Genomic DNA, 57,411 nt, shown 5'->3' with positions numbered 1-57,411 from the left:
TCCCGGGCTTGCCGCCTACCTCGCACAGGAGCACTGGCTCTATGTCGCGACCTTCGCTGACGGCGCCACCAAGGTGGGAACGGCCTCGCACCGCAGCAAATGGAGCCGGCTGACCGAGCAGGGCGCAGTCGTTGCCCGTTATGTCGCTCGTGCGGACGACGGTCGGATAGTCCGCGTCCTTGAAGACGCTGCAACCCGCCATGCAGGCCTGCCGCAGGCTGTCCGGTCGGCGGCGAAGACTGCGGCCCTGGCCCGCCCACGGGCGCCCAGGGATCTGGATGTTCTGAATGCCGCAGCGGCAGATGGCCTGCGTCAGTTGCTGGCTGCCGACGTCGGCATTGATGGGTTCGAAACGGTGGAGGAGCAGTGGGATCCGCCGGGCAGCTGGGAACAGGTACTGACAGCGCGGGCGTCGGCCTACCCGCTCAGCTTTGAGACAGGGGATCACGGTGGGGCCGTCCTTGCGTTGCTCGGGCAAACCGCACTGATCGCTGTGCCGGAAGGCAGGTTCCTCCTGAACCTCGCGCTCCTGCGGGGCCGTCGCGTGGAGCTTGGGGAGTTCCGGTCCGCGCCCATCGCCGTGCAGGACGAACTCTTCTGACGGGCTTTGCACTTCTCGTCTTGGCCCGGACGCAGCGCAGGTAGTGATCTTCGCAACATAGTCGGAGGGTCACATCTGGATAGGTTAGGCTTGCCTTTGTAAAGCTTGCTGCGGCTGTCGCCGCTACCTTCAGGAGTACCCCTATGCCTCGACCGAAGCTCCTTGCTGCCTGCACCGCGTTTGCGGTTCCCGTGCTTGCCCTCTCCGGGTGTGGCGTGCTCGGTATCGGCGCCGCGCCTGCAGACCTGCAGATCTACTCGGCCCGCCACTATGACCTTGAGGGTGCGTTCGCTGATTTCACCGATGAAACCGGCATCTCCGTGGAGTTCATCACCGGTGATGACGCCGAGCTGCTTGAACGGCTCAAAGCCGAGGGCAGTGACACCCCTGCAGACGTTTTCATGACCGTGGACGCTGGAAATCTCTGGAACGCCGCCCGCCAGGATGTGCTGGCACCGATCAGTTCGGACGCACTGGATGAAGCCGTTCCTGAGGACCTCCGCGACCCGGATGGGCAGTGGTTCGGTCTGGCCATGCGGGCGCGAACCCTCACCTATAACCCGGAAAATGTTGATCCGGCAGAGTTCGACGCCACGGACAGCTACGCGGGACTGGCCGATCCGAAGTGGAAGGGACGGCTGTGCATGCGCGACGCCACGTCCTCCTACACGCAGTCACTGGTCGCGAGCCTGATCGACCTCCACCGCCGGGACAAGGCACTGGAGATCGTCAGGGGCTGGGTGGCCAATGACGTGGATATCCTCAGTAATGACATCCTCCTGCTCGAAGCGATCGATGCCGGTGCGTGCGATGTGGGAATCAACAACCACTATTACCTCGCACGTACCCTCGAGGAGAACCCTGACCTGGCAGTGGACCTCTACTGGGCCAGCCAGGAGGGCGCCGGCACCCACGTGAACATCTCCGGGGCCGGTGTCGTGGCGAACTCGGACAACGCGGCGCAGGCCCAGCAGCTCATAGAGTGGCTCGCTACCACGGGGCAGAACGCCTTCGTGGACGCCAACCATGAGTTCCCGGTGAACCCGGCTGCCAAGCCCGAGCCGGTGATTGCCGAATTCGGGGAGTTCAGCCGCATGCCGCTGAACGCTGCGGCCTACGGCGACCTGAACGCCGAAGCGATCGATGTCCTGTCCGAGGCCGGCTACAAGTGAGCGAATCGGCTGTCCTGGTTGACGCAGCCGTTGCAGGTCAACGGCGGCATCGGCTGACCGGGAACGGCCGTCCGCTGTGGTCCGCGGCTGTGCTGCTTGCCGCAGCACTGGTGGCAATGCCGGTCATCGCTGTGGTGGTCGACGGGCTCGGAAGCCTGAACTCCGGCAGCATCCCGCAGGACATCGGTTCGATGGTCCTGATCACGGTGCTCCTGCTGGTGGGAGTGGGTGTGGGGACGCTGCTGATCGGCGGCGGCCTGGCCTGGCTGGTGACTGCCTATGATTTTCCACTGCGGAAGACGCTCTCCTGGGCGCTGGTCCTTCCGCTCGCGATGCCCGCCTACATTCTGGGCTTCGTCTTTCTCTCCACCTTCGACGTCGGGGGACCGGTGCAGGCCGGTCTGCGTGCAGTGCTCGGTCCCGGCGCCTGGCTGCCTGACGTACGTACGCTGGCGGGCGCCGTCGTGGTTCTATCCCTGACGCTTTACCCGTACGTCTATCTGCTGGCGAGGTCGGCGCTTATGGAGCAAAGCGCAACAACGTACGACGCCGCGCGCACCCTCGGTGCAGGCCGCGCCCGCACGCTGTGGCGGGTGGTGCTTCCGCTGGCGAGGCCCTCGCTTGCCGCGGCGCTGGCGCTGGTGATGATGGAAACCCTGACGGATTTTGCAACCGTCCAGTACTTCAACGTCCAGACCGTTTCCGTGGGAGTCTACCTGGTCTGGAAAGGCACCTTCGACTTCAATGCGGCAACCCAGCTTTCCGTGCTGGTGCTCTTGTTCGCCGTCGCCGTGCTGGGCGGTGAGCGGCTCCTGCGGGGACGGTCGCGGTTCCACCAAAAGCCTGGACGGGGAGAGGGCCTGCAGCCCCGAAGGCTCACCGGCTGGACCAGATGGGCTGCCGCCCTGACCTGTCTGGGGGTGCTCGGGTTGGGCTTCATCCTCCCGGTCGTACAGCTCATCGGTTGGGCTGCCGGTGAGGCGCTCGCCTCGTCCGAACCACTGGTGGACCCTCGCTTCGCCGAGTATCTCGTAAACAGTGTGACCGTCGCATTGTTGGTCGCAGTCGTGTGCGCAGGACTCGCGCTCGTCACCGGGCACGCCCAGCGTTTGGGCGGAGGTCCGGTCGTGGCAACTGCAGCGCAGGTTACCACCTTCGGCTATGCCGTGCCGGGGGCAGTGATCGGCATCGGTGTGCTCATCGCCTTCGCCCGCGTGGATGGATGGCTGGAATCCGCGGGCGTCCCGGGCGGAACCGGCCTGCTTGTGACCGGGTCCGTGGCGGGAATCCTTGTTGCCTACGTGGTGCGCTTCCTTGCGCCTGCCTACCAGGCGGTCGACGCGAGCTTCGCCAAGATCTCCCCGGCACTGACTTCCTCCGCGCTGAGCCTCGGAGCCACACCACGCAGGCTCCTGGCACGCGTGCATCTGCCGCTGGCCCGCCGGGGCGTCGCTGTCGCTCTGGCGCTGGTGGCGATCGATGCCGTGAAGGAACTGCCGATAGTGCTTCTGCTGCGACCCTTCGGATTCACCACAGTCTCTGTCTGGGTCTACGAGTTGGCCCGGGAGAACTTCTGGGAGAAGGCTGCGCTGCCGGCATTGGGCATCATCGCCGTGGCCGTCATCCCGGTGTATTTCCTGTTCCGGCGGTCGGCGGGTCTGCAGGCAGGGGCGGTGACCCATGCGCGGTGAGGTTGTCAATGTCAGCACGGCGCTGACCCTCAGCGGGGTGAGCAGGCGGTACGGCGCCATCGCGGCCGCGACCTCCCTCGATCTGACAGTGGCTCCCGGAGAGATGCTCACCGTCATTGGGCCCTCCGGCTGCGGCAAATCGACGATGCTGCGCATGATCGCAGGTTTGGAACGGCCGGACTCCGGAACGATCACGATCGCCGGTGATGTTGTGGCGGACCGGCGGAACTTCCAGGAACCGGAACGCCGCCGTGTGGGGCTGGTATTCCAGGACCATGCGCTGTTTCCCAACCTCACTGTCGCCAAAAACGTTGCCTTCGGGCTGAACCGGCTGTCCCTCCCCGAACGGCGGAAGCGCGTTGCTGAGGTACTGGAGCTGGTCCGCCTCGACCATCTTGCCGCCCGCTATCCGCATGAGCTGTCAGGCGGAGAGCAGCAGCGGGTGGCGGTGGCGCGTGCACTGGCGCCCCGCCCCGCCGTCGTACTGCTGGATGAGCCCTTCTCCAGCCTGGATGAGACGCTCCGGGGCCGGGTACGAGCAGATATCGTAGCCGTGCTGAAGGAGACAGGAACCACCAGTCTGCTGGTGACCCACGACCAGACGGAAGCGCTGTCCGTGGGAGACCGGGTTGTCGTGATGCACGACGGCGTGATTGAACAGGCAGACACACCGGAAAAGGTGTTCGAGCAGCCCGCCACCCGGTTCGTGGCCTCCTTCATGGGCGATGCCGATTTCCTTCCAGCCAACGTCCACAACGCGCTGTTGACCTGCGAGATCGGTGTTGTCTCGACCGTGCCCGGGTGGGCCAACTGCGACGTCGACGTCGACGTCGTTCTGCGTCCGCATGAAGTGGCGCTCGCTCCGGATCCGGGCGCATCCGCACGGGTTGTGTCGCTGGAGTACCGCGGGGCGTTCGTTCTGCACTATGTCCGTCTGGCATCCGGCCGCACGCTGCGGTCCTGGCAACCGCACCATGTGCGGTACGCGCCGGGCACTGCCGTCACTGTGACGGTTGCGTCCGGGACCTCACCGACTCTGCTGGTTGATGACCGCGCCGTCACCGAGCCGCCGATCGGTATCGCAGGCCACGCACTGCAAGCGCCGGAACCGTTCCCGATTCCCACATCGAGGTGAACCTGTGTCTCTGACAACGCCGATTCTGCCCCTGAAACCCGCTACCCGGTCCGTCGGGTTCGCAGCGGACCTCGCCCTTTTCGCTGACCGCGCTGCGATCGTGACGGACGGTGAAACCCTCAGCTACCGTGATCTGGCGGAACGAGTGGAGGCTCTTGCGGACCGTCTCGGTCCGGACCGGCGGTTGGTGCTGCTGGCGGCAACCAACACCCTCGACTCCGTCGTCGCCTATCTGGCTGCGCTGTCCGCGGGGCACCCTGTGATCCTGGTACCGGGAGACAAGCCCTCCGCCGTCGACTCACTACGGAGTACTTTCGACCCGGATGTTGTCATTGACTCGGGCGGCGGGAACGGAACGCCGCGCATCCGTGAAATCCGCGCTGTCACCAGTCACGAACTGCATCCCGATCTCGCACTCCTGCTGAGCACCTCAGGATCAACGGGTTCGCCGAAGCTCGTCAGGCTCTCACACCGGAACCTCGAGGCGAACGCCGCGGCCATCGCCGAGTATCTGAGGATAGGGCCGGCGGATCGGGCTGTCACCACCCTGCCTTTGTCCTACTGCTACGGGCTATCGGTACTCAACAGCCACCTGCTGATGGGAGCGTCACTGGTACTCACTGACCTTTCAGTCGTGGACCCTTGTTTCTGGGATTTGTTCCGCCGAACGGACGCAAGCGCCTTCGCCGCCGTTCCGTACACTTTCGAGCTGCTCGAGCGCGTCGGTTTCGCAGACATGGACCTGCCGACACTGCGGTACGTGACCCAGGCCGGCGGCCGCCTGTCTCCGGATCTGGTGCGTCGGTACGCGGAACTGGGGAATGACCGGGGTTGGGAGCTGTTCGTGATGTACGGCCAAACCGAAGCGACGGCGCGGATGGCCTACCTGCCTCCAGCCCTTGCCGCGGAGAATCCATCCCGGATCGGGGTGCCCGTGCCCGGCGGCAGTTTCCGGATCGATCCGGTCGATGGGCTCAAGGACGGTGAACTGGTGTACACCGGCCCCAACGTCATGCTCGGTTACGCGGAGACGTCCGCGGACCTCGCTGCTGGCCGCACCGTTGACGAGCTACGCACCGGAGACCTGGCGCGGAGGCACCCGGATGGACTGTACGAGGTGGTTGGACGGCGCAGCCGCTTCATCAAGGTCGCGGGGCTGCGGATTGACCTTGGACGGGTGGAGCAGATCCTCGCCGACCTCGGCGTGCGGGCCGCCTGTGCCGGGACCGATGAACACCTGGTTGTCGCGTTGGAGGGCGATCACGAACCGGGGCTGCTCCGTAAGGTACTGGCGCCTGACCTAGGCATACCGCGCGGGGCGCTGACGATGTACGCCGTGGAGCAGATTCCCCGGCTCAGCAGCGGAAAGCCGGACTATCAGTCGATTCTCGCCCTCGCCGACCCCGCACCGGAGGCACGTGCACCGTCGGTCACCCTCAAGGAGGGGCCGCATGACGTGCGCGTGATTCTGGCCGAGCAGCTGGAGGTACCCGCAGTCGATGATGACAGCACCTTCGTATCACTGGGCGGCGATTCACTGTCCTATGTAGCGACGTCCGTACGCCTGGAGCGGGCCCTGGGCACCCTGCCCGCGGACTGGCACGTGCGGTCCGTCGCAGAGCTTGTTGAGGTTGCACAGCGCGCGGCGGCCAAAGCTCCGGTGCGTCGGCGCAGATTCTTCGCGGCCGTCGAGACGAGCATCGTGCTGCGGGCCGTCGCCATCATCTTCATCATCAGCACGCACATAGGGCTGTTCCACTGGGAAGGGACGGCGCACGTGCTGATGGCCGCAGCCGGGTACAACTTCGCGCGTTTCCAGCTCCAGGGCGAACGCTGGCATCGGTTGCGGCGCCAATTGACCAGCATCGCCCGCATAGTGCTGCCGAGCGTGGCGCTGATTCTTCTGGGCTACATCATTACCGATCACTACAGCGTCGCCAATATCTTCCTGCTGAACGCGCTCGTCGGCCCGCAGGAAGTCACACCTGAATGGCATTTCTGGTTCGTCGAGGTGCTGACCTACCTCCTTGTCTGTGTGGTTGCACTGCTTGCCCTTCCTCCCGTTGCACGGCTGGAACGGCGTTTTCCCTTCGGGTTCCCGCTGGGATTGGCCGCCGCGGGTCTGCTGACGCGGTTCAACATCGTTGACCTCGAGGTGCCGAACACTGCCCCCGCGCTCTGGCTGTTCGCCCTTGGGTGGGCGGTGGCGAGAGCACGGCGTACCGCACACCGCTTCCTGATCACCGCTGTTGCATTGCTGTGCATCCCCGGCTTCTTCTATGGGGACCTGGCCCGCGAAATGACCCTCCTGACAGGGATGCTGCTGCTCGTGTGGGTTCCCCGACTCCCGGTCCCCACGGTCCTTCAGCAACTGACTGTGGTGCTCGCAAGCGCATCGCTGTACATCTACCTCGTACACTGGCTCGTGTTCCCGCACCTTGAAAGCCTCCATCCCTCGGTAGGCGTTGCAGCCTCCCTGGTAGCGGGAGTGCTCTACTGGGCGCTGGTCATGCGGGTGCCGGGACTGTTCCGCCGATGGACGCCGGCGCTAACCGGTCACCGGCGGGAATCGCTTCGGTAGGGTTAAAGGATGCTGAACACGCCCTGGGACACCGGATCGCCGCTGTACCGCCGGCTCGTCATCGCTGCGCTGATCCTCACCGGCGTCGGAATCCTGCTGGCCATCGCCGGAGCAATGCTCGAGACAGATCCCCTGGTCTTCGCGGCCCTGCCGATCATCATTGCGGGAATGGCGGCACATCTGGCCGGCCTGGTGGTGCGTGGACGTGACGCGCAGCGCCGCCATCGGCCTAAGGATGGTTCCGGCCCAACCAGCCGGTAGCCTGACGAGCAGTTACCCTGAACAGGCGTGCCCGCGACGGGAAGCCCGGATCATAAGGAGTTTCATGACGATCAACCCCGACCTCCAGGGGCGCAGTTACCCTGCTGGTGAGGTCTACACCGTAGGCCGCGAGAAGATTCGCGAGTTCGCCCAGGCAGTGAAGGCGACGCATCCGTCGCACTTCGACCCGGAAGCCGCCCGCGCGCTGGGGCACCGCGATGTCGTCGCGCCGCCCACCTTCGCGATCATCATCGCCCAGCGGGCTGACGCACAGCTGATCAACGATCCCGAGGCCGGCATTGATTTCACCCGCGTGGTCCACGCCGACCAGCGGTTCATCCACCACCGGCCGATCATCGCGGGGGATGAACTGGTTGCCGAACTCCACGTCGATCAGGTCCGGGCCATGGGCGGCGGAGCAATGATCACCACCCGTGCTGAGATCTCCACCGTGGAAGGTGAAAAAACCGCAACAACCACGTCATCCATCCTGGTGCGCGGGGAGGAGCAGTAAGCATGACAATTTCGCTGACAGATCTTGAAGTGGGTCAGGAAATCGGCCGTTCCTCCCTCGACGTCACCCGGCTGGACCTGGTGAAGTACGCAGGAGCATCCGGTGACTTCAACCCCATCCACTGGAATGAATCCTTTGCCCGGGGTGTGGACCTACCCGGAGTCATCGCCCATGGCATGTTCACCATGGGCGCGGCGGTCCAGGCAGTAACCGACTGGATCGGTGATCCCGCCGCCGTGATCGACTACCAGACCCGCTTCACCCGGCCGGTTGTTGTTGAGGACACCACGGCGCAGCCTGGCAGTGCCGGGGCGGTCATCGAGGTTGTCGGAGTTGTCGGGGCTGTGGACCCGGACAATTCGACTGCGCGCATTGACCTGACCGTCTCCGCCGGGGGACAGAAGGTGCTCGTCAAGGCACAGGCAGTGGTGCGGATCTGGTGACATCCCTCGCCCAGTTCACCACGTCGGCCGTCGGCGGCCCCGCCCGCAAATTCGTGGTGGCACGCACTGAAGCGGAACTCATCGAGGCGATCCGCTCCGCCGATGAGGCGGGGGAGCCGCTCCTGCTGATTGGCGGCGGTTCGAACCTGCTGGTGGCGGACAGCGGCTTCGCCGGAACAGTGGTCAAAATTGCTTCGACCGGCTTCACAGTGAACGACGACGACGCCACCTGCGGAGGCGTAATGGTTACCGCCCAGGCCGGCCAACCCTGGGATGAGCTCGTCGAGTACACAGTGCGGCACGCTTACTCCGGGCTGGAGGCGCTCTCTGGCATCCCCGGTTCCACCGGGGCGGTACCCGTGCAGAACGTCGGCGCGTACGGATCAGAGGTGTCCCACACCATCGCCATGGTGCGCACGTATGACCGCGAGACCAGGTCCATCAAATCCCTGGCCAACTTTGACCTGAAGTTCGGGTACCGGGATTCCCTCCTGAAGCGCACGACCGACGCCGGATCTCCCCGTTATGTGGTGCTCACGGTTCAGTTCCAGCTGGGACTCGGCCGCATGAGCGCACCGGTACGGTATGCCGAGCTGGCGCGCGAACTCGGTATCGACGCCGGGGGACGGACCTACGCCACCGATGTGCGACGTGCCGTCCTCAAGCTGCGTGCAACGAAAGGCATGGTGCTGGACCCGGAAGACCGCGACACCTACAGCACCGGATCATTCTTCACCAACCCGATTGTCGACGCGGCAGAGGCGGAGTCCCTGCCGGCGGAGGCGCCCCGGTACCCGATGCCCAACGGCTCCGTGAAGCTCAGTGCGGCCTGGCTCATCGAGCATGCAGGTTTCGGCAAGGGATTTGGCCTGGCAGATGATGCCGGCCACCGCGCGGCGGGCGGCAGGGCCGCGTTGTCGACCAAGCACACCCTCGCCGTCACAAACCGCGGCGAGGCCTCGGCGGAAGACCTGCTGAGTATTGCCCGGCTGGTTGCCGATGGTGTGGAGGATCGATTCGGCATCCGTCTGCACCCGGAACCCCTGCTGATCGGCTGTTCCCTGAACTAGTTCTGGGGAGCGTTGCATCGCAGGGCACGGGCCCCTTTACGTGGTTGCCCGCCGCCGCGCCTTCTCCGCTGCCGCCCGCGTCTGCATGACGGCGTGGCGGTGCCACCGGCTGTCCACCAGCTCCCGGCTGCACAGCCATTGAACCAGCCGTGAGACCAGGCTGATCTGCGCGAGCCGGTCGTGGAAATCCGGTAGCAGCCACGCGGCGCTGAGGAACCGGGGGAGTGCGAAGACGAGCTCTTCCGCACCGAGTATCCGCTCGAAGGCGCCCTCAGGCTCGAACTGCCGCTCCAAAACGAGCAGCGCCGCCGTATCGGAACTGACCGTGGAATGGCCCTCCCGGTCGAGAAACAGCCGCAGGTGGTCGAAGACGCGCCTGTAGCGCTCAACCGTGGCGGGATGTCTACCCGCGGCGCTCGCCGAAAAGTACCGCGTAAGGATCTGATCTACCGGAATCTGCGTCATGCAGAACAGTCTGCACCGTACCTCTGACATTTTTCTAGTACACAGATTCGAACTTCCCCGGTCTCTTCGAGAGGGCGCACGCAGGCTGGCCGCTATGCAGTGGCGGACATGAGCAGGGTCAGGCTGCGGGCTTCCGGGGCGAGAGCCGCTGTTGGCCATACATCCGGCCCGCATGAGCGGGTGCCAAGCCCGTGCTGTGCTGCGTCGAGATAAAGCCAGGAGCGATCCGAGGCTGGTAGTTCGTGCGGGTGCGCTGCGGTGGCGAGCTCTTGGGCTGTGTGTCGGGACAGCGTGAAACCGGGCAGGCGTCCCTGCGGATCCGGGAACGCGTCGATCCGCAGCCATGGGTGGGCCCCGGTGCGGAGATCGAGGGAGCGCAGGCCGCTGCGGTGGCCTGTTTCCTGTGGGCGCCCGTATTTGACGGGGAGCTCGTCGATACCAGCCTGGTACCGCCCCACCAAAGCCGCGTGGACACTGTCCGGGTAGGATTCGTGCGGGCCGAGACCGAACCAGGAGGCGCCGTCCACGGTGTCAGGTAGACCGAAACGAACTCCTGCGCGTGGCCAAACGCCTTCCCAGCCGCTGCTGGGAAGGAGATCGATGCGCAGCCATAGGCACTGTCCGTCGAGTTGCCACGTCTCATCGACGGTGACGCAACGGGCCTGGTCCGCGGCCCCGTAGCGGGTGCGGACGTGCACGGCGCCCGTTTTGGTTTCTATTGATTCAACCCTTCCGTGCATACGGTTCAGCCCGGCCGAGTGCCAGCGTTCCGCCGATGACGGGCCAGGTCGGCCGTTGCCTGGGACGCCGTGGGCATCGGGTGCCCAGGGGTCCGAGTCGATGTAGCTGCCGACTAACCGGCCGCGGTCGTTGTCGGTGGGGGCGCGGAAGAGCTCCAGGCGTGGGCCTTCTACTGTCAGGCCTGCCAGCGCGACGAGGCGGCCGTCGTCGAACACGGCCGGGCCAAGCTCAAGTCGGTTGGTGCCGACGGCCGGTGCAAGCGAACCCAGGACCGGTCGCGGACCGGCGGGCGCGGATCGTTCAGCGAGCTGCATCTGTGCGGCGGAGATCTCATGTCCTGCTTCCGCCCACGGCGTGTTCTTGGCGAGAACGGCTTCGACGGTCAGCCACGCCTCACCCCGGCAGCCTTGCCCCGTGGTGGGCAGCGCGAGCACTGCTTCCTCGCCGGCTTCGAGGGGCCCGCCGTGCTGGCCGAGAATCGAGAGCTCACCGGAGGCGACCGTCTCACCGTTATCCTCCAGCCGCCAACGGAAGGTGAGGTCTTCGGTACTCGCGGTATGGCGGAGATTCCGCACGCGTAGGAGGGGCTTGCTTCCAGCGTCCTTTCCGCCCGGTGATTCGAAGGAGATCCGTATGGGGGCGACGACGGCCTTGAACTCGTAGAGGCCGGGGGTCGGTGTGGAGTCGGAGAGTACGAGACCGTCGAGGACGAAGTTTCCGTCGTGGATTTCTTCTCCGAAGTCGCCGCCATAGGCGAAGTACTCGGTCCCATCGGAGGTGCGGGTACGGAGTCCATGGTCGCGCCATTCCCATACGAACCCGCCGTGCAGTCGCGGGTACCGGTCGACAAGCGCCTCGTAGAGTGAGAGGTTACCGGGGCCGTTGCCCATCGCGTGGGCGTACTCGCACAGGATGAACGGCTTGGTACGCTGCCGGGCAGCCTCGGCGGCCGAGCAGCCGAGCAGCGGATTGGTGTCGCCGTCACGGCCGATTGTCTCCGTTTCAGGCACTGTGGAGTACATGCGCGAGTAAACGTCTGTGTAGGCGCCCGTGTAGTCGCTTTCGTAGTGGACGGGTCTTCCGGTGTCCCGGGCATGTACCCACGCGGACATCGCAGCGAGGTTCGCGCCCGTACCGGATTCATTACCAAGGGACCACATGACGATGGACGGGTGGTTTTTATCTCTCTCCACCGTCCGCTCAATGCGGTCGAGGTAAGCATCATTCCAAGCAGCGTCGTCGCTCGGGTTACCGACCCAGTCGTGCCGCTCGAACCCGTGCGTTTCAATGTCGCATTCGAGAATGACCCAGAAGCCCAGCTCGTCCGCCAGTTCGAGCAGCCGCGGGTGGGGCGGATAGTGGCTTGTGCGGATGGCGTTCACATTGAAGCGCTTCATGAGTAGAAGGTCTTCGCGGGCGAAGTCTTCGTCGAATACACGTCCCTGTTCGGGGTGGGTCTCATGCCGGTTCACGCCGTGGAAGGTCACTGTACGGCCGTTAACCAGGAACTGGTCGCCAATGATTTCTACGGTTCGGAACCCGATCCTCAGCGCGATTGTCTCCGTGGTGCTGGCGACAGTCGCGTCGTAGAGTTGCGGTATTTCGGCGGACCAGGCCTGGACGCTGCCCACCTCAAGCGGCGCGACATCCGCGGGTTTGGCCCACTCGACGTCGATCCCGAGCTCCGGGATGCTGAGGCGGATGGGGAATGACGACGCCGGTGCGATCACCTCTGGATCGAGCGTCCCGATTCCGTCGTGGTAACCGGTGCGGAGCCAGAAATCCTCAATTCCACCAGCCGGGCGTGCCTGAAGTGTTACGGAGCGGAAAATGCCCGGGAGCCACCACTGGTCCTGATCCTCGACGTAGCTTGAAGCGGACCACTGATGGACGCGGACGGCGATCGTATTGGTTCCGGCCCGAAAAGCTGGCGTGACATCGAATTCTTGGGCCAGACGGCTGCCTGCCCCCCAGCCGATCTCTTCGCCGTTGACCCATACCTTGTAGCGGGATTCGACGCCCTCGAAGCGCAACACGATGCGTTCAGCCTGGACCCACTCCGCCGGAATCTCGAAGGTGCGGCGGTAGTCCCCGGTCGGGTTCTCATCAGGGACGAACGGCGGGTCGCATGGGAAGGGGAACTGGACATTCGTGTAGATCGGGCGGCTGTAGGCACCGTCACCTTCAAGCACCCAGTGCGATGGAACGGGCAACGTGTCCCACGCGGCGTCGTCGTACTCTTCTGTGGCCATACTCTCGGGCGCCTCGCCCTGGGGGAGGAAGCCTCGACCGCCGGGCGTGCCGGGCACGCCGGGGAGGAGGCGGAAGCGCCACTCACCGTCGAGCGTCAGTGACGGAGCGTCGCTGCGCAGCCAGGACCGTGCAGGGAGGCGGTTTCCTCCGCCGGGGGCGGTATCGGTGATGTAGGCGGCAACTTCAGAACGGCGGGGGATCACTTTGACGGCTCCTTCAGTGAGGTCTCCACGCTACGAGGATGGAGGACGATTATGGTTGCGACGGCCGTAATGATTGACAGAAATGCCCGGCCGTGAAGGGGCCCACTCAATCAACCGTGTCAGGCCGATTGAGTGGGCAAACTGGTTCCTGCGACGCGTTACTCGACTACAGGAATGGACTGCGCCTTCAGTGACTCAATGGTTTGCTGTTCACCGCGTTGGAGGGCTTCCATGAGGGTGGACTCGCCTGCGATGGCGGCGCCGAAGCCGTCGGAAACGTCTGTATAGGTTTGGGTCATCGTTGGTCCCCAGGTGAATTCAGGGTCCACGTTCTGCGTAGCCTCGGCGAAGACGTCATAAACAGCCTGTCCGCCGAAGAACTCGGACTCACCGCTGAACGCTTCGAGGTCTGCGCCGGCGGTAGCTGCCGGGTACAGCCCGCCGAGCTCGTTCGCGAGAGCCAGTGCTTCGGGATCGGTATTCAGCCACAGTGCAAACTGTGAGGCCTCGTAGGGGTGGTCGGAGCCCTTCAGTACTGCTGTGGTGGAGCCTCCCCAGTTGCTGGCAGCACTCTGGCCCGCATCCCACTGCGGCATCGGGGCAACTGCCCACTTGCCGGCGCTGTCGGGGGCAGCGCTTTGCAGGTGCCTGGTGCCCCAGACCGCTGAGATCCAGGTCCACTGCTCGCCCTCGCTGATGGAGGCGTTCCACTCGTCGGAGAAGGAGGGCACTGTGGAGATGAGGTCGCCCTCGAGCAGTCCCTGCCAGTACTCGGCCACCTCCATGGACTCTTCACCGGTCAGGTTGACCTCCCAGCCGTCGTCCTCGCTGCTGAACCACTGGCCGCCCGCCTGCCAGACGAGGCCAGCGAACCAGTTCACGTCCGCGCGCTGGAAGTTGTGGATGTAACCGCCTTCCCCGCGGATCTGATCGGCCGCGGCCGCGTACTCTTCCCAGGTGGTCGGAACCTCTATCCCGGCCTGCTCGAAGAGGTCCGCGCGGTAGAAGAGGGCCATGGGACCGCTGTCCTGCGGGACCGCGTAGACGGCATCTTCTTCTCCGAAGGTCACCTGGTTCCAGGTCCAGTCGATGAACTGGTCACTCGCTTCGGCGATACCTTCGCAGGCCGCGATGTTCTCGAGGCCGTCCTGAACGCGGAAGTTGGGGAGTGCGTCGTACTCGATCTGACCCAGGTCAGGTGCGTTGCCGGCCTGCAGCTGGTTGAAGAAGTTCCGGTACGTGCCGGCGTTTCCATTGGGGCCCGTCTGGACTGTCACCTGGATGTCCGGGTTTTCTTCGTTCCACAGCTCCACTACCTGGTCCATGCCCGGAACCCATGCGGTGTAGGTGAGCTCCACCGGCTCGGTAGAGGGCTCACACGCCGCTGCTTCAGGCGCTCCGGCGGAGTCGCCTCCACTGGCGCAGCCCGCGAGGGCCAGGGCAGAGACCATGACGACGGCGGCGGTGGTCTTTCCGTGATGCATACGCATTCTGTTTTTCCTTTGTGTATGGATGAGGCCGGCAGGCGTGTGCCTTCCGGCGGTTTCTTAGGGTCTTGCAGTCTGGTTACTTGACGCTTCCGGCGCTGAGTCCGCTGCTCCAGAAGCGCTGCAGGCCGAGGAAAGCGATGATGAGCGGGACGATGGAGACGAGCGCACCGATAATCACGAACGTGCGCAGTTCAGGGATCTGGCTGATTTGGCTGTTCCACGCGTACAGACCCAGCGTCACCGGGAAGAGGGCCTGGTCGCGCAGCATGATCAGCGGGAGGAAGAAGTTGTTCCAGATGGCGACGAACTGGAACAGGAAGATCGTTACCAGCGCCGGCGCCATCAGGCGGCTGGAGACAGTGAAAAAGGTACGCACCTCACCGGAGCCGTCAAGCCGGGCTGCCTCGAGGAGTTCCCCGGGAACCGAAGCCGCGGCATAAATCCGCGCGAGGTAGACACCGAAGGGGCTCACAAGGCTGGGGAGGAAGACCGCCCAATACGTGTTGGTCAGATTGACCTCGCTGAAGATCAGGAACAGCGGCAGGGCCAGCGCGGTGGCGGGCACCAACACACCGCTTAGGACAACATTGAAGATGAGTTCCCGGCCCCTGAACTCGTACTTGGACAGGGCATAGCCACACATGGCGGCGATGATCGTGCCGAGCACCGCGCCAGCTCCCGCGTAGAGGGCGCTGTTGGCCAACCATTTGACGAACAACCCATCCTGATACTGGAAGAGCCCGATGAGGTTGGTGAAGAACGTCGAGATGGAGTTCGGTGTGAACCAGAGCGCTGCCGTCCCTGTGATTTCGCTGCCGGACTTCGTGGAGGTGACGAGCAGCCACCAGATCGGGGTCAGGAAGTAGAGGGTGAAGACGCCCATGATGAGCATCGCCGCGGCGCGAGACATGACACTCTGCCGGGGTCCGCGGGAATGGATCTTCTCCGCGGTCGACAGGGGAACGGTTGGCGCGCTCATTGGGATACCTTCCGTTGGGTTGCCTTCAGGAAGACAAAGGAGAGGATGAACGTGGCCAGTGCCAGAACGACGGAAAACGCAGCGGCCAGGTTGTAGTTGGGCACAGAAGCGGTGGTGTAGACCGCGAGGTTCGGTGTGTAGGTGCTGCTGATCGCCGAGCTGAAGCTGCGCAGGGTCTGGGGTTCGGCGAGGAGTTGGAGGGTGCCGATGATGGAGAACACCCCGGTGAGGATGATCGCGGGAGTCACCAGCGGGATCTTGATCCGCCAGGCGATCTGCGCGTTGGAGGCGCCGTCAAGCCGTGCCGCCTCGTAGATTTCCGTGGGAATAGCGAGCAGCGACGCGTAGATGATGAGCATGTTATAGCCCACGTACACCCAGGTGACGATGTTCGCGATGGACCACAAGACCAGGGACCCGTCGAGGAAGTTGATTTCCGAGGTGACCGCGCTGAACGGTGAGAGTGAGGGCGAGTAGAGGAATCCCCACATGATGGCCGCAATGACGCCCGGCACCGCGTAGGGAGCGAAGAATGCCAGCCGGAAGAACTTCTTTCCCTTGAGGAGCGGCGAATCGAGCAGTAGTGCAAACAGCAGCGCCATGCCCAACATGATCGGCACCTGTACGACGCCGAAGAGCAGCACCCTGCCGACCGAGGCCCAGAACGCCTGGTCCTGGAAGACGAGCGCGTACTGGCTGAATCCGCCGAAGACCTGCTGCGGCGCCCCGAACGTGCCCTCACGTTCCACCACCAGGAGCGACTGGATGACCGCGAAGATGATCGGTGCCGCGTAGAAGAGGAGAAAGAGCACTGCGAAGGGTGCAACGAAGACGGCTACCGCCTTACGTGTGCTGCGTCCCTTCTGCGCCGTTCTCGGCGATCGCCCCGCCGAGCGCGGCTGGGTATGGGCCTGATTCAGGGTAGCCATCAGGAGGCCTCCTTGCCTGTTGAATGGGTGCCTATAGCGCCGAGCGTGCCTATGGGAACGGCGACGACGTTGCGCAACTTCAATCCGAGCACCAGCTTCGACCCGGGGTGCCGAGTGATAGGTGGTACGCGTTCTCGCCTCAGAGTTCGTCTCGCAACCGCGAGGGCGTAGTCAAGAGTTCAGGATGTCGATATGACGAGGATAACATGAAAAACGAGTAGTTACTCTATATTTAAGCCACCTAGACTTGGCTCCATGCAAACCAAGTCAACTGCCCGGGGAGGCACACGCGGACCTTACGCGAAAACTGCCGCGCGCCAGCGTGAAATCCTGGAGGCTGCGGTAGCCGTGTTCGGGTCCAAGGGCTACAGCGCCGGGAGCATCCAGGAGGTTGCCGACCGGGCTGGAATCGCACAGACGACACTGCTGCATCATTTTCCAACCAAGGCGCAGCTTCTTGTGGCTGTCCTTGAGTACCGTGACGAAATCAGTCCTGACACCCCGGGGACGCGCGAGCATTTCACCGAGGTCGTCGTTCAGCAAGCGAAGAATAACGAAGGCGTTCCCCATCTGATCGAGCTCTACTCGGTGCTGTGTGGAGAAGCGACCACCGAGGACCACCCCGCCCGGGAGTACTTCGTGAAGCGCTTTGAGCGCCTCAGAGGGGAGTACAGCAACGAACTGCGTTATCTAGCCAGCATCGGACGACTGCGGCCCGGCATTGACCCGGGCATCGCCGGACCCACGATTGTTGCCCTGTGGGACGGCATTCAAACCCAGTGGCTTCTCAATCCGGAGGACGTTGATGTCCCGCAAACACTCAAGGCCTATCTTGATCTGATCATCATTAGTCCCGAAACTGGGTCGGCACAGCAACCCATGGCAGACAGCAGCGGGTCGTGAAAGTATTTACGCCGGCAGACCGGAGCAGCCGGGTTAGACCCCGGTAGGGAAGCAGCCCTAGAGATTGCCGGTTGCGATCAGGAGCGCGCGGCGAAGCGGCTCGGCAGCACCCCACAGGAGCTGGTCTCCCACGGTGAACGCGCTGATGTATTCCGGCCCCATTTCGAGCTTGCGGATTCGTCCAACCGGAATCTCCAGGGTTCCGCTGGCAGCTACCGGTGTAAGGCCCCGCAGGGTGGCTTCCTTGGTGTTCGGGACCACGGTTGCCCACTCGTTGTCCTGGTCGATCAGTGTTTCGATCTCACTCACGGACAGGTCTTCGGTGAGTTTCAGCGTGAGTGCCTGCGAGTGGGAGCGCATGGCGCCGATCCGTACGCACAGTCCGTCGAAGGGGATCCGGGCTCCGTCGGTGTCCTTGCCGAGGATCTTGTTGGTTTCCGCGCCGGCCTTCCACTCTTCCTTGGACTGCCCGTTGCCGAGGTCCGCGTCGATCCAGGGGATCACCGATCCGGCAAGCGGCACCCCGAACTGGGAGGCGTCCATGGCCGGATTCTTCTGCTGGGTCAGCACTGCGCGGTCGATGTCGAGAATTGCTGACGCCGGGTCTGCCAGATTCTGGGCGACTGCGCCGTGGATGGACCCGAATTGGTTCAGCAGCTCGCGCATATGCCGGGCTCCGCCGCCCGAGGCTGCCTGATAAGTCATGGAGGTTCCCCACTCAACCAGGCCGTTTCTGAACAGCCCGCCGAGGCCCATCAGCATGCAGGAGACCGTGCAGTTGCCGCCGATGAAGTCGCGGACACCGCGGGCGAGCCCGGCATCGATCACGTCCCGGTTCACCGGGTCCAGCACAATGATGGAGCTCTCCTCCATGCGCAGCGTGGAGGCGGCGTCGATCCACAGGCCGTCCCACCCGGCGTCGCGCAATTTGGGGTACACCTCTGAGGTGTACCCGCCGCCCTGGGCGGAAACGATGATGGGCAGCTTTGCCAGGGCCTCGACGTCATAGGCATTCTGCAGCGGACCGGCGCCCTCGGCGAACGACGGAGCCGCGCCACCGGCATTGGACGTGGAGAAAAAGACCGGGTTGATGAGACGGAAATCGCCCTCATCCTGCATGCGCTGCATCAGGACGGAGCCGACCATCCCACGCCAGCCGACCAGACCGACGGAGGGCACGGACGAGGAGGGGTGCGCTGCGGTTGTCATGCATCCAGTTTAGGCGAGGATGCCAAACCCACGCCGGTCGGTTACGTCACAGCCGTAGGGCGACGACGCCGCGCGGCTCAGTAGGCGGGCCGCGGCAGCCCGCGCGCCTCGCGCAGCTTGTGTGCGCGCCACTCCCGCACGAGGTTTCTGACGGCGAAGATCTCGAGTATCACCAGGAGAGCCGGAATAACAAGGAATCCGAGCATCCCTGAATCGCCCTCAACCAGAAGGTTCCGCAGGGGAAGGTAGACAAAGATGCCAATGATGACCGCAATAGCGAGAACATAGACAAGATGCCCCCAGCGCGTGTTGATGCGCGGACCCAACCCGAGACGCCCCACACCGTACTCATCGCGGGTATAGCTGACGAGTTCACCGTTGATCCCGCGCGTCAGCACTCGATTCTCACCGGTCCGCGCCACCTGATCCTCGTGTGCGGCCCTTGTTACGGCATCCCGGCGTTCCCGCTCGGCGTTGTAGACCAATGCTTCAGTCCTGTCGTAGTGCGCGTAATTGGGCCAGCACATCGCTGTCGGACAGGCCCCGCTTTGATTCAACGGAATCCGCGCCCGGCAGTCGGCGTCCAACAGTCCAGGCGCCCTCTCCCACCTTGATCAGCAACTCACCGGCCTCAGGGGTCTCCCGGTTCTTCACCAGTGCACCGCCGTCCGGATGTTCAGCACAGTGAGACTGCACGATGAAAAGGTTTGCTTCAGCGCTGGTGATGTCAGGCCGCTTGGCCATCGCAAACCAGGTGAGATGGCTGCGCGGCTGCATCAGGATCTCGTACTCCGCCGATTCGATGGAGATCACGCTGTCCGAGTAATTGGGCGCAACGAGGCTGATCTCGATCCGGCGCTGCGCCGTGGTGAGCGCACGGGTCACTGCGGCGACAGGGCCGCCGACCGAGAGCACGCCGTCGTCGTCGGGGAAAGCCAGCCCGCGTGCCACAAGGGAGGAGCCGCCCGCCGCAACCATGCGGGTGTCACCGACTTCATCGCTCACCCGCAAGGCTGCGGCACTCGCCGTTGCGGCTGCGCCCGGAGCGAGGCTCAGCAGAGCTGCCACCTCGGCGAACCCGAACCCGATGGCGTCGGGATACGGGCTGTCGGCCTGCTCAGGCTTCGACACGGTCTCGGTCATCGTGCTGCTCCTCGTGCGATTGAAGTCCTAGAAACCAAAGAAATCACCGACGGCTTCGGCGCCGTCGGAAAGGGCGCCGCCCACATCCTCAGCGGTATCGGCGATTGCCCCGCCCACAGCATTGACGGCGTCGTGCACCACCGGAACGTTGTCATAGATGGCAAGGGCTCCACTGGCCACCATGGCGACTGTGCCTACTGGTGGGGGAAGGAAGGAGGCGACCCCGAGAACCGTTTTGGCACCGGAGTAAAGTGCATCGCCCGTGTCCCCGTTATTCAGGTGGTTGATCGTGTCGTACAGGTCCAGCCCGGTGCCGACGACGCCGAGCCCCTTGCCCAGCACATCGAATGCAGCGAAGGCTCGGGAGCCTTCAGTCAGGTTCAGCGCCGTATGCCAGTTCCCGTCGAAGAGGTCGCCGGAGGTGTTGAAGAAGCCGCTGAGCATGTTCGAGTTGCGCAGCGCAGTCCAGGCGGCAGGGTCGCCGAAGCCGCTCCGCAGAGCCGGCGTCAGCATCGCGCCGATGTCGAAGAGCCCGGCGCGCATGTTCGGGAACGCCTTGATGAGCTGGTACATATCCCAGCCGTCACGAAACGGCGAATCGGGACCGAGTAACCAGTCCGGACCCGGCACGTTACCGTCTTCTCCGGGGATGGGCATACGTTCCGATCCGCCCGCCGGTGTCATGCCCGGCCCGCCAGCCCCATCAGCGTCTGAACTTGTGCGCTCCTGGTCCGCGGCCTGCTCCAGCAGTTCGGACTTGGCGCGGTCGAGGCTCGTGGAGGCGGAGAGGATCTGCACCCGCAGCACGGTATTCCACCGCTGGCGGGTCTGATCCGCGTCAGTGCCCTTCCAGAACCCGGGATTGTTGACCACCGCGGAGACGCTGGCGGAGATGTCGAGCAGGGACTGTGCCCCTGCACTGCAGTGTTGCGCCAGCGAGCGCAGCTGATCCGGGTTTGCCCCCAGCGTCCCAGTCATTTTTCCCCGTGCCTCTTACCTTGCCTGATCTTCGTCCCGCTACTGAGACTACCCAGCGGGGCGGGTATCCCGCGATGGGGAGGGCTGCCCACCTTGCTCCGCCCGGGCCCACAGGCTAATCCGGAACCGGGTTCCGTTCTGCGCGGTGGTCCAGCCCTCGGACGGCTCAACTCCGGCGAGATTCCAGGAATTCGCGAGTGCAGGAGCGTAGGTGTCACCCTCCTCCGCTGAGTCGATCACCGTGACATAAGCGGCGTTCGCGTGCTGGGCCGCTTCCGCATACACCTGACCGCCGCCGATGATCCAGATCTCGTCGGCACCCTCACTGCGCTGGGCCTCGCTGACGGCCTCTTCTAGCGAGCCGACGACGACGGCGCCCCGGTATTCTGCCGGGTCCGGATCCTGTCTACTCACCACAATGTTGGTGCGGCCGGGTAATGGGCGGTACTTCTCCGGGAAGGACTCCCATGTGCGCCGTCCCATGATGACGGGATGCCCCTGCGTGGTGCGCCGGAAGTGTGCCAGATCCTCGGGCAGGTGCCACGGCATGGTGCCGTCCCGGCCGATGACGCCGTCCACTGTCTGTGCCCAGATCATCCCTACAACAGGGCTGCCGACCAGCGCAGCGGCGCTCAGGGACTCGCTCATACGGCGATCGGCGCCTTGATGGTCGGGTGGTGCTGGTAGTTCTCCACCGTGAAATCCTCAAGCTCATAGTCGAAGATGCTCTCGGGCTTCCGGTTCAGGCGCAGTGCGGGGTAGGGGTAGGGCTCGCGGGAGAGCTGTTCGGCAACCTGCTCAACATGGCTGTCATAGATGTGGACATCGCCGCCGGTCCAGACGAACTCGCCGGGCTCAAGGCCCACCTGCTGCGCCACCATGAGGGTGAGCAGCGCGTAGGACGCAATGTTGAACGGTACCCCGAGGAAGGTGTCCGCGGAGCGCTGGTAGAGCTGGCAGGAAAGCTTGCCGTCCGCCACGTAGAACTGGAAGAAGGCGTGGCAGGGAGGCAGTGCCATGCTCTCGATATCCGCAACGTTCCAGGCCGAGACGATGTGCCGCCGGGAGTCAGGGTTGGTCTTCAACCCATCGATGAGGCGTTCAATCTGGTCGATGTGGCCACCATCGGGCGTGGGCCACGAACGCCACTGGACGCCGTAGACGGGGCCAAGTTCGCCGTCCTCATCAGCCCATTCGTTCCAGATCCGCACCCCGCGTTCCTGAAGCCAGGACACGTTGGAGTCGCCGCGAAGGAACCAGAGCAACTCCAGGGCCACTGACTTGAAGTGCACCCGCTTCGTGGTGATGAGCGGGAAGGACTCCGCGAGGTCGAACCTCAGCTGCCGCCCGAAAACGCTGCGCGTTCCGGTGCCGGTCCGGTCCGATTTCGGGGTCCCGTTAGCCAGGACGTCGCGGAGCAGGTCTTCGTAGGGTGTGGGAACCGGAGTAGTCACGGCATTTAGTCTAAGACCGGATCCCACACGGCCGGAATCAGTCGTCGTAGGCACGGAACTGCTCGACGGAGACAACCTTGCCAGCCTTCCTGCAATTGACCTGGCAGATGATCGCCTCACCGGGAGCCAGGTACGGATCCGACGCCGGCAGCAGCTCGCCCAGCTGGGACGGCATGTGCCCACGGAGTACGTCGAACAGCAGCGGCAGCACCGGGCGGTGGCTGCACACAGCCACCGGAACGCGCCGGTCGAACAGCTTCTCAACGGTGTTGCTGGCCCGTCCAGGCTTGCGGGCGGCGTCGCGTTCCGTAATGGCGTCCACGAGTTTCAGTTTCGCGTCGGAACGCTTCACATACGGCATGATCGTCTGCACGCAGCGGTCCCACGGGCTGCTGACGATGCGCTCGGGGGACCAGGCCTCCAGCAGTCGGCTGACGGCCTGTGCCTGCCGCCGCCCGGACGCGGCCAGCGGTCGCTCGCCCTCCGCGCGGGTCCACGAGGACCGCGGCTTGGCCTTCGCATGGCGGACGATGATCAGCGGCCAGGTGGCCAGACGGTCCTCAGCAAACGCTTCTACCAGAGCGTTCAGCGGCTCTCTGTCCGAGGGGTTGCTGAGCAGCTCGGCGGCGCGTTCGGGAGAGCACCACAGGAAGTCGTCCACCTCCTTGCCATCCGGTTGGGGGGCGGCGGTGTCAACTTTCGCTGCCCAGTAATGCACCACCTTCAGCCCGGACGCCACCGGGTACTCGATGGTCGGCAAAGGGATGCCGAGCTGCACCGTAATGCCGATTTCCTCACGGACCTCGCGTACGGCGCACTCGGGTGTGGTCTCACCCGCGTCGATCTTGCCCTTCGGCCAGGACCAATCGTCATAGCGGGGACGATGGATGAGAAGGACTTCCAGCGCACCCGAGCGCCTGCGCCAGCACAGTGCACCGGCAGCGACGACGGCGGCGCCCTTCTTGCTCTGCCTGCTCTCTACCGCTGTGTCCGGCTGCGTCATCACTGGCGGGCGGGCCGCAGACGGCTGCGGGAACGGGAGGCCAATAACCACGACTGCACGTCGCTCAGGGGATTGCCGTCGTCGTCCTTGTGGTGCCGGATCCACTCTCCGTCGCTGTCCAGGTGCCAGCTCGCCGTGCCGCTGTCGAGGTAGCGGTCCATCAGTGACAGCAGGTAGGTGATGTGTTCGGGTGAGGACAGCTGGACCAGCGCCTCGACCCGGCGGTCGAGGTTGCGGTGCATCATGTCAGCTGAACCAATGAATACCGCCGGATCTCCTGCGTTCGCGAATGCGAAGACACGTGAGTGCTCCAGGAACCTGCCGAGAACAGACCGGACGGTGATGTTGTCGCTGAGGCCCGGAACGCCGGGACGTATCGAGCAGATGCCGCGCACTATCACGTCCACCCGAACTCCGGCCTGCGAGGCCCGGTACAGGGAGTCGATCAGTGACTCGTCAACGATCGAGTTCACCTTGATGATGACGCGGGCTTCGAGGCCGGCCTGACTGTTGGCGATTTCCTGCTCGATGCGTTCAATCAGGCCGGAGCGGACCGAGCGCGGCGCTACGAGAAGCCGTTTGAAGGTCGACTTCGGGGCGTAGCCGGAGAGCTGGTTGAACAGCCGTGAGAGGTCCTCGCCCACCTGGTGGTTGGCGGTGAGCAGCCCGAGGTCCTCGTAGTAGCGGGCAGTGCGCGGGTGATAGTTGCCGGTGCCGATGTGGCAGTAGCGGCGGAGTCCGTCGATTTCCTGGCGTACCACGAGGGAGAGCTTGCAGTGGGTTTTCAGGCCCACAATGCCGTACACGACATGCACGCCTGCCTGTTCCAGCTTCCGCGCCCAGGAGATGTTCGCCTGCTCGTCGAAGCGGGCCTTGATCTCCACCAGCGCGAGCACCTGCTTGCCCGCCTCAGCAGCATCAATCAGCGCATCGACAATGGGGGAGTCACCGGAGGTCCGGTACAGCGTCTGCTTGATCGCCTGGACCTTCGGGTCCACCGCGGCCTGTTCGAGAAAAGCCTGCACCGAAGTGGAGAAGGAATCATACGGGTGGTGCAGGAGGATGTCCCGGCGCCGCATCGCTGCGAACACGTTTGCGGCCTTCGAGGTTTCACTCTCATTGAGGTCCCGGCTGGTGTGCGCCACGTGCTTCGGATAGTGGAGGTCGCCGCGGTCAATACGGGCGATGACGCTGAGGCCCCTCAGGTCCAGGGGAGCGGGCAGGTCATAGACCTCCGCATCCTCAACACCAAGCTCGCGGGAGAGCAGGGCGCGGATGCTGGGGTTGATGTCCGTGGTGACCTCAAGCCGGACGGGCGGGCCGAACCGACGCCGCAGCAGCTCCTTCTCGAGCGCCTGCAGCAGGTTCTCGGCGTCATCCTCCTCAACCTCGAGGTCTTCATTGCGGGTAACCCGGAAGGTATGGTGCTCGAGGACCTCCATGCCGGGGAACAGCTGGTCCAGATGGACCGCAATGACCTCCTCCAGCGGAATGAAACGGGCAGTCCGGCCTGCCACGTTCCCCGCGCGCGGCCCGTCAACGGAGATCAGCCGCGGCAGCTGGTCGGGTACCTTCACGCGAGCGAAGAGTTCCTTGTCGCTCACCGGATTACGCACGACGACGGCGAGGTTCAGAGAGAGCCCGGAAATGTACGGGAACGGGTGCGCCGGATCGACAGCGAGCGGCGTCAGGATGGGGAAGACCTTCTCGGCGAACAGCTTGTTCAGATCCTGCCGTGCAACTTCATCCAGCTCATCCCACGTGGTGAGGTGGATGTTCTCTCCGGTGAGTGCGGGCCGGATGTGCTCGGCGAAGATGGCGGCATGGCGGCGCTGAAGCGCGAGGCCGTCGGCCATGATCGTCTCGAGCTGCTCAATGGGGCTGAGGCCGGCGGCGGACGGGACGGCCAGCCCGGTGGCGATCCGGCGCTTCAGGCCGGCCACGCGGACCATGAAGAACTCGTCCAGGTTGGAGGCGAAGATGGACAGGAAGTTGACGCGTTCCAGCAGCGCCAGGTCCGGGTCTTCGGCGAGGTCCAGTACTCGGGCGTTGAAGTGCAGCCAGCTCAGCTCGCGGTCCAGGAAGCGGTCGGCGGAAATATCGCCTGACGGCAGCAGGCTCGGGGCGAACTCCGGGATGTCGATGCGGTCCTGGGTGGCCCGGGCGGGAGCTACTTCGGATGATCCGTACCGTGCCGGTACCCGGGCGGCGGTTTCGGCTTCCATAGTGTCTCCTTTGGTGGTTCCGGCGTGGGGCGCTGCCTGCCCTGGCAGGACAGGTGAAGGCCCTGCTCAACCTTACAAGTTGCCGGCTGTATTACCTGGTGCGTACATGACGTCCACGTCCCACCGGGTGAAGCCCAGCGAACGGTACAGCGCGACGGCGGCCGTATTGTCCGCGTCGACGTACAGCATGATGGCCTGCAGCCCGAGCGAGTGCAGGTGTTCAATTCCGGCAATCGTCAAGGCCTTTCCGAGTCCCATGCCCTGCGCAGCGGGAGTCACTCCCACGACGTACACCTCGCCGATGGCAGGGTGTTTGCCGCTGCGGGGGTGCACCTTGGTCCAGTGGAAACCGAGCAGCTCCCCGTCCGACTCCCGGACCGCAAGGATCAAACCCTGTGGATCGAACCAGTCCTCCGCCATCCGCGACTCCAGGTCCTCACGGGTCATGGCGCCCTGTTCAGGATGGTGTGCAAAGGCGGCAGCATTCGCTTCAAGCCAGGCCTGCTCATCCTTGCCCGGTTCGAAGGTGCGCAGGCGCACTCCGTCAGGCACCACGGCGTCGGGCACTGTCGCTTCGAGTGCGGCGCGCGTCTGCCGCATCCGCCACAGTTCACGGACCGGGATGAACCCGGCTTTGCCGGCGAGTTCGACGGCGGCCGCATGATTCCCGTGCGACCACACCCGCAGGTCCGGCAACCGGCGGTCCTGCAGCACGCGCACCAGGCTGCTGCCAACGCCCTGGTTGCGGTAGGTGGGCCGGACCACGAGCTCAAGCACGCCGGGTTGGCTTTCGCCACGTGGAAGGCTGACGACGGCGACGCCGGCCAGCTCCTCACCCGCCTCGCCGATGCCGTTTCCGTCACTGGCATAAGTTGCAAACACCAGCAGGGAATCCGGATGTCCTGAGGAGGTACGCAGGTTGACCAGCGTCTGTTCGGACAGCGGAGGGTTGCCGTCCGCGTCTTCCGCAGCACGGGCGAGGCCGAGGATGTCCTGCAGGACCTCAGCGCGTGGGACACCGCCGATGGTGCGGATGGGCCAGGTGGGTGCGTCAGCTGCAGTCATCTGATTAGCGTAGCCGCGGGCACCACCATTCCGGGAGGATTTTGGCGGCGTCGGGCGGCGTGGGGTAGGCTTTTCAAGCGTTCGAAAGAGTGCAACCGGGGGGATGCGCCAGTGGGGCGCCCTCGATACGTTCGACCCGTATGTCCTCCACAAACACAAAGGCTCCTTCTCCGCAGCGCGGGAGGGAGCCTTTGTTTATGCCTGCCGGCTGACGTTATGCCTGCTGACTGACTGCCGAGTCACCGCTCTGGCGGCTGAGCGTGAACCGGTAGCCGACGTTCCGCACGGTGCCGATCAACTGCTCATGGTCCGGGCCCAGCTTGGCCCGCAGCCTTCGCACGTGCACGTCGACGGTCCGGGTGCCCCCGTAGTAGTCGTAGCCCCACACCTCATGCAGCAGCTGGTCACGGGTGAAAACCCGGCCGGGATGCTGCGCGAGGTACTTCAGGAGCTCGAACTCCTTGTAGGTGAGGTTCATCGGCTCGCCGCCCACCCGCGCGGTATAGCTGGCCTCATCAATGACGACGCCGGAGGCATGGATCTCGCTCGATACCTCCTCGGCCGCGGTATGTGCCCGAGAAATGACAAGGCGCAGCCGCGCCTCTACCTCCGCCGGGCCGGCGGAGTCGAGGACGACGTCATCGGCCAGCCAGTTGGCGGCTACGGCCGCCATGCCGCCTTCGGTGAGAACCAGCATCAGCGGAGCACTGAGCCCTGTGGCGCGCAGCAGCTGCGTCAGTGAGCGGGCGCCCACCAGGTCCTTCCGCGCATCGATGATGACGACGTCGGACGGTTCAGTTTCGAGCAGCGCGGTGGGCTCGGCGGGAAGGATGTGCACCTTGTGGTTGAGGAGCTCGAGCGCCGGGAGGATCTCCACGGAGGAGCCGGGGCTGTTCGTCAGCATCAGGATGTGCGGCATGTGTCCTCCAGGGATTGGGACGCGCATCATCGGGCGGGCGCAGCGGTGACCGCGTGCCGAAAACAGCAGGACGTTCCGGCAGGCCGACAGCGGATTGCAGTCCAGTATACCGGTGTGACCCGGGGCACCCCCGTAACATCGCGTCCGAAACGGCTGATCCCTCGCTACACCGCGGGAATGATCCCGCCGGGAAGGCCACGGACGGATTTGCCGCTTTCGACGCCTCACGCGTGGGTAGTGCAGTATTGCAGGGGTGAGAATGATGATGGCGGCACTGGTTGCGGCGGTAGCACTGATAGCTGTCGTCGGCGCTTCTTACGTGTCGCTGACGGTGAGCGCCGTCGCCGTCGTTGTTCTGATCCTCGTGGCCGCGATCGGGTGGCCGCATCTGCTGGGAGTCCCGGCGCGCAAGAGCCAATCCGCGGCCATCGCGCTGAGCGCCCTTGCGGCCACCGCCGCCGCCTACTTCTCCCCCTCGGGGGCAGCGCTGACCTGGCTCCCGGTTGCTGTGGCCCTCGGTGTCGGGGCAATCTTCCTCATTCAGCTCCTCCGGGGTACCGGCCAGAGTCACCGCCTCGAATCAACGCTCGGCGCGAGTTCCGGCGTGCTGCTCATCGCGCTGGGCGCCGGCTGGGTCGCTGCCGAGAACCTCGGAGTGAACGCGGGCAGCTCCGGTGTCACCCTCGTGACGGGAATCAGCGTCCTGATCGCAATCGCCACGGCCCTGCTGCCCTGGCCTGACCGCATGGTCGGGCCGCTCGGTGTTGTCCTCGCGGCGCTCGCCGGACCACTGTGCGCGCTGATCTTCACGGATGTCGAGGGCCTTGCCGCCGCAATCATCGGCGCGGTGTGCGGCGCCGTCGTCATGGCCGGCCGGCGGCTCGTCATCAGCAGGGAGACGCCGCTCAATCCGGCGGCCGTGCTCGCCGTGGGAGTCGCTCCGATCCTGGGCATCGGCTCGCTCGCCTATTTCCTCGAGCGGCTCCTGCTGAGCTGACGCGCGTGTCTCCCGGAACCGTCCAGAGTGGCGCACCCGGCGGAAACACGGCGTTAGGATGGAAGCATGTCAATTCTTGCGCTGGAAATCTTCTTCATCTCCCTGTTGGTGATCGCGGGCCTCGGCATGGCCGGCTTCGCTGCACTCGTCGTCACGCGCCTGTACAAGGGCCAGAAGTAGCGTTCGCTGATCCATGTCGTTTGAGATACCGACGGACCTGACTCCCGAGCTCGTTCCGCTGTCCTGGCTTCTGGGAACGTGGGAGGGCTCCGGCAGGCTGGGCGAGGGCACCGCTGATTCCGAGCACTTCTTCCAGCGTGCCGTGTTCACCCAGCACGGGCTGCCCTACGTGCAGTACACCGCTGAGAGCTGGCTGACGGATGAAGAGGGCAATACCCTTCGTCCGCTGTCGGTGGAGACCGGCTTCTGGGCGTTGGACCGCAAACTGAACGATGCCGACGTCGGGCCCGGCCTGTCGCCGGCGGACATCGTGCCTGCCCTGAAGAGCGCTGACGAGGTCGAGCAGTTCCGTAATGATGCGGGCGGGTTCGACATCACGGCCACAATCGTCCACCCGGGCGGTATCGCAGAGCTGTACTACGGCAGCATCAAGGGTCCGCAGATCCAGCTCTCCACGGACCTCGTGATGCGCGGCCAGCACTCCAAGGACTATTCGGCGGCCACGCGGCTGTTGGGCCTGGTCAACGGAGATCTGTACTGGCGTTGGGACATCGCGGCAGACGGCAGCTCACTGGAGCCGCATGCCTCCGCGATCCTCAGGAAGTCGTCCTGAGCGGCACTGCGGATTGTATGAGTGCTCCGTTGGAATACCCCTTGCCGGAATACGCTTTGCAGCCTATGACGTTGCCAACGGTATGACTTACTCAAGCCCGCTACTTTCCCTGCCCGGCGCCGTGGCTGCCGGCGCACCCGATGAGGGGGTGGCAGCGCACTACGGTGACCCGCTCAGGGAACAGCGTTCCCTGGCCCGCGGCGAGGCCATTGTTGATCTTTCCCACCGCGGTGTCGTCACCGTCAGCGGCCCTGACCGCCTGACCTGGCTCAACACCCTTTCCTCGCAGCTCCTGCTCGACCTGGCGCCGGGTGAATCGACTGAAACGCTCCTGCTCACCGTGCAGGGCCGGATCGAATACAGCCCCCGCGTGGTCGACGACGGCGCTACCACCTGGCTGCTCACCGAAACCTGGGAAGCCGCTCCACTTGCTGCATGGCTTGACCGCATGAAGTTCATGCTTCGGGTAGAGATTGCGGACGTCACTGGTGACTGGGCCACGCTCGGTTCAGTCCGGCCGGTAGAGCGGTTCGCGGACAACATCACCTGGACGGACGCCTGGCCTCACACCCGCACCGGCGGGTACTCCTACAGTGTCGTCGGCGAGGAATCACACCCGGGTGCGGAGCGGCCCTGGCATGAATACCTGGTTCCCCGCGCGGAACTCGCGCAGTCCGTGGATGAGCTGAACCTGGCCGGTGTCATGGCGTCGGAGGCGCTGCGCATCGCTGCCTGGCGTCCGCGGCTGGGTGTGGAGACGGACGAACGCACCATTCCGCACGAGCTGGACCTCCTGCGGACGGCCGTCCACCTGTCGAAGGGCTGCTACAAGGGCCAGGAGACCGTCGCCCGCGTGCACAATCTGGGGCACCCGCCGCGTCGGCTCGTCTTCCTGCAGTTGGACGGAAGCCAGCACACCCTCCCGGAGCGTGGAAGCGCCGTCGTCGTCGGTGGCCGGACGGTGGGTACGCTCACCTCAGTCGGGCAGCATTATGAGATGGGTGCTGTCGGTCTCGCCGTCATCAAGCGCAGCGTGGACCCTGAGGCTGCCGTAGACGTGGTCGACGGCGAGGAGCACTACGCCGCCGCACAGGAACTGATTGTCGCCACGGATGCCGGCCAGGTTGTCGGCCGTCCCACCGGACTGCTGAAAGGCGGTAGGGGATGACCGAGCGGGAAGCCCCGGATTCTTCGGCTGACGCAGTAATCGCGCTTGCTCACCGACTCCTTGACGCAGCACGTGAGGGTGACGGCGCAACCCTGCGGAAGTATCTCGACGCCGGAGTGCCGGCCACGCTGACCAATGCTGCCGGAGACAGCCTGGTGATGCTCGCGGCCTACAACGGGCACGCGTCGGTCGTCGAGGACCTCCTTGCACGTGGAGCCGACGCAGAGGCCCCCAATGATCGCGGCCAGACTCCGCTGGCCGGTGCGGTCTTCAAGGGCTACGCGGACGTAGCGAAAGCGTTGCTCAGTGCAGGCGCCAGCCCAGACGCCGGAACGCCATCGGCACGCGACGCCGCAGCCATGTTCGGCAGGACGGACATGCTGGAGCTGTTCAGCTAGCCGCGCTGTTCCGCCTCTCCTCGCACAGCGCCGCTTTCCAGCACAACGGAGGTCTGGCTCCCTGCGTGGACAAAGCCTGCCCGGAGCGCTGTACGCTGCGAGGCCACATTGTCCGTGCGGGCACGCCACTGCGGAATGAGTCCGGCAGCCATTGATTCCTCCACGGCAACCGACACTGCATAGGATGCATGACCCCGCCGGCGTTCATCAGGGGCGGTGAGGACGCCGAGGTGGGCAAGGATGCCTTCCCAGATGTCATAGCCGGCGCCGGCGAGCGGGAGCGGCGGTTCGCTGGACTCGTCCACAAGGACGCAGCTGTTCTCCATAGCGCTCAGCCCCACCTCGGCCACATCATCCGGCGGGCAGAGCCGCTCGAGCGCCCGCGCGTGCGCGGGGTCGCTGCTGACCAGGGGCCCGCTGTCCGGGAATGACGGTAGGTTGTCAGAGAAGTACAGGTACGCTTCGCCGAGCCCCCGTCCGCCGTGCGGGCGGCTCATGGACAGCAGCGTTGAATGCCGTGAAAGTTCGACGCCGGTCAGATCCTTTGCTGCGTCCAGCGCCCAGGTGGGGCCGACCAGCGCTTCCTTCCCGAAGAGGGACACGAACATGAGCAGCGGTGCGTTGTTGTCTTCGCGGTAGATGCGGTGGCATGTGCCGGCCATGGCGCCGTCGTCGAATCCCAGCAGCCTGGACCAGGCCAACTGGATGATCGAGATTGTGCCTGGTTCGAGGTTCATGGAACTCCCGTTAGCTGGGAAGGGCAGACGTCCGGCCGGTACTCAGCCGAAGAGGATGGCCGCTTCGTCGTAGCGGTGCTGCGGAACGCATTTGAGGTTGCCGAGCGCGGCATCGAAACCCACGTGTGCGATCTCGGTGCCGTTGAGCGAGACCATGGTGCCCCACAGCCCGTCGATGACCGAGTCGACGGCAGCCATACCGAGACGCGTGGCCAGCACCCGGTCAAAGGCGGAAGGGACGCCGCCCCGCTGGATGTGCCCGAGTACCGTGGCGCGGGTTTCAATGCCCGTTCGGGCCTCGATCTCGGGAGCCAGCTGGTCCGCGATACCGCCCAGGCGCGGCCTGCCGAAGGTGTCCAGCCCGCGCTCGGAGTGCGGCTGCTCCATGTGTGCGGGGACAAAGCCTTCGGCGACGACCACCAGCGGCGCGCGGCCGCGGTCCCTGGCATCGGTGACCCACTCGCAGACCTGTTCGATGGAGGTTTGCTGTTCGGGGATGAGGATGGCGTGTGCACCGGATGCCATGCCGGCGTGTAGGGCAATCCAGCCAACGTGGCGGCCCATCACTTCGGCGACCATGCAGCGTGAGTGTGATTCACCCGTGGTCCGGAGCCGATCGATGGCTTCGGTGGCAATCTGCACGGCTGTGTCGAAGCCGAAGGTGTAGTCGGTGGCGTCGAGGTCGTTATCGACAGTCTTCGGGACGCCGACAATCTTCAGCCCGGCGTCCGTGAGGCGCTTGGCCGCTGCCAGGGTGCCTTCGCCGCCAATGGCGATCATCGCGTCGATGCCGAGCCGGTCAAGGGTGGCCTTGATCGCGTCAGGGCCACCCTTGCCGTCGAACGGGTTGGTGCGCGAGGTCCCCAGAATGGTGCCGCCCTGCTTGGAGATGCCCCGGACCGCATGCCGCGGAAGGTCGATGATGTCGCCTTCCACTACGCCCCGCCAGCCGTCACGGAACCCCACGAACTCGAGGTTGTCGGTCTTGATGCCCTTCAGGACAGCTCCGCGGATTACCGCGTTGAGCCCGGGGCAATCGCCTCCGCTGGTGAGGATTCCGATCTTCATCTAAGGCGTTTTCCAATCAATGGTGGACTTGGGTGATCTGGTCAGGCGCCTCCTTGAGCCACGTATGATTCTAGACACACTGAACCGCCGCGGGGGTTTGTGAAGGCCCCGTGGCGGTTCCGGAACGTACAGTCAGCGATTCGAAACGAGCTTTTCCAGCGCAATCGTGCCGTCGGTCTTGGGCAGCAGCAGCCAGAGCACTACGTACACCGGCAGGCCGATCACGGGCAGCAGGAAGCTGAGCAGGATGCCGATCCGCACCAGTCCCACGGACCAGCCGAACCTGAGGGCGATCCCGGAAGCGATGCCGCCGAACCAGCCGCCCGGCGCGCGTTTGATGGGGGAGGAGCGGAGGGCGTTGAAGAAGGAGTTCATTAGTCCATGCTTTCGTAGTGGAAGGGGAATGTCACGGGCAGTAGGGGATTGGCTGATACCGCTCAGTTGCGGCGGTTCATTGAAAGGATGCCGCCGATGATCAGGGCCACGCCGGTGCCGACGAGGAGCACCATAGCCACGAGTACCGGGTCAAGCACCAGGCCTGTCAGTTCACCGGCCAGCACGAGGATGCCAATCACAATGGCGAGGACGCCCCAGATGATGGTCCCGGCGCGGGGCCGTGCGTCGTCGTCATGCTTGTTGGGGTTTTGCTTGCTGGGATAGAGGGTGCTCATCGTTCCTGCCTGCTTTCGGTGTCCAGGAGTGCGGTTTCGGTGGTGGCGACGGTGATGTGGCTGACCACACCGCGCATGTCGAGAATGATGCGCGGGCCGTCTGCGTCCTCGTTCAGGTGCAGGGTCCGCGGCTGCCAGATTCCACCGACGCTGGTGGTTTCACCGGCACTCACCACCTCGGTTGAGCTCAGCGCCAGCCGCGACCGCACATCAACTGGAACGCCTTCCGGAACCAGGATCCCGACGTTCCCGGCCGCTGCGTTGACGGGGATGATGACGTCCTCAGTGATGTCCGCGAGTCCGGTCAGGTCCACGCGGCCCTGGCCGACGACGACGGTGTACCCCTCGGATGCCGGGCTTGCGGCCGTCATGGACCATCTGCCCTGATCGGCGAGGACCCAGTTGCCCGTCACGGGCGACGCTGACGAAAGAACGGTGGCCGCAATCCCGACCGCGGCCAGGAAACCGAGTCCGCCGGACGTGCGTCCGCGGATTCCCAGCAGGACAATTCCAAGCCCCAGAACGACGACGCCGGTCGCCAGTGCCACAGCGATGACGCTGCCGCCGAGCGCCAGTACGCCGACATAGTCAAGGACCAGCACGAGTGCTGCGAGGAGGAGCGCGCCGCCGAGGAAGATGGCGACGTCGGCTCCCGTGGGGCGCGGTGCCGACGGTTTAGCGACGGCCTTGACCGGAGGGCGGGTCGGACCGATGAATGGTCGGGTGGGAGGAGGAGCCGTCGAATAGACGTCAGTGGGCGCGGTACCGGTAGCGCTGCCGGTCCCCGCTCCATCGTTCCTGTTCCTGTTCCGGTTGGCGTTGGAGATCCAATAGACAATGAACACCGCAACCCCGATCCAGAACAGGCTCCAGATGAACCCGCCGAATCCGCCGGTATTGCCGAAGAACGGCGCGTTCGGGCGCCACAGCCCGAGGAGGGAAACAATCAGGGCACCGGTCATCCCGGACGTCCAGCTGCCGCGTGCAGCGGATTCCGCGTGGATGCGACCGTCGGGTTCCGGCAGGAGTGCCCACGCAAGCCCATAGGCGAGCAGCCCGATTCCGCCGAAGATTGCGAGCACCACAAAAAGTCCGCGGACCAGGACCACGTCCAGCCCGGTTCGGGCGGAAATGCCGGTTGCGACTCCGCCGATCCAGCGGTCCTGCCCACGGGTCACCCGCAGGCTCCGGACCCAGCCGAAGAAGCCGGCACCGGAGCCGGCGCGTGGAGTGCTGGAAGCGGCGCCCGGGGAACCACCGGGTGTTGCACCCGGCTGGCCGCCGTCATGTGCGTGGGGGTTTCCGCTGCCTGCAGCGGATTCCGGAGCGCTGTCAGCGTCCCGGGGCGAGGAGGAAGGGCCATCATGCGAGTTCATATCTTCATCCTTGTCCTCCGCCGGCCTTCCAACCATCGGGGCTGACCCTGAACCACCCCTGAGCTACGGCGGTATTCCCCTGAGAACGGGTAACGGCGAGCCCTGAGCGTGCTTGGATTGACTCATGAGACCCCCGCTGCTCCGCTCCGATGATGCCCTCATCGCGGGCGTCTGCGGCGGCCTGGCAGCACACCTCGGAGTCTCGTTGCGGGTCGCCCGCATCTCCATGGTGGCGCTTTCCCTGGTGGGCGGTGCCGGCGTCGTTCTCTATGGCTGGCTGTGGCTGCTGGTTCCCACCACTGAAGAACGACGGCGGGGCGTAGCGACGCCCGCCGGCCTGCGGCTGGGCGCGCCCGTCCTCGCAGGACCGGGATCCAAACCGCCGCGGTCATTCGGTGCTGCGGGCAGCAGGGAGGTGATGATCGGCGTCGGGCTCCTCGTGGTCGCGGCCGCATTCGTGGCCCAGCAGCTCGGGGTGACCGTCCAGTGGGGCTGGCTGGTACCGGTCGGCGCGGTGGCCCTTGGCGCCGTTCTCGCGTGGTCCCAGCTCGACGAAACCCGCCGCGCCCGGCTGATGGATAACGCGGGGGCCACCCGGGCTGAAGGTGTGGCACGGCTGGCTGCGGGCCTGGTACTGGTGATGGTCGGCCTGTTGATTCTTGTGTCCGGCTCGCTGTCCTGGGAGTTCACCTGGCCGGTGCTGCTGGCCACGGCAGCGGTGCTCGGCGGTGTAGGGCTGGTACTGGCGCCGTGGGGCCTGAAGTTCTGGAAGGACCTTGAGGCTGAGCGGTCGGCGCGTGTCCGTGAAACCCAGCGCGCGGAAATCGCGGCCCACCTCCATGACTCCGTGCTGCAGACGCTGGCACTGATCCAGAACCGTGCAGCCTCCGAGCAGGATGTCATCCGGCTCGCGCGGGCACAGGAACGGGAACTGCGTCGGTGGCTCTACGCAGATACGGCGGAGCGGACCGGGAACCTCGCGGATCGCGTCAAGGCGGTTGCAGCGGAGGTGGAAGAGGAATACGGGCATCCCGTCGACGTCGTCTCCGTGGGAGAGGCACCCATGACTCCGCGCCAGGATGCCTTGGTGCAGGCAACCCGCGAGGCCATCCTCAATGCAGCCAAGCATGCGGGCGGCGCTGTCTCCGTCTATCTTGAGGCCGGGACTGCTGTCTCGCAGGTGTTTGTCCGCGACCGCGGTGCCGGTTTTGATCCGGAAGCGGTTCCGGCCGATCGGTTGGGCATCCGTGAGTCGGTCATCAACCGCATGCAGCGCCACGGAGGTACCGCGCGGATCCGAAGCTCGGAAGCGGGAACGGAAGTTCAACTGACCATGCCCGAAGAGGAAGCAGGAGCTCCGCATGACTGAGCTGATCACCGTCGTCGTTGTTGATGACCACGCCATTTTCCGGTCCGGTGTGAAGGCGGATCTCGACGGCCGTGTCCGGGTTGTCGGCGAGGCAGCCACGGTGGAGGAGGCCATCGCGGTCATCCTGGAACAGCAGCCGCAGGTAGTCCTCCTCGATGTCCATCTGCCGGGAGGCAAAGGCGGGGGAGGCGCTGAGGTGATCGCAGGATGCGGTGACGTCCGCCAGACCACGCGGTTCCTGGCGCTCAGCGTGTCCGATTCCGCCGAAGACGTAGTCACCGTCATCCGGGCAGGCGCCCGCGGATATGTCACCAAGACCATCACGGGCGCTGACATCTCCAACGCGGTGCTGCGCGTGGCGTCAGGCGATGCAGTGTTCTCGCCGCGGCTCGCCGGCTTTGTGCTCGATGCGTTCGGCACCGCAGCGGTAGCGGCCGCCGAGAGTGAACTCGACCGGCTGTCCGCCCGGGAACTCGAAGTGATGCGGCTGATCGCCCGCGGTTACAGCTACAAGGAGGTCGCGAAGGAGTTGTTCATTTCCATCAAGACAGTCGAGACCCACGTGTCAGCGGTGCTGCGGAAGCTGCAGCTCTCATCCCGGCACGAGCTCACCCGCTGGGCGGCGGAGCGCCGGCTGCTCTAGCGTCCCTGGTCTTCGCGGGGTGCGTTATGCGACGGCCACCGCGGGCCCTGCCCGCTCCGCGATGCCCAACCACTCCGGGGCATCGCGGTGGCCGCCGGATGAAGCGCAGGTCACCAGGGCCCGCGGCGGCCGCCGCAGCGCCAAGCGCGCAAGTCAGCGCGCTGAACCGAGGAACTCCTGGAGGCGGCCGACGCCGGTCGCGAGGTCTTCGTCGCCAAGCGCGTAGGAAAGTCGAAGATATCCGCTCGGTCCAAAAGCTTCACCGGGAACCACCGCTACCTCGACGGTGTCGAGGATCAGGGCAGCCAGTTCCGCCGACGTCGCCGGCCGTGCACCGGCAAGCTCCCTGCCGAGGAGTTCGCGGACATCCGCATACGCGTAAAACGCGCCGTGCGGTGTGGGGCACTGGATACCGTCAATCTCGTTCAGCCCGGAAACCATGGCACGACGACGGCGGTCGAAGGACTTCTTCATCTCCTCCACCGCGGTCAGTGGTCCGGACACAGCTGCGAGAGCCGCCATCTGTGACACATTGGCCACGTTCGACGTTGCGTGTGACTGCAGGTTGGTTGCTGCCTTCACCACGTCCTTCGGGCCGATCATCCAACCTACGCGCCAGCCCGTCATTGCATAGGTCTTGGCCACGCCGTTCAGGATCACCACGCGGTCGCCCAGCGAGGGTGCGGCTGTCGCAATCGAGGTGAACGGGACGTCGTCGTAGGTGAGGTGTTCGTAGATCTCGTCCGTGACTACCCACAGGCCGTGACCGGCCGCCCACTCACCGATTTCGCGAACCTGTTCCGGGGAGTACACCGAGCCGGTGGGGTTGGAGGGGGAAACGAAGAGCAGGATCTTGGTGCGCGGCGTCCGTGCGGCCTCGAGTTGGTCGATGGATACCAGGTAGGACTGCTCCGGGCCGGCAAAAACCTCGACCGGGACTCCTCCGGCCAGCCGGATGGCCTCCGGGTAGGTGGTCCAGTACGGGGTCGGGACCAGCACCTCGTCGCCCGGATCCAGCAGCGTGGCGAACGACTCGTAGACTGCCTGTTTGCCGCCGTTGGTCACCAGAACCTGGGCCGGGTCCACCTCATAGCCGGAATCACGCATGGTCTTCTCGGCAACAGCCCGCTTGAGTTCCGGCAGCCCTCCTGCGGGGGAGTAGCGGTGGAACCGGGGCTGACGAGCGGCGTCGACTGCGGCATCCACGATGTAATCCGGTGTGGGGAAGTCCGGCTCGCCGGCGCCGAAGCCTATTACAGGCCGTCCTGCCGCCTTCAGCGCTTTGGCCTTGGCGTCGACGGCCAGCGTCGCTGACTCTGCGATCGCGCCGATTCGCTGGGACACGCGTCCGTTGGAGTGCTGGGACAGGGCATCAGCGGCAGTCATGGTCTTCCCGTCAGTTGAGGTGGGTTGGTCTTGGAGATGAGGTCAGGCTCGGGTGTAAGCCTTGTCTCAGCTTAGGGCTTACCCGCTGAACACAGCCTGTCGCGACGCACTGGATGACGGGGCAGGAGGCGTTCGAGCGCGCGTGGTTCGTCCGGTTCGACGTTGGGTCCGTGATTGCGTAGACTAGTTCCTCGGTGTTGAAGTCGCCATGATGGTCCGTGCCTGCGCAGCGGTATTGCTGAGGGTAGGGGCAGCAGCGAATCTTCACTCCAAAGGGTAGTGGCGCAATTGGTAGCGCAGCGGTCTCCAAAACCGCAGGTTGCAGGTTCGAGTCCTGTCTGCCCTGCGCATCACCGTCATGGACAGCATGCGGCAGTGCGGCGTTGAACGCTCTATGAGTGATGGGTCAGTGCGGCCAGCTCAGGTACCTACAGGATTGGTGAGGTTGAAGGTGACCGATACGGCTGAAAGCAGCTCCAAGGGAAACCCCGCCGGCAAGGAGAGTCCGAAGCGTGGATTCTTCGGTCGGATCATCCTGTTTGTACGTCAGGTCATCGCCGAACTGCGCAAGGTGGTTGTCCCCACCCGCAAGGAACTGATCCGGTTCACTATCACCGTCCTGGTGTTCGTGATCATCATGATGCTCATCGTCACCGGTTTGGACTTGTTGTTCGGCGCCGGTGCGGTGTGGGTCTTCGGCGGCAGCTAGTTTCTGCCCTCAAGAGGCAGTATCGAGCAAGCACAGCAATCCAGAAAGCAGGCAGCTAGGTGTCCGAGCAAGAACTCGAACGACAGATCACAACCGACGAGGAAGATCTGGGTACCGAGGATCAGGTAACAGCAGCAGGTGCGGAAGACGCCCCTGCTGATACCGCTGCGCCCGCGGACAGTGACGACGCCGCTGCTAGCGATGACTCCGCTCCCAGCGATGACTCCTCTGCCAGTGATGACGCCGCTACCAGCGAAGAAACCTCGGTTGAGGCGGACTCTGCTGAGGAGGCTCCGGAACCCGAAGTGGACCCGGTTGCCGAGTTCAAGTCGAAGCTTCGTCGCCAGGACGGCGACTGGTACGTGATCCACTCCTACGCCGGTTATGAGAACCGCGTAAAGGCGAACCTGGAAACCCGTATCCAGACCCTGGACATGGAGGATTTCATTTTCGAGATCCAGGTGCCCATGGAAGAAGTCGTGGAGATCAAAAACACCACGCGCAAGATCGTGAACCGCGTCCGTATCCCGGGCTACGTGCTGGTACGCATGGACCTCACGGATGAGTCGTGGGGCGCGGTTCGGCACACCCCCGGCGTCACAGGGTTCGTCGGTAACGCGCATGATCCCGTGCCGTTGAGCCTCAATGAGGTTTTCTCGATGCTGGAGCACACCATCGTGAAGAGTGGCGGCGAGGCAGGTAAGCCGGCGCGAGCACAGGTCACACCAGCCATGGTCAACTTCGAGGTCGGCGAGTCCGTCACCGTCAACGAGGGTCCCTTCGAGACTCTTCCGGCCACCATCTCCGAGATCAAGCCGGAATCCCAGCAGCTCGTTGTGCTGGTTTCCATCTTCGAGCGCGAGACCCCGGTTACCCTCTCGTTCAACCAGGTAACCAAGATCCAGTAAGTTTCGTCTTCGACGGGTCCGCTTTGACCCGTCAGGACGGCCGGCCGCCACGCCATGGCGGTCACCATCCCCGGGACGCTCCTGTCCCGAGGAACGAAATGTAAGAAAAGGACCCTTTCATGGCCCCCAAGAAGAAGGTCACCGGCCTCATCAAGCTGCAGATCAACGCAGGCGCCGCCAACCCGGCTCCTCCGATCGGTCCGGCACTTGGCCAGCACGGTGTCAACATCATGGAGTTCTGCAAGGCGTACAACGCCGCAACAGAATCCCAGCGCGGGAACGTTATTCCCGTTGAAATCACGGTGTACGAGGATCGCTCGTTCACCTTCGTCACCAAGACCCCGCCGGCCGCCGAGCTGATCAAGAAGGCAGCAGGCGTGCAGAAGGGTTCGGCTACGCCGCACACCGTCAAGGTTGCCAAGCTGAGCCGGGCGCAGGTTGAGGAAATCGCCACCATGAAGATGGAAGACCTCAACGCCAATGATGTCCAGGCAGCAGCCAAGATCATCGCCGGTACCGCCCGGTCGATGGGCATCTCCGTCGACTAACATCGACAACCACTGATAGATCAAAGAATGACACCGTGCCATACGGGCACAGGATGTCTGTGGCAGGGCCCAGCGCGGTCCGTAGACCACAACTGCATAAGGAGAAAGAGCAGATGGCAAAGCGCAGCAAAGCATATGAGGCAGCTGCCGCCAAGATCGACGCGAACAAGCAGTACGCGCCGGTAGAGGCAGTAGCCCTGGCGAAGGAAACCAATCCTTCATCATTCGACGCAACGGTAGAGGTGGCTTTCCGCCTCGGCGTTGATCCCCGTAAGGCAGACCAGATGGTGCGCGGCACCGTTAACCTGCCTCACGGCACCGGCAAGACCAAGCGCGTCCTGGTCTTCGCAACAGGTGACAAGGCTGAGGCGGCAATTGCTGCCGGAGCCGATTTCGTCGGGTCAGACGACATGATCGAGAAGGTAGCCGGCGGTTGGGTCGATTTCGACGCAGCAGTTGCCACCCCTGACCTCATGGGCAAGGTTGGCCGCCTCGGTAAGGTGTTGGGTCCCCGTAACCTCATGCCCAACCCGAAGACCGGTACCGTCACCCCCGACGTCACCAAGGCTGTCACCGACATCAAGGGTGGAAAGATCGACTTCCGCGTCGACAAGCACTCCAATCTCCACTTCATCATCGGTAAGGTCTCCTTCGACGAGCGCAAGCTGGCCGAGAATTACGCGATTGCGCTGGAAGAAGTGCTCCGCCTGAAGCCGTCAGCTTCCAAGGGCCGCTACATCCAGAAGGCAACGGTCACCACCACCTTCGGACCGAGCATCTCGGTTGACCCGAACGTCACCAAGGTCCTGGCAGACGCCTAGGGATTCGATGTGTTGAGGCGGGTGCGGCTATTGCTGCACCCGCCTTTTTCGTGCGTGTTCCCAGCGGGGAGCCATTGCAGTCAAGAAAGTGATTGACATTCCCCAATCACAAAGCGAGAATTCTCACCATGACCATTACCGACGTGAGTGTTCGGCCGTACGTGCTGCCGGAGTCCCTGGATGTACCCGAGGCCCAACCGTTCATTGCCGCCTCGGAGCTCAGCAACCTCATTGAACGTGAGGTGTGGGGCAATGACGATCACTGCCATACGGCACAGACGCGGTTCGAGAGCTCTAAACCGAATCATTACGAGGAGCGGGCCATCTTCCTTGCTTTTGAGGGGGAGCGGGTGGTGGGCAAGGCCGTCGTGGACGTACCGCTCACGGACAATCTTCAAACCTGCTACGCGTTCGTCATCGTCCATCCTGAGCGTCGCAGGCTGGGCTTCGGCTCAGCCCTCTACGCCGCTGTCGAGGACCATGCGCAGCGGCGCGGTCGCTCCACGATCATGGGGTGGACGGACCACCGGGCCGGTTTCGATCCGGCCAGGGTACTCACTCCGGCAACAGGGGCAGGCGCCTTCCCGTCGACGTCGCTCGCTGCCTGTTTCGCCACCGCACGCGGATTCTCCCTCGCGCAGGTGGACCGGTGCAGCGTGCTTCCGGTGAATTGGAACTCCTGCCGGCTCACAGCGCTTACCGCTGATGCCGCCAAAATCGCAGGTCCGGATTATGCCGTAGTGGACTGGGTGGACCGCTGCCCCGATGAGCTCCTCGAGGAGTACGCACACTTGCGGAAGACCATGAGCACCGACGTCCCGATGGGGGAACTGGACTGGGAAGAAGAGGTGTGGGATGGAGGTCGCGTGCGTGAGAATGAGGGCCGCCTTGAACGTGAGGGCGGCAGCAGTCTCGTTCGGGCCGTTCTACATAGGCCGAGCGGACACCTGGTCGGTCATACCATCCTCGAAAGGCGCGCGGAGAAGCCTGGAACGGCGTATCAGGAGGACACCCTGGTGGTTTCCGCCCACCGCGGTCACCGGCTGGGGATGTGGCTCAAGGCGGCGAACCTGCTTGCCGTTCCCGACGTCTGGCCGGAAACGCGGCAGGTCTACACGTGGAATGCCGAGGAGAACCGGCACATGCTTGACGTCAATATTGAGCTTGGATTCACACCTGAGGGATATACCGCCGCCTGGCAGAAGAAGCTGGAGTCCGCGGGATAAAGGGGTAGGGCGGCCAATTTGGCCGCTCCGCCCCTGTCCCGTAAGGTTGAAGTACCAAAGACCGTCGGTCGATGAACACCTGCCTGAATTCGTTCAGCTTCTTGTGTGCATCTGAAAGTTCCCGTAAGGGCGGCCAGCGCAGGTGAACGAAGCTAAACCTTCCGGAGAGTAACAAGCTCTGAGTGGTCAAGCCCCGTGCATCTGCGCGGGGCGCTTTTATTGGGCCGATCACCGGCACCAATTCCCCGGAAGGAGGGTTATGGCAACGCCAACAAAGGTTTCGGCCGTGGATGAGATCACCACTGATTTCAAGGAATCCACCGCTGCTGTCCTAACCGAATACCGTGGGCTCTCCGTTGCACAGCTTAAGGAACTGCGCCGTTCACTCGGCGCCGAGACCAAATACGCTGTCGTCAAGAACACCCTGACTGGCATTGCAGCCAAGGAAGCCGGCATCGACGCGTTCGAAGGCCAGCTTGCCGGACCCACTGCAATCGCTTTCATCAAGGGTGACGCCGTTGCTGCGGCAAAGAGCCTGACGGATTTCGCGAAGACCAACCCACAGCTCGTCATCAAGACCGGTTACTTCGAGGGCAAGGCCCTCGACGCTACGGCGGTAGTCGCTCTTGCTGCTCTTGAGTCGCGTGAGTTCCAGCTGGCCCGTGTGGCAGGTGTCCTCAAGGCACCCATGTCCGCACTTGCCCGCACCGTCGATGCCCTGCGCATCAAGTTGGAGGAGAACGGGGACGCTGCACCTGCGGCAACCGCCGAAGCTCCCGCGGCAGAGGAGGCACCCGCAGCCGCGGATGCCGCTCCTGCCGAGGCTGCCGAAGAAGCAGCTGCCCCCGAAGAGAAGTAATTCTCACCCACCACACTCCGGTGCCGCGCGCACCACATCAGGAAGGATGCTTTAGCCATGGCAAAGCTCACCAACGAAGAGCTCATTGAAGCCTTCAAGGAACTGTCCATCATCGAACTCTCGGACTTCGTCAAGCTGTTCGAGGAGACCTTCGACGTCACCGCTGCTGCAGTTGCAGTTGCAGGCCCCGGCGGCGGCGGCGCAGGCGAAGCTGCTGAGGAAGAGAAGGATTCCTTCGACGTCATCCTCGAAGCTGCCGGCGACAAGAAGATCGCGGTTATCAAGGAAGTTCGCGCCCTCACCTCCCTCGGCCTGAAAGAGGCCAAGGACGTTGTAGACAGTGCACCGAAGGCTGTTCTCGAAGGCGCCAACAAGGAAACGGCAGAGAAGGCCAAGGAGGCCCTCGAGGCCGCCGGCGCTACCGTCACCCTCAAGTAGGTTCTTCGAACCTTCTAACACAGCCCCGGAACCATCTGGTTCCGGGGCTGTTTTGTGTCTGCGGCCTGATGGTCTGCGGGCACCGCAGAGCACGCCGGGTGTCAGTCGCGGTACAGCAGCAGCGCCTCGCCCTGGCCGCCGCCGCCGCAGAGGGATACCGCGGCTTTTCCGCTGCCTCTGCGCTGCAGTTCCAGTGCCGCATGGAGGGCGAGCCGTGCCCCTGATGCGCCAATAGGGTGGCCGAGCGCGATCGCACCGCCGTGGATATTGCATTTGTCCAGCGGCAGGTCGAGGTCCTTGAGGGATTGGCAGGCAACCGAACCGAAAGCTTCGTTGATCTCGACAAAATCGAGGTCAGCGGTACTCCACCCAGCGCGGTCGAGAGCCTGCTCAATGGCCTTGGACGGCTGGGAGTGCAGGGAATTATCCGGTCCCGCCACCTGGCCGGGGCGCCCTACAACGGCAAGGATCTCCCAGCCGTTGGCTTCCGCATTCTCCCGGCTGGTCAGTACCAGGGCGGCCGCGCCGTCGGACAGTGGGGAGGAGTTCCCCGCAGTGATGGTGCCATCCTTCGCGAAGGCGGGCTTCAATCCGGCGAGGGTTTCGACGGTGGTGTTGGGCCGCAACCCCTCATCCGCGGAGACAACCAGGTCATCGCCCTTGCGCTGCGGAACGTGCACGGGAACAATCTCGTCCTTGAACACTCCGGACTCTGTTGCTGCCGCGGCACGCTGGTGTGAGGATGCTGCGACCTCGTCCTGTGCTGTCCGGTCGATACCCAGGCCCGTGTTGCCGCGTTCGGTCGACGCGCCCATCGATTCGGAGTCGAAAGCGTCGGTGAGGCCGTCGTGCGCAACGGAATCGACTGCGGGCATTGTGCCGTAGGTCCAACCCTGGCGGGCACCCGGAAGCAGGTGCGGACCATGCGTCATGGATTCCTGTCCGCCGGCGACGACGACGCTCGCCTCTCCGCTGCGGATCAGCCGTGCAGCGTCAATCACCGCGGTGAGGCCGGAAAGGCAGACCTTGTTGACCGTCACAGTAGGAACATCCCAGCCGATGCCGGCCTTGATGGAGGTCTGCCGTGCCGGGTTCTGGCCACAACCGGCCTGCACAACGTGCCCCAGGATGACGGCGTCCACATCTGCGGCCGACACTCCGGACCGTTCCAGCGCACCGGCAACGGCGAAGGCGCCAAGCTCGACTGCGGTGAAGGCTGCCAGCTGTCCATTGAGGCGGCCCTGCGGAGTGCGTGCACCGCCTACGATGACAACATCCTGGGGGTTCTGCTCGGGACTGTTCATGGGAGGTTCCGCTCGCTTTCGTCATCGAATTGCACGGCGCATGGTGCTGCCGGCGCGTCCTTCTTCAAGATTACCGCCACACCGTCGCTTTTCAGCTAATGACCATTCACTGAAACCATCTTGCTGCGATCGATTGCCGTCGAACCCGTATACCACATCCGGTTGGACATTGTCGCTACCCTGACGTACAGTAGATATTTGCGTCTTCCCTCATAACCTCAGCCTTCATATAGCGGTGGGCTTTGCCACGCATTCGTCATTTAACGGAAAAGTCGGGTTGCCCTCATTGGCTTCCCTCTGGGCTGTATCCGATGAGCGTATGCGGGCGTCAGGTTGGCACCTAACCGGTGCAGGGAGTGATCGTAAGAACACGCCTGTTGGTCTGTGGAAGGATCCCTCTTGGTCGCCCCGAGCACCTCACTTAATGCAACCGCTACCAGCCAGGTCGACGCCGACGGCGCCGCACCCCGGCTATCATTCGCAAAGATTCACGAACCGCTGGACGTTCCCAATCTTCTCGCCCTGCAGACAGACAGCTTTGACTGGCTGGTAGGCAACGAGCGCTGGAAGGCGCGAGTTGAAGAAGCGCTGAAGCAGGGCCTCCAGGGTGTGGCCACCACTTCCGGCCTCGCTGACATCTTCGAAGAGATTTCTCCGATCGAGGACTTCCAGGGCACCATGTCCCTGAGCTTCTCGGAGCCTGAATTCGCTGATCCGAAGTACACCATGGCTGAGTGCAAGGACCGCGACGCAACCTACGCGGCCCCGCTGTACGTCAAGGCCGAGTTCATGAACAACAACACGGGCGAGATCAAGCAGCAGACCGTGTTCATGGGCGACTTCCCGCTGATGACGGAGAAGGGTACGTTCGTCATCAACGGCACCGAGCGTGTCGTTGTCTCCCAGCTCGTTCGTTCCCCCGGCGCATACTTTGAGCGCGCTGCGGACAAGACCAGTGACAAGGACATCTTCAGCGCGAAGATCATCCCGTCTCGTGGTGCCTGGTTCGAGCTCGAGATCGACAAGCGCGATCAGGTTGGCGTACGCCTTGACCGCAAGCGCAAGCAGTCGGTCACCGTGCTCCTCAAGGCCCTTGGCTGGACTGAAGGCCAGATCCTCGAGACATTCGGCGAGTATGACTCCATCCGCGCCACCCTCGAGAAGGACGCTACGGAGACCCAGGAAGACGCCTTGCTGGATATCTACCGCAAGCTCCGCCCGGGAGAGCCGCCCACGGTCGAGGCTGCCAAGACGCTGCTGGATAACCTGTACTTCAACTCCAAGCGCTATGACCTGGCGAAGGTTGGCCGGTACAAGATCAACCGCAAACTCGGCATCGACAAGAACCTCGGTGATTCTGACGCCTCGGTCCTGAACATCGATGACATCGTCGCGATGATCAAGTTCCTGGTTGCACTGCACGCCGGGGAAACCACCCTGACGGGCAAGCGTGACGGCGAAGACGTGGAGCTGCGCGTTGAGGTCGATGACATCGACCACTTCGGCAACCGCCGCATCCGCGCCGTCGGTGAGCTCATCGAGAACCAGGTCCGCACCGGCCTGTCCCGTATGGAGCGCGTTGTCCGCGAGCGGATGACCACCCAGGACGTCGAGGCGATCACGCCGCAGACCCTGATCAACATCCGCCCGGTTGTCGCTGCGATCAAGGAATTCTTCGGAACTTCCCAGCTATCGCAGTTCATGGACCAGAACAACCCGCTCGCCGGACTGACGCACAAGCGCCGCCTGTCCGCGCTGGGCCCGGGTGGTCTTTCCCGTGACCGCGCCGGCATGGAGGTCCGTGACGTTCACCCGTCCCACTACGGCCGCATGTGCCCGATCGAAACTCCTGAAGGCCCGAACATCGGCCTGATCGGCTCGCTGGCATCCTACGGCCGGATCAACACCTTCGGTTTCATCGAGACCCCGTACCGCAAGGTTGAGAACGGCGTCGTCACCGACCAGATCGACTACCTCACGGCAGACGACGAGGTTGAGCGGCTGATTGCCCAGGCAAACGCGCCGCTCGATTCGAACAACAAGTTCGAAGAGGACATGGTCCTCGTGCGTACCCGAGGTGGTTCAGGCGAGCCCGTTCTCGTCGAAGCCGCCGACGTTGAGTACATGGATGTCTCCCCGCGCCAGATGGTGTCCGTCGCAACCGCGATGATCCCGTTCCTGGAGCACGACGACGCCAACCGCGCCCTCATGGGTGCGAACATGCAGCGTCAGGCCGTGCCCCTGCTCCGTTCCGAGCGGCCCCTCGTGGGCACCGGTATGGAGCGGAACGCCGCCGTTGACGCCGGTGACGCCGTAACGGCCAACAAAGCTGGTGTGGTGTCAGAGGTATCGGCTGATCTGGTGACCGTCCTGAATGATGACGGCACCGAGACCAACTACCCGATCATGAAGTTCGCGCGCTCCAACCAGGGCAACGCCTACAACCAGCGTGTGCTGGTTGGCGAGGGCGACCGCGTCGAGTACAACACGATCATCGCGGACGGTCCCTCCACGGACCAGGGCGAGCTCGCGCTCGGCAAGAACATGCTCGTTGCGTTCATGTCCTGGGAAGGCCACAACTTCGAGGACGCGATCATCCTGTCCCAGCGCATCGTCTCCGACGATGTCCTGACCTCGATCCACATCGAGGAGCACGAGGTTGACGCCCGCGACACCAAGCTTGGTGCCGAGGAAATCACCCGCGACATCCCGAACGTCTCCGAAGAGGTGCTTGGCGCGCTCGATGAGCGCGGCATCATCCACATCGGTGCGGAGGTCGAGGCCGGCGACATCCTGGTTGGCCGTGTTACCCCCAAGGGTGAAACGGAACTGACCCCGGAAGAGCGCCTGCTGCGTGCCATCTTCGGCGAGAAGAGCCGCGAGGTTCGCGACACATCGCTGAAGGTTCCCCACGGGGAATCCGGCACGGTCATCGGTGTCCGCATCTTCGACCGCGACAATGACGACGAGCTGCCCCCGGGCGTCAACCAGCTGGTGCGCGTCTACGTTGCCCAGAAGCGCAAGATCACGGACGGCGACAAGCTGGCCGGCCGTCATGGCAACAAGGGCGTCATCTCCAAGATCCTGCCGATCGAGGACATGCCGTTCCTCGAGGACGGAACCCCTGTCGATATCGTCCTGAACCCGCTGGGTGTTCCGGGCCGTATGAACGTCGGCCAGGTCCTCGAGATCCACCTTGGATGGGCTGCCAAGCAGGGCTGGAAGATCGAGGGCGAGCCCGAGTGGCTCAAGAACCTTCCGAACCTTCCCCGGGAGATTGACACCACCACCGTCGCAACACCAGTGTTCGACGGCGCTACCGAGGACGAGATCGTCGGTCTTCTTGGTTCCACGAACGTCACCCGCGACGGACACCGCCTCATCGGCGAGTCCGGCAAGGCACGCATGTTCGACGGCCGCTCCGGCGAGCCGTTCCCGGATCCGATCTCCGTTGGCTACATGTACATCCTGAAGCTCCACCACCTGGTGGATGACAAGATTCACGCCCGGTCCACCGGCCCGTACTCGATGATCACGCAGCAGCCGCTGGGTGGTAAGGCGCAGTTCGGCGGCCAGCGCTTCGGTGAGATGGAAGTGTGGGCCCTTGAGGCTTACGGTGCGGCTTACACGCTGCAGGAACTCCTGACCATCAAGTCTGATGACATCCACGGACGCGTCAAGGTGTACGAGGCAATCGTCAAGGGCGAGAACATCCCCGAGCCGGGTGTTCCGGAATCCTTCAAGGTTCTGATCAAGGAAATGCAGTCGCTGTGCCTGAACGTGGAAGTACTTTCCACGGACGGCACCACGATCGAGATGCGTGACTCGGATGAAGAAGTCTTCCGGGCCGCGGAAGAGCTGGGCATCGACCTCTCACGGGCCGAGCCGAGTTCCGTCGAAGAGGTTTAGCTTTCACAGCGCCGAGCCGGCGTTCGATTGAACGCCGGTTCGGTGCACCCCTCCTCGCCCCGCACCCATAAGACTTTGTGAATTTAGAGAATAAAGAGAGACAGGGACCATATGTCCAGCGAATCCTCATTCGGCCACATGCGAATCGGCCTGGCCACCGCGGAAGAGATCCGCGGTTGGTCGTACGGCGAAGTCAAGAAGCCGGAAACCATCAACTACCGCACCCTCAAGCCTGAGAAGGACGGACTCTTCTGCGAGAAGATCTTCGGCCCATCGCGTGACTGGGAATGCTACTGCGGCAAGTACAAGCGCGTGCGTTTCAAGGGAATCATCTGTGAGCGGTGTGGCGTTGAGGTCACCCGTGCCAAGGTGCGCCGTGAGCGCATGGGCCACATCGAGCTGGCCGCTCCCGTGACACACATCTGGTACTTCAAGGGCGTTCCGTCGCGTCTTGGCTACCTCCTTGATTTGGCACCGAAAGACCTGGAAAAGGTCATCTATTTCGCCGCCTACATGATCACCTCGGTGGACGAGGAGAACCGTCACGCCGAACTGCCTAACCTCCAGGCCGAACACGACCTCGAGAAGAAGCAGCTCGTCGACCAGCGGGACTCCGACATCGCTGCCATCGCCCGCGACCTCGAGGACGAGCTTGCCCGTCTTGAGGGTGAAGGCGCCAAGGCTGCGGACAAGAAGAAGGCACGTGACTCGGCGGACCGCCAGATGGCGAACCTCCGCAAGCGTGCGGATGCTGAGATCGAGCGCCTCGAGCAGGTCTGGGACCGCTTCAAGACCCTCAAGGTTGCAGACCTCGAAGGTGACGAGGGCCTCTACCGTGAGCTCCGCGACCGCTACGGTCTGTACTTCGAGGGCTCCATGGGAGCCGAGGCTATCAAGAAGCGCCTCGAGAACTTCGACATGCAGGCTGAGGCCGCGCTGCTCCGCGACATCATCCAGAATGGCAAGGGCCAGCGCAAGACCCGCGCCCTGAAGCGCCTGAAGGTTGTCAACGCGTTCCTGACCACCACCAACAGCCCGCTGGGCATGGTGCTCGATGCCGTACCGGTGATCCCGCCGGAACTGCGCCCGATGGTTCAGCTGGACGGTGGCCGCTTCGCGACCTCCGACCTGAACGACCTGTACCGTCGCGTGATCAACCGCAACAACCGCCTGAAGCGCCTGCTCGATCTCGGCGCACCCGAGATCATCGTGAACAACGAAAAGCGCATGCTCCAGGAAGCTGTTGATTCCCTGTTCGACAACGGTCGTCGCGGACGTCCGGTCACCGGGCCGGGCAACCGCCCGCTGAAGTCGCTCTCTGACATGCTCAAGGGCAAGCAGGGCCGCTTCCGCCAGAACCTCCTTGGCAAGCGCGTCGACTACTCGGGCCGTTCGGTCATCGTCGTTGGTCCGCAGCTGAAGCTGCACCAGTGTGGTCTGCCCAAGCAGATGGCTCTGGAGCTCTTCAAGCCGTTCGTGATGAAGCGTCTGGTTGACCTCAACCACGCTCAGAACATCAAGAGCGCGAAGCGCATGGTTGAGCGTTATCGCCCGCAGGTCTGGGATGTCCTTGAAGAGATCATCACCGAGCACCCCGTGCTGCTGAACCGTGCGCCTACCCTGCACCGTCTCGGCATCCAGGCGTTCGAGCCGCAGCTGGTTGAAGGCAAGGCCCTTCAGCTTCACCCGCTGGTCTGTGGCGCGTTCAACGCTGACTTCGACGGCGACCAGATGGCAGTGCACCTGCCGCTGAGCCCGGAGGCCCAGGCTGAGGCACGCATCCTGATGCTGTCCTCGAACAACATCCTGAAGCCTTCGGACGGCCGTCCGGTGACCCTTCCTTCGCAGGACATGATCATCGGTCTGCACCACCTGACCACCAAGCGTGAGGGTTCGGCAGGGGAGGGACGTATCTTCTCCAGCCCGGCTGAGGCGATCATGGCCTTCGACTCCGGCGAGCTGCACCTGAACTCGGTCGTGAAGATTCGTGTTCCGCACTTCATTCCGGGTCCTGACACCACAGCCCCCGAAGGCTGGGAAGAAGGCACTCCGGCGCTGATCGAAACCTCGCTCGGCCAGGTCCTGTTCAACGACACTTTGCCTGAGGATTACCCCTGGGTGGACAAGGTCGCTGACAAGGGTGAGCTCTCCACGATCGTGAACGATCTCGCCGAGCGCTACCCGAAGGTCGTCACCGCGGCAACGCTGGACAACCTGAAGGACGCCGGTTTCTACTGGGCAACCCGTTCAGGCGTGACCGTGGCCATCTCCGACATCTCCGCGCCGATCAACAAGGCCGGAATCATGGAGGGCTACGAGACGCAGGCAGCCAAGGTGCAGTCGCAGTTCGACAAGGGCCTCATCGCTGATGAGGAACGCCGTCAGGAACTGATCGACATCTGGAACAAGGCAACCAACGAGGTAGCCGAGTCCATGCGCGGTGCAATGCCGAAGGACAACACCATCAACCGCATGGTGTCTTCCGGCGCCCGTGGTAACTGGCTGCAGGTTCGTCAGATCGCCGGTATCCGTGGCCTGGTGGCAAACCCCAAGGGTGAGATCATCCCGCGTCCGATCAAGTCCTCCTACCGTGAGGGCCTGTCGGTTCTGGAGTACTTCATCGCCACGCACGGTGCCCGTAAGGGTCTCGCCGATACCGCTCTGCGTACCGCGAACTCTGGTTACCTGACCCGTCGTCTCGTGGACGTGTCCCAGGACGTCATCGTCCGCGAGGACGATTGCGGTACCGAGCGCGGTCTGAATGTCACCATCGCTGTACCGAATCACGACGGCGAGCTCGTCCTGCATGAGGAAGTCGAGAACTCGGCTTACGCACGCACGCTGGCCACCGACGTCGTTGATTCCAAGGGCGAGGTGTTGGCTCCTGCTGCCTCCGACGTCGGCGACGTGCTGATCGGCAAGCTGTTTGCGGCTGGAGTGACGGACATCAAGGTCCGCTCGGTCCTGACGTGTGAGTCCAGTGTCGGTACCTGCGCACTGTGCTACGGCCGTTCGCTGGCCACCGGCAAGACCGTGGACATCGGTGAAGCAGTCGGCATCATCGCTGCGCAGTCCATCGGTGAGCCGGGCACGCAGTTGACCATGCGTACCTTCCACACCGGTGGTGTTGCATCGGCGGAAGACATCACCCAGGGTCTGCCCCGTATCCAGGAGCTCTTCGAAGCGCGTACGCCCAAGGGTGTCGCGCCGATCTCCGAGGTCGCCGGACGGGTCACCATCGAGGACGCAGAGAAGCAGTTGCGCCTCGTGGTCACTCCGGACGACGGCTCCGAAGAGATCGCCTACCCGGTACTGCGGCGTGCACGCCTACTGGTAGCCGACGGCGATCACGTCGAGGTTGGCCAGCAGCTGGTCTTCGGTGCGGTTGATCCCAAGCAGATTCTCCGCATCCTCGGCCCGCGCAAGGCACAGGAATTCCTGGTGGACGAGGTTCAGCGCGTGTACCGCAGCCAGGGCGTCGGCATCCACGACAAGCACGTGGAAGTTATCGTCCGGCAGATGCTGCGGCGCGTCACGGTCATCGAGTCCGGGGACTCGGACCTGCTCCCGGGTGAGCTGGCCGAGCGTCGCCGGTTCGAGAACGAGAACCGCCGCGTGGTGTCCGAGGGCAAGAAGCCTGCTTCAGGCAGGCCCGAGCTCATGGGTATCACCAAGGCCTCCCTCGCCACGGAGTCCTGGCTGTCAGCCGCTTCCTTCCAGGAGACCACGCGTGTCCTCACGCAGGCCGCCATGGAAGGCAAGAGTGATCCGCTGCTCGGCCTGAAGGAGAACGTGATCATCGGTAAGCTCATCCCGGCCGGCACCGGCCTGGACCGCTACACGAAGATCACGGTCGAGCCCACCGAGGAAGCCAAGGCCAACCTGTTCACCGGTCCGAGCGCGTTCAGCGACTTTGACTATGCAGGTGTCGACGGCGGACTCAGCCCTGAGTTCCATGCCATCCCGCTGGATGACTATGACATGGGATCGAGCGACTTCCGCTAGGAGACATTTCCTTCCTGAGTGAGTGAAGGGGCCCGGACAGCAGATTCCACTGCAGTCCGGGCCCCTTTACCATGCCGTTCCAGTCACGACGCCCAATCTGTTAGACTTGTTGGGAATTGTTTGTGTGGCAGTGGATCGGCGTCTTCGGCTTGAGTCTTCGACGTATCTCCGTGTTGTAGGGAACTTGTACAACGAATGCCACATTTTTGCACGCCTACGGTCGTTTTACTCTTATCTCGCGTAGGCACGCCAAACGACTGACAAGCTCTGATTCGCCAACCGGCCGCGCGCCGGCGGTGCGATGCGGAGTCAGCAGAGATCTGATCTCGAGACAACATACGGAGAACTGAGAAGTGCCTACCATTAACCAGCTGGTCCGTAAGGGCCGGTCACCTAAGGTCTCCAAGACCAAGGCGCCCGCACTGCAGGGCAGCCCCATGAAGCGCGGTGTCTGCACCCGTGTCTACACCACCACCCCGAAGAAGCCGAACTCGGCTCTGCGGAAGGTCGCACGTGTTCGCCTCAACGGCGGCATCGAAGTAACCGCCTACATCCCGGGTGTCGGCCACAACCTCCAGGAGCACTCCATCGTGCTCGTGCGCGGCGGTCGTGTGAAGGACCTCCCCGGTGTGCGTTACAAGATTGTCCGTGGCGCACTGGATACCCAGGGCGTGAAGAACCGCAAGCAGGCTCGCAGCCGCTACGGCGCAAAGATGGAGAAGAAGTAATATGCCTCGTAAGGGCCCGGCCCCCAAGCGGCCGCTCGTTGTAGATCCCGTTTACGGATCCCCCCTGGTCACGCAGTTGATCAACAAGGTGCTCGTTGACGGCAAGAAGTCCACCGCCGAGCGCATCGTCTACGGCGCACTCGAAGGTGCCCGTGCCAAGTCCGGCGGCGATCCCGTGGCAGCTCTCAAGAAGGCCATGGAGAACGTCAAGCCAAGCCTTGAGGTTCGCTCCCGCCGTGTCGGTGGAGCCACGTACCAGGTTCCCGTGGAGGTCAAGCCGGGCCGTTCCACCGCCCTGGCCCTCCGCTGGCTGGTTGGCTACTCGAAGGCCCGCCGCGAGAAGACCATGACCGAGCGTCTCCAGAACGAGATCCTCGACGCTTCAAACGGTCTGGGTGCCGCTGTGAAGCGCCGCGAAGACACGCACAAGATGGCCGAGTCCAACAAGGCCTTCGCTCACTACCGCTGGTAATCGCGCTGCCGGTCTTTCCTACCGCTTCGGCGGTGCGGGGGACCGGCGGTCCAGCAGAACTCCACCTTAGATAAGGGAGACACCGTGGCACAGGACGTGCTTACCGACCTCAACAAGGTCCGCAATATCGGCATCATGGCCCACATTGATGCCGGCAAGACCACTACTACCGAGCGCATCCTGTTCTACACGGGTGTCAACCACAAGATCGGCGAAACGCACGACGGCGCTTCAACGACCGACTGGATGGAACAGGAAAAAGAGCGCGGCATCACCATCACCAGTGCCGCGGTGACCTGCTTCTGGGAACAGAACCAGATCAACATCATTGACACCCCCGGTCACGTCGACTTCACCGTTGAGGTTGAGCGCTCCCTGCGCGTCCTCGACGGCGCAGTCGCTGTGTTCGACGGCAAGGAGGGCGTAGAGCCCCAGTCCGAAACCGTCTGGCGCCAGGCGGACAAGTATGAAGTGCCCCGCATCTGCTTCGTCAACAAGATGGACAAGCTGGGCGCTGACTTCTACTTCACCGTGGACACCATCATCAGCCGCCTGGGCGCGAAGCCGCTCGTCATGCAGCTGCCGATCGGCGCCGAGAATGACTTCATCGGCGTTGTCGACCTGCTGTACATGCGTGCACTTGTCTGGCCCGGTGACTCCAAGGGTGACGTGACCATGGGCGCCAAGTATGAGATCCAGGAGATCCCGGCTGACCTCCAGGCCAAGGCTGAGGAATACCGCGCAGCCCTGGTCGAGGCCGTTGCTGAGTCTTCCGATGAGCTGATGAACAAGTACCTCGAGGGCGAAGAGCCCACCATCGAGGAGCTGAAGGCCGGTATCCGTAAGTTGACCATCAACTCGGAGATCTACCCGGTACTGTGCGGCTCTGCCTTCAAGAACCGCGGAGTTCAGCCGATGCTCGACGCCGTCATCGACTACCTGCCTTCCCCGCTGGATGTGCCTCCCATGGTCGGGCACGATCCCCGCGACGAGGAGACCGCGCTGACGCGCCAGCCGAGCACCGAGGAACCCTTCTCGGCGCTGGCATTCAAGGTTGCAACCCACCCGTTCTTCGGTCAGCTGACGTTCGTCCGGGTGTACTCCGGGCATGTCACGGCCGGCACGCAGGTTGTGAACTCGACCAAGGGTAAGAAGGAGCGCATCGGAAAGCTGTTCCAGATGCACGCCAACAAGGAAATTCCGGTTGACGAAGCCTTCGCTGGTCACATCTACGCGGCAATCGGACTGAAGGACACCACTACCGGTGACACCCTGTCTGATTCTGCCAACCAGATCGTCCTCGAGTCGATGAGCTTCCCGGAGCCGGTCATCTCGGTTGCGATCGAGCCGAAGACCAAGGGCGACCAGGAGAAGCTTTCCACTGCTATCCAGAAGCTTTCGGCTGAGGATCCCACCTTCCAGGTGTCCCTCAACGAGGACACTGGCCAGACCATCATCGCCGGCATGGGCGAGCTTCACCTGGACATCCTGGTAGACCGTATGCGCCGTGAGTTCAAGGTCGAGGCCAATGTCGGCAAGCCGCAGGTCGCGTACCGTGAAACCATTCGCGGCACTGTGCAGAAGCATGATTACACCCACAAGAAGCAGACGGGTGGATCGGGACAGTTCGCGAAGATCCAGATCAGGATCGAGCCGATGGACACGTCCGAGGGCGAGATGTATGCCTTCGAGAACAAGGTCACCGGTGGCCGCGTTCCGCGCGAGTACATCCCGAGTGTCGATGCCGGCATCCAGGACGCGCTCAACGACGGCATCCTGGCTGGCTACCCGGTGGTCGGTATCAAGGCAACGCTGCTTGACGGCGCATACCATGATGTTGACTCCTCCGAAATGGCCTTCAAGATCGCCGGTCGCATGGCGTTCAAGGAAGCTGCCCGCATGGCAAAGCCCGTGCTGCTCGAACCGCTGATGGAGGTGGAAGTCCGCACGCCTGAGGAATACATGGGTGATGTGATCGGCGACCTCAACTCCCGCCGCGGCCAGATGCAGTCCATGGAGGACGCAAGCGGTGTCAAGGTCATCAAGGCGCATGTGCCGCTGTCCGGCATGTTCGGGTACATCGGCGACCTGCGTTCGAAGACCCAGGGCCGCGCTGTCTACTCAATGCAGTTCGACAGCTACTCGGAGGTCCCGAAGGCAGTAGCCGACGAGATCATCCAGAAGACTCGCGGAGAGTAATCCCGGCTCGTCCGGACAGTAATTTCACCAAAATAAAAGCCCCCAGTAGACTTGCATGAGTTTCAGCCGCGAAAAGCGTGGCTGGGGAGTAAGTCTTCTAAAAACGTTCTAGGAGGAACCCGTGGCGAAGGCAAAGTTCGAGCGGACTAAGCCGCACGTTAACATCGGCACCATTGGTCACGTTGACCATGGAAAGACCACGTTGACGGCTGCCATTTCCAAGGTGCTGTATGACAAGTACCCCAACCTCAACGAGGCACGGGACTTCGCGTCCATCGACTCGGCTCCCGAGGAGAAGCAGCGCGGCATCACCATCAACATCTCGCATGTTGAGTACCAGACCGAGAAGCGCCACTATGCACACGTAGACGCTCCCGGCCACGCTGACTACATCAAGAACATGATCACCGGTGCCGCGCAGATGGACGGAGCAATCCTTGTGGTTGCTGCGACCGACGGCCCGATGGCCCAGACCCGCGAGCACGTTCTGCTTGCCCGCCAGGTTGGTGTTCCCTACCTGCTGGTCGCGCTGAACAAGTCCGACATGGTCGAGGATGAGGAACTGCTCGACCTCGTGGAGATGGAAGTTCGCGAGCTGCTCAGTGCGCAGGGCTTCGACGGCGACGATGCACCTGTGGTGCGCGTTTCCGGCCTGAAGGCTCTCGAAGGGGACCCCGAGTGGGTCAAGTCCGTCGAGGACCTGATGGATGCTGTGGACAACAGCGTTCCGGACCCCGTCCGCGACAAGGACAAGCCGTTCCTGATGCCGGTTGAGGATGTTTTCACCATCACCGGTCGTGGAACCGTTGTCACGGGCCGCGCCGAGCGTGGAACCCTGAAGATCAACTCGGAAATCGAGATCGTCGGAATCCGTCCGGTTCAGAAGACCACGGTTACCGGTATCGAGATGTTCCACAAGCAGCTCGACGAGGCCTGGGCCGGCGAGAACTGTGGTCTGCTGCTTCGCGGTATCAAGCGCGAAGACGTAGAGCGTGGCCAGGTTATCGTCAAGCCGGGTTCGATCACCCCGCACACCGATTTCGAGGCCAACGTCTACATCCTGGCCAAGGACGAGGGCGGTCGTCACAACCCGTTCTACTCCAACTACCGCCCGCAGTTCTACTTCCGTACCACTGACGTCACCGGTGTCATCACCCTCCCCGAGGGCACCGAAATGGTCATGCCTGGCGACAACACTGAGATGACCGTTGCGCTCATCCAGCCCATCGCCATGGAAGAAGGCCTCGGCTTC

The 57,411-nt window shown here is 63.7% G+C and carries 51 protein-coding genes and 1 tRNA gene (1 of these 52 only partly in view); 30 read left to right on the top strand and 22 right to left on the bottom strand.

Annotated elements, in window-relative coordinates; all coding sequences use genetic code 11:
* From ABFX19_RS01475 to ABFX19_RS01435, 9 genes are all read left to right on the top strand, one after another.
* A protein-coding gene (locus tag ABFX19_RS01475) for a DUF2797 domain-containing protein (protein ID WP_346027220.1) crosses the window boundary here: on the top strand, window positions 1-601 show its 3' portion. Its footprint begins 314 nt before the window's first position; the window shows 601 of its 915 coding nt (coding positions 315-915); its start codon lies off the left edge, out of view; the stop codon is at window positions 599-601.
* Window positions 602-744: 143 nt separating this feature from the next.
* The gene (locus tag ABFX19_RS01470) at window positions 745-1,773 is read left to right on the top strand and encodes an extracellular solute-binding protein (RefSeq protein ID WP_346027219.1); all 1,029 of its coding nucleotides are present in this window, start codon (window positions 745-747) and stop codon (window positions 1,771-1,773) included.
* A complete protein-coding gene (locus ABFX19_RS01465) occupies window positions 1,770-3,464 on the top strand; it encodes an ABC transporter permease (protein ID WP_346027218.1) in 1,695 nt (564 codons plus the stop codon). Before ABFX19_RS01470 ends, ABFX19_RS01465 begins: the two co-directional genes overlap by 4 nt.
* Window positions 3,454-4,599: an ABC transporter ATP-binding protein gene (locus tag ABFX19_RS01460; protein ID WP_056543886.1), complete on the top strand. Its 1,146-nt coding sequence runs from the start codon at window positions 3,454-3,456 to the stop codon at window positions 4,597-4,599. Before ABFX19_RS01465 ends, ABFX19_RS01460 begins: the two co-directional genes overlap by 11 nt.
* A gap of 4 nt (window positions 4,600-4,603) precedes the next feature.
* Complete coding sequence (locus tag ABFX19_RS01455; RefSeq protein ID WP_346027217.1) at window positions 4,604-7,180, top strand: AMP-binding protein; 2,577 nt, start codon at window positions 4,604-4,606, stop codon at window positions 7,178-7,180.
* 9 nt (window positions 7,181-7,189) lie between these two features.
* On the top strand, window positions 7,190-7,441 hold the full coding sequence (locus ABFX19_RS01450; RefSeq protein WP_277358709.1) for a hypothetical protein: 252 nt from the start codon (window positions 7,190-7,192) through the stop codon (window positions 7,439-7,441).
* Between the two features lie 64 nt (window positions 7,442-7,505).
* The gene (locus ABFX19_RS01445; protein WP_056543893.1) at window positions 7,506-7,955 is read left to right on the top strand and encodes an FAS1-like dehydratase domain-containing protein; all 450 of its coding nucleotides are present in this window, start codon (window positions 7,506-7,508) and stop codon (window positions 7,953-7,955) included.
* Window positions 7,956-7,957: 2 nt separating this feature from the next.
* Window positions 7,958-8,398 carry a MaoC family dehydratase gene (locus ABFX19_RS01440; RefSeq protein WP_277358708.1) on the top strand — a complete coding sequence of 147 codons (441 nt, stop codon included), beginning with the start codon at window positions 7,958-7,960 and terminating at the stop codon, window positions 8,396-8,398.
* Window positions 8,395-9,468: a UDP-N-acetylmuramate dehydrogenase gene (locus ABFX19_RS01435; protein WP_277358707.1), complete on the top strand. Its 1,074-nt coding sequence runs from the start codon at window positions 8,395-8,397 to the stop codon at window positions 9,466-9,468. Before ABFX19_RS01440 ends, ABFX19_RS01435 begins: the two co-directional genes overlap by 4 nt.
* Window positions 9,469-9,504: 36 nt before the next feature.
* Here the strand turns inward: ABFX19_RS01435 and ABFX19_RS01430 are convergent, their stop codons facing one another.
* The 5 genes from ABFX19_RS01430 to ABFX19_RS01410 all read right to left on the bottom strand — a co-directional run bounded on the left by ABFX19_RS01430 (window position 9,505) and on the right by ABFX19_RS01410 (window position 16,528).
* Window positions 9,505-9,933, bottom strand: coding sequence for a hypothetical protein (locus ABFX19_RS01430; RefSeq protein WP_056543902.1), 429 nt, complete (start codon window positions 9,931-9,933; stop codon window positions 9,505-9,507).
* A gap of 92 nt (window positions 9,934-10,025) precedes the next feature.
* Window positions 10,026-13,130 (bottom strand): glycoside hydrolase family 2 TIM barrel-domain containing protein, encoded by a 3,105-nt coding sequence (locus ABFX19_RS01425; protein ID WP_346027216.1) that lies wholly within the window; start codon window positions 13,128-13,130, stop codon window positions 10,026-10,028.
* A gap of 158 nt (window positions 13,131-13,288) precedes the next feature.
* A complete protein-coding gene (locus ABFX19_RS01420) occupies window positions 13,289-14,620 on the bottom strand; it encodes an ABC transporter substrate-binding protein (protein WP_346027215.1) in 1,332 nt (443 codons plus the stop codon).
* A 76-nt stretch (window positions 14,621-14,696) separates the two neighbouring features.
* Window positions 14,697-15,530 (bottom strand): carbohydrate ABC transporter permease, encoded by an 834-nt coding sequence (locus ABFX19_RS01415; RefSeq protein ID WP_404800724.1) that lies wholly within the window; start codon window positions 15,528-15,530, stop codon window positions 14,697-14,699.
* Window positions 15,531-15,595: 65 nt separating this feature from the next.
* Window positions 15,596-16,528 carry a carbohydrate ABC transporter permease gene (locus tag ABFX19_RS01410; RefSeq protein WP_346027214.1) on the bottom strand — a complete coding sequence of 311 codons (933 nt, stop codon included), beginning with the start codon at window positions 16,526-16,528 and terminating at the stop codon, window positions 15,596-15,598.
* A gap of 255 nt (window positions 16,529-16,783) precedes the next feature.
* On the opposite strand from ABFX19_RS01410, the gene ABFX19_RS01405 reads away from it, so the two are divergent.
* The gene (locus tag ABFX19_RS01405) at window positions 16,784-17,431 is read left to right on the top strand and encodes a TetR/AcrR family transcriptional regulator (RefSeq protein ID WP_346027213.1); all 648 of its coding nucleotides are present in this window, start codon (window positions 16,784-16,786) and stop codon (window positions 17,429-17,431) included.
* A gap of 57 nt (window positions 17,432-17,488) precedes the next feature.
* Here the strand turns inward: ABFX19_RS01405 and asd are convergent, their stop codons facing one another.
* From asd to ABFX19_RS01355, 10 genes are all read right to left on the bottom strand, one after another.
* Entirely contained in the window at window positions 17,489-18,640 is a 1,152-nt protein-coding gene (gene asd / locus ABFX19_RS01400) for an aspartate-semialdehyde dehydrogenase (RefSeq protein WP_346027212.1), read from the bottom strand.
* Window positions 18,641-18,717: 77 nt separating this feature from the next.
* Window positions 18,718-19,125 carry a hypothetical protein gene (locus ABFX19_RS01395; RefSeq protein ID WP_346027211.1) on the bottom strand — a complete coding sequence of 136 codons (408 nt, stop codon included), beginning with the start codon at window positions 19,123-19,125 and terminating at the stop codon, window positions 18,718-18,720.
* Window positions 19,126-19,129: 4 nt separating this feature from the next.
* Window positions 19,130-19,783 carry a hypothetical protein gene (locus ABFX19_RS01390; RefSeq protein ID WP_346027210.1) on the bottom strand — a complete coding sequence of 218 codons (654 nt, stop codon included), beginning with the start codon at window positions 19,781-19,783 and terminating at the stop codon, window positions 19,130-19,132.
* A 27-nt stretch (window positions 19,784-19,810) separates the two neighbouring features.
* Window positions 19,811-20,761: a hypothetical protein gene (locus tag ABFX19_RS01385; RefSeq protein WP_277358697.1), complete on the bottom strand. Its 951-nt coding sequence runs from the start codon at window positions 20,759-20,761 to the stop codon at window positions 19,811-19,813.
* Window positions 20,762-20,809: 48 nt separating this feature from the next.
* Complete coding sequence (locus tag ABFX19_RS01380; RefSeq protein ID WP_346027209.1) at window positions 20,810-21,409, bottom strand: dihydrofolate reductase; 600 nt, start codon at window positions 21,407-21,409, stop codon at window positions 20,810-20,812.
* Window positions 21,406-22,215, bottom strand: coding sequence for a thymidylate synthase (locus tag ABFX19_RS01375; protein ID WP_277358695.1), 810 nt, complete (start codon window positions 22,213-22,215; stop codon window positions 21,406-21,408). The genes ABFX19_RS01380 and ABFX19_RS01375 overlap by 4 nt, the downstream gene beginning before the upstream one ends.
* Before the next feature lie 37 nt (window positions 22,216-22,252).
* The gene (locus ABFX19_RS01370) at window positions 22,253-23,218 is read right to left on the bottom strand and encodes an NUDIX hydrolase (protein WP_346027208.1); all 966 of its coding nucleotides are present in this window, start codon (window positions 23,216-23,218) and stop codon (window positions 22,253-22,255) included.
* On the bottom strand, window positions 23,218-25,443 hold the full coding sequence (locus ABFX19_RS01365) for an RNA degradosome polyphosphate kinase (protein ID WP_277358693.1): 2,226 nt from the start codon (window positions 25,441-25,443) through the stop codon (window positions 23,218-23,220). Before ABFX19_RS01365 ends, ABFX19_RS01370 begins: the two co-directional genes overlap by 1 nt.
* Before the next feature lie 72 nt (window positions 25,444-25,515).
* Complete coding sequence (mshD, locus tag ABFX19_RS01360; RefSeq protein ID WP_056543922.1) at window positions 25,516-26,508, bottom strand: mycothiol synthase; 993 nt, start codon at window positions 26,506-26,508, stop codon at window positions 25,516-25,518.
* A 214-nt stretch (window positions 26,509-26,722) separates the two neighbouring features.
* Complete coding sequence (locus ABFX19_RS01355) at window positions 26,723-27,427, bottom strand: winged helix-turn-helix transcriptional regulator (RefSeq protein ID WP_056543925.1); 705 nt, start codon at window positions 27,425-27,427, stop codon at window positions 26,723-26,725.
* A gap of 259 nt (window positions 27,428-27,686) precedes the next feature.
* Between ABFX19_RS01355 and ABFX19_RS01350 the strand changes: the two genes are divergently transcribed.
* The 4 genes from ABFX19_RS01350 to ABFX19_RS01335 all read left to right on the top strand — a co-directional run bounded on the left by ABFX19_RS01350 (window position 27,687) and on the right by ABFX19_RS01335 (window position 30,783).
* Entirely contained in the window at window positions 27,687-28,424 is a 738-nt protein-coding gene (locus ABFX19_RS01350) for a hypothetical protein (protein ID WP_346028017.1), read from the top strand.
* A 193-nt stretch (window positions 28,425-28,617) separates the two neighbouring features.
* Complete coding sequence (locus ABFX19_RS01345; protein ID WP_346027207.1) at window positions 28,618-29,217, top strand: heme-binding beta-barrel domain-containing protein; 600 nt, start codon at window positions 28,618-28,620, stop codon at window positions 29,215-29,217.
* Window positions 29,218-29,299: 82 nt separating this feature from the next.
* Window positions 29,300-30,385, top strand: a complete 1,086-nt coding sequence (gene ygfZ, locus ABFX19_RS01340; protein WP_346027206.1) for a CAF17-like 4Fe-4S cluster assembly/insertion protein YgfZ — start codon at window positions 29,300-29,302, stop codon at window positions 30,383-30,385.
* A complete protein-coding gene (locus ABFX19_RS01335; RefSeq protein WP_346027205.1) occupies window positions 30,382-30,783 on the top strand; it encodes an ankyrin repeat domain-containing protein in 402 nt (133 codons plus the stop codon). The genes ygfZ and ABFX19_RS01335 overlap by 4 nt, the downstream gene beginning before the upstream one ends.
* On the opposite strand, the gene ABFX19_RS01330 is transcribed toward ABFX19_RS01335, so the two are convergent.
* The 5 genes from ABFX19_RS01330 to ABFX19_RS01310 all read right to left on the bottom strand — a co-directional run bounded on the left by ABFX19_RS01330 (window position 30,780) and on the right by ABFX19_RS01310 (window position 34,635).
* Entirely contained in the window at window positions 30,780-31,520 is a 741-nt protein-coding gene (locus ABFX19_RS01330) for a GNAT family N-acetyltransferase (RefSeq protein ID WP_346027204.1), read from the bottom strand. The two genes, ABFX19_RS01335 and ABFX19_RS01330, sit on opposite strands and share 4 nt — an antisense overlap.
* 42 nt (window positions 31,521-31,562) lie before the next feature.
* The gene (locus ABFX19_RS01325; protein WP_277359843.1) at window positions 31,563-32,588 is read right to left on the bottom strand and encodes a 6-phosphofructokinase; all 1,026 of its coding nucleotides are present in this window, start codon (window positions 32,586-32,588) and stop codon (window positions 31,563-31,565) included.
* Window positions 32,589-32,720: 132 nt separating this feature from the next.
* Window positions 32,721-32,963, bottom strand: coding sequence for a PspC domain-containing protein (locus tag ABFX19_RS01320; protein ID WP_277359844.1), 243 nt, complete (start codon window positions 32,961-32,963; stop codon window positions 32,721-32,723).
* A 62-nt stretch (window positions 32,964-33,025) separates the two neighbouring features.
* Window positions 33,026-33,259 (bottom strand): hypothetical protein, encoded by a 234-nt coding sequence (locus tag ABFX19_RS01315; RefSeq protein WP_346027203.1) that lies wholly within the window; start codon window positions 33,257-33,259, stop codon window positions 33,026-33,028.
* On the bottom strand, window positions 33,256-34,635 hold the full coding sequence (locus ABFX19_RS01310; RefSeq protein ID WP_346027202.1) for a PspC domain-containing protein: 1,380 nt from the start codon (window positions 34,633-34,635) through the stop codon (window positions 33,256-33,258). The genes ABFX19_RS01315 and ABFX19_RS01310 overlap by 4 nt, the downstream gene beginning before the upstream one ends.
* Before the next feature lie 124 nt (window positions 34,636-34,759).
* Here ABFX19_RS01310 and ABFX19_RS01305 point away from each other — a divergent pair, with 124 nt between their 5' ends.
* Both ABFX19_RS01305 and ABFX19_RS01300 read left to right on the top strand, forming a co-directional pair.
* Window positions 34,760-36,004 (top strand): ATP-binding protein, encoded by a 1,245-nt coding sequence (locus tag ABFX19_RS01305; RefSeq protein WP_346027201.1) that lies wholly within the window; start codon window positions 34,760-34,762, stop codon window positions 36,002-36,004.
* On the top strand, window positions 35,997-36,647 hold the full coding sequence (locus ABFX19_RS01300) for a LuxR C-terminal-related transcriptional regulator (RefSeq protein ID WP_346027200.1): 651 nt from the start codon (window positions 35,997-35,999) through the stop codon (window positions 36,645-36,647). The genes ABFX19_RS01305 and ABFX19_RS01300 overlap by 8 nt, the downstream gene beginning before the upstream one ends.
* 153 nt (window positions 36,648-36,800) lie before the next feature.
* Here the strand turns inward: ABFX19_RS01300 and ABFX19_RS01295 are convergent, their stop codons facing one another.
* A complete protein-coding gene (locus ABFX19_RS01295; protein WP_346027199.1) occupies window positions 36,801-38,033 on the bottom strand; it encodes a pyridoxal phosphate-dependent aminotransferase in 1,233 nt (410 codons plus the stop codon).
* Window positions 38,034-38,306: 273 nt separating this feature from the next.
* On the opposite strand from ABFX19_RS01295, the gene ABFX19_RS01290 reads away from it, so the two are divergent.
* From ABFX19_RS01290 to rplL, 8 genes are all read left to right on the top strand, one after another.
* Window positions 38,307-38,379: transfer RNA gene (locus ABFX19_RS01290), tRNA-Trp, on the top strand.
* Between the two features lie 105 nt (window positions 38,380-38,484).
* Window positions 38,485-38,742 (top strand): preprotein translocase subunit SecE, encoded by a 258-nt coding sequence (secE, locus tag ABFX19_RS01285; protein WP_235563106.1) that lies wholly within the window; start codon window positions 38,485-38,487, stop codon window positions 38,740-38,742.
* Between the two features lie 59 nt (window positions 38,743-38,801).
* A complete protein-coding gene (gene nusG, locus ABFX19_RS01280; protein ID WP_346027198.1) occupies window positions 38,802-39,650 on the top strand; it encodes a transcription termination/antitermination protein NusG in 849 nt (282 codons plus the stop codon).
* 119 nt (window positions 39,651-39,769) lie between these two features.
* Window positions 39,770-40,198, top strand: coding sequence for a 50S ribosomal protein L11 (gene rplK / locus ABFX19_RS01275; protein ID WP_056543970.1), 429 nt, complete (start codon window positions 39,770-39,772; stop codon window positions 40,196-40,198).
* Window positions 40,199-40,311: 113 nt separating this feature from the next.
* Window positions 40,312-41,019, top strand: coding sequence for a 50S ribosomal protein L1 (gene rplA, locus ABFX19_RS01270; protein WP_056543973.1), 708 nt, complete (start codon window positions 40,312-40,314; stop codon window positions 41,017-41,019).
* A 128-nt stretch (window positions 41,020-41,147) separates the two neighbouring features.
* Entirely contained in the window at window positions 41,148-42,245 is a 1,098-nt protein-coding gene (locus ABFX19_RS01265; RefSeq protein ID WP_277359148.1) for a GNAT family N-acetyltransferase, read from the top strand.
* Between the two features lie 259 nt (window positions 42,246-42,504).
* On the top strand, window positions 42,505-43,104 hold the full coding sequence (gene rplJ / locus ABFX19_RS01260) for a 50S ribosomal protein L10 (RefSeq protein WP_056543979.1): 600 nt from the start codon (window positions 42,505-42,507) through the stop codon (window positions 43,102-43,104).
* A 57-nt stretch (window positions 43,105-43,161) separates the two neighbouring features.
* The gene (gene rplL, locus ABFX19_RS01255) at window positions 43,162-43,542 is read left to right on the top strand and encodes a 50S ribosomal protein L7/L12 (protein WP_056543982.1); all 381 of its coding nucleotides are present in this window, start codon (window positions 43,162-43,164) and stop codon (window positions 43,540-43,542) included.
* Window positions 43,543-43,643: 101 nt separating this feature from the next.
* Here rplL and ABFX19_RS01250 read toward each other — a convergent pair whose 3' ends face one another.
* Window positions 43,644-44,846 carry an acetyl-CoA C-acetyltransferase gene (locus ABFX19_RS01250; protein WP_056543985.1) on the bottom strand — a complete coding sequence of 401 codons (1,203 nt, stop codon included), beginning with the start codon at window positions 44,844-44,846 and terminating at the stop codon, window positions 43,644-43,646.
* Window positions 44,847-45,245: 399 nt separating this feature from the next.
* Here ABFX19_RS01250 and rpoB point away from each other — a divergent pair, with 399 nt between their 5' ends.
* From rpoB to tuf, 6 genes are all read left to right on the top strand, one after another.
* Window positions 45,246-48,755 carry a DNA-directed RNA polymerase subunit beta gene (rpoB, locus tag ABFX19_RS01245; RefSeq protein WP_056543988.1) on the top strand — a complete coding sequence of 1,170 codons (3,510 nt, stop codon included), beginning with the start codon at window positions 45,246-45,248 and terminating at the stop codon, window positions 48,753-48,755.
* A 111-nt stretch (window positions 48,756-48,866) separates the two neighbouring features.
* Window positions 48,867-52,760, top strand: coding sequence for a DNA-directed RNA polymerase subunit beta' (locus tag ABFX19_RS01240; RefSeq protein WP_277359146.1), 3,894 nt, complete (start codon window positions 48,867-48,869; stop codon window positions 52,758-52,760).
* A gap of 353 nt (window positions 52,761-53,113) precedes the next feature.
* Window positions 53,114-53,488 carry a 30S ribosomal protein S12 gene (rpsL, locus tag ABFX19_RS01235; RefSeq protein ID WP_026531947.1) on the top strand — a complete coding sequence of 125 codons (375 nt, stop codon included), beginning with the start codon at window positions 53,114-53,116 and terminating at the stop codon, window positions 53,486-53,488.
* Between the two features lies 1 nt (window position 53,489).
* A complete protein-coding gene (gene rpsG, locus ABFX19_RS01230) occupies window positions 53,490-53,960 on the top strand; it encodes a 30S ribosomal protein S7 (RefSeq protein WP_056543994.1) in 471 nt (156 codons plus the stop codon).
* Window positions 53,961-54,044: 84 nt separating this feature from the next.
* Window positions 54,045-56,159, top strand: coding sequence for an elongation factor G (gene fusA, locus ABFX19_RS01225; RefSeq protein ID WP_056543999.1), 2,115 nt, complete (start codon window positions 54,045-54,047; stop codon window positions 56,157-56,159).
* Window positions 56,160-56,280: 121 nt separating this feature from the next.
* Window positions 56,281-57,411: elongation factor Tu (gene tuf / locus ABFX19_RS01220; protein ID WP_346027197.1), on the top strand; the 1,131-nt coding region annotated here is incomplete at its 3' end.

The organism is Arthrobacter parietis, assembly GCF_039530425.1.
GTDB classification, from domain to species: Bacteria; Actinomycetota; Actinomycetes; order Actinomycetales; family Micrococcaceae; genus Arthrobacter_D; species Arthrobacter_D parietis.
The sequence above is the reverse complement of the archived record's forward strand: the minus strand, read 5'-3'. Positions and strand labels throughout refer to the sequence as shown.

Excerpts from the sequence above, each read along its gene's own strand:
- rplA (WP_056543973.1), top strand. The coding sequence starts at position 40,312 with ATGGCAAAGCGCAGCAAAGCATATGAGGCAGCTGCCGCCAAGATCGAC.
- ABFX19_RS01430 (WP_056543902.1), bottom strand. The coding sequence starts at position 9,933 with ATGACGCAGATTCCGGTAGATCAGATCCTTACGCGGTACTTTTCGGCG.
- ABFX19_RS01315 (WP_346027203.1), bottom strand. The coding sequence starts at position 33,259 with ATGAGCACCCTCTATCCCAGCAAGCAAAACCCCAACAAGCATGACGAC.
- ABFX19_RS01320 (WP_277359844.1), bottom strand. The coding sequence starts at position 32,963 with ATGAACTCCTTCTTCAACGCCCTCCGCTCCTCCCCCATCAAACGCGCG.
- ABFX19_RS01325 (WP_277359843.1), bottom strand. The coding sequence starts at position 32,588 with ATGAAGATCGGAATCCTCACCAGCGGAGGCGATTGCCCCGGGCTCAAC.
- ABFX19_RS01415 (WP_404800724.1), bottom strand. The coding sequence starts at position 15,530 with ATGTCTCGCGCCGCGGCGATGCTCATCATGGGCGTCTTCACCCTCTAC.
- ABFX19_RS01410 (WP_346027214.1), bottom strand. The coding sequence starts at position 16,528 with ATGGCTACCCTGAATCAGGCCCATACCCAGCCGCGCTCGGCGGGGCGA.
- rpsG (WP_056543994.1), top strand. The coding sequence starts at position 53,490 with ATGCCTCGTAAGGGCCCGGCCCCCAAGCGGCCGCTCGTTGTAGATCCC.
- ABFX19_RS01450 (WP_277358709.1), top strand. The coding sequence starts at position 7,190 with ATGCTGAACACGCCCTGGGACACCGGATCGCCGCTGTACCGCCGGCTC.
- ABFX19_RS01390 (WP_346027210.1), bottom strand. The coding sequence starts at position 19,783 with ATGACCGAGACCGTGTCGAAGCCTGAGCAGGCCGACAGCCCGTATCCC.
- ABFX19_RS01265 (WP_277359148.1), top strand. The coding sequence starts at position 41,148 with ATGACCATTACCGACGTGAGTGTTCGGCCGTACGTGCTGCCGGAGTCC.
- ABFX19_RS01335 (WP_346027205.1), top strand. The coding sequence starts at position 30,382 with ATGACCGAGCGGGAAGCCCCGGATTCTTCGGCTGACGCAGTAATCGCG.
- mshD (WP_056543922.1), bottom strand. The coding sequence starts at position 26,508 with ATGACTGCAGCTGACGCACCCACCTGGCCCATCCGCACCATCGGCGGT.
- rplK (WP_056543970.1), top strand. The coding sequence starts at position 39,770 with ATGGCCCCCAAGAAGAAGGTCACCGGCCTCATCAAGCTGCAGATCAAC.
- ABFX19_RS01405 (WP_346027213.1), top strand. The coding sequence starts at position 16,784 with ATGCAAACCAAGTCAACTGCCCGGGGAGGCACACGCGGACCTTACGCG.
- rplJ (WP_056543979.1), top strand. The coding sequence starts at position 42,505 with ATGGCAACGCCAACAAAGGTTTCGGCCGTGGATGAGATCACCACTGAT.
- ABFX19_RS01380 (WP_346027209.1), bottom strand. The coding sequence starts at position 21,409 with ATGAGCGAGTCCCTGAGCGCCGCTGCGCTGGTCGGCAGCCCTGTTGTA.
- ABFX19_RS01305 (WP_346027201.1), top strand. The coding sequence starts at position 34,760 with ATGAGACCCCCGCTGCTCCGCTCCGATGATGCCCTCATCGCGGGCGTC.
- ABFX19_RS01300 (WP_346027200.1), top strand. The coding sequence starts at position 35,997 with ATGACTGAGCTGATCACCGTCGTCGTTGTTGATGACCACGCCATTTTC.
- ABFX19_RS01470 (WP_346027219.1), top strand. The coding sequence starts at position 745 with ATGCCTCGACCGAAGCTCCTTGCTGCCTGCACCGCGTTTGCGGTTCCC.
- ABFX19_RS01385 (WP_277358697.1), bottom strand. The coding sequence starts at position 20,761 with ATGACTGGGACGCTGGGGGCAAACCCGGATCAGCTGCGCTCGCTGGCG.
- ABFX19_RS01330 (WP_346027204.1), bottom strand. The coding sequence starts at position 31,520 with ATGAACCTCGAACCAGGCACAATCTCGATCATCCAGTTGGCCTGGTCC.
- ABFX19_RS01240 (WP_277359146.1), top strand. The coding sequence starts at position 48,867 with ATGTCCAGCGAATCCTCATTCGGCCACATGCGAATCGGCCTGGCCACC.
- ygfZ (WP_346027206.1), top strand. The coding sequence starts at position 29,300 with ATGACTTACTCAAGCCCGCTACTTTCCCTGCCCGGCGCCGTGGCTGCC.
- ABFX19_RS01420 (WP_346027215.1), bottom strand. The coding sequence starts at position 14,620 with ATGCGTATGCATCACGGAAAGACCACCGCCGCCGTCGTCATGGTCTCT.
- ABFX19_RS01445 (WP_056543893.1), top strand. The coding sequence starts at position 7,506 with ATGACGATCAACCCCGACCTCCAGGGGCGCAGTTACCCTGCTGGTGAG.
- ABFX19_RS01295 (WP_346027199.1), bottom strand. The coding sequence starts at position 38,033 with ATGACTGCCGCTGATGCCCTGTCCCAGCACTCCAACGGACGCGTGTCC.
- ABFX19_RS01460 (WP_056543886.1), top strand. The coding sequence starts at position 3,454 with ATGCGCGGTGAGGTTGTCAATGTCAGCACGGCGCTGACCCTCAGCGGG.
- ABFX19_RS01365 (WP_277358693.1), bottom strand. The coding sequence starts at position 25,443 with ATGGAAGCCGAAACCGCCGCCCGGGTACCGGCACGGTACGGATCATCC.
- ABFX19_RS01345 (WP_346027207.1), top strand. The coding sequence starts at position 28,618 with ATGTCGTTTGAGATACCGACGGACCTGACTCCCGAGCTCGTTCCGCTG.
- ABFX19_RS01350 (WP_346028017.1), top strand. The coding sequence starts at position 27,687 with ATGATGATGGCGGCACTGGTTGCGGCGGTAGCACTGATAGCTGTCGTC.
- ABFX19_RS01370 (WP_346027208.1), bottom strand. The coding sequence starts at position 23,218 with ATGACGCAGCCGGACACAGCGGTAGAGAGCAGGCAGAGCAAGAAGGGC.
- ABFX19_RS01440 (WP_277358708.1), top strand. The coding sequence starts at position 7,958 with ATGACAATTTCGCTGACAGATCTTGAAGTGGGTCAGGAAATCGGCCGT.
- ABFX19_RS01355 (WP_056543925.1), bottom strand. The coding sequence starts at position 27,427 with ATGCCGCACATCCTGATGCTGACGAACAGCCCCGGCTCCTCCGTGGAG.
- ABFX19_RS01310 (WP_346027202.1), bottom strand. The coding sequence starts at position 34,635 with ATGAACTCGCATGATGGCCCTTCCTCCTCGCCCCGGGACGCTGACAGC.
- rplL (WP_056543982.1), top strand. The coding sequence starts at position 43,162 with ATGGCAAAGCTCACCAACGAAGAGCTCATTGAAGCCTTCAAGGAACTG.
- asd (WP_346027212.1), bottom strand. The coding sequence starts at position 18,640 with ATGACAACCGCAGCGCACCCCTCCTCGTCCGTGCCCTCCGTCGGTCTG.
- ABFX19_RS01250 (WP_056543985.1), bottom strand. The coding sequence starts at position 44,846 with ATGAACAGTCCCGAGCAGAACCCCCAGGATGTTGTCATCGTAGGCGGT.